Raw genomic sequence first — 57,671 nt, forward strand, 5'->3', positions numbered from 1 at the left:
GAGCAGCGTCACGTCGCCACGGCTCGTGCACAGCTCGAAGTTGCCGAAGCGCAGGAAGCTGGGCGCGACGCGGCAGACGATGGCGCCGGGCTCGTCCTGGGGGTGCCCGTCGTAGAACATGTCCCGGACGACCAAGTCCCCCGTGGCCACGAGCGACAGGGCGCGGGTCGTGGGCACGCCCAGGTGGTGCATGGCCTCGCTGCACAGGAACTCGCGGATGGAGGAGCGCAGCACGGCGCGCCCATCCGCCCGGCGCGAATAGGGCGTCCGGCCCGCGCCCTTGAGTTGCAATTCCAGGAGCCCACCGTCGGGGGTCCGCAGTTCCCCCAGCCCGATGGCCCGTCCGTCACCCAACTGTCCCGCCCAGTGGCCGAACTGATGGCCGCCGTAGTTGGCCGCGTACGGCACCATGCCCGGCTCCAGCGCATTGCCCGCCAGCACCCGCACCCACGCTTCGGACCGCAGAGCGTCCTCGTCCAGGCCCAGCAGGCGTGCCACCTCCGGGGAGAAGGCGACCAGACGGGGCGCGGAGACGGGCGTGGGTTGGACCCGGGACCAGAGCGCTCCCGGCACCTGGCGCGACCGGGGGTCCGTGAGCGGGTCTCCCGGGGTGGAGTCAACGAAGCGGGAGGTGAACTGGGGCATGGCGGAGATGGGTCCTCGGTCCGGCGGGGAGATGGCCGGAGTGGCTGACAATGGCTGCGGCGCTCCCTCACGCCGGGATCCTCCACGGTCGTGGGCTCGTGGAAGGCCTCTGGGTATTCAACCTTATCCCCGGAGTTGCCACGGGACCGGACGAACTGGTGGCCGCGGTCTCCCATGGACGCCGGGAGCTTTCCGCCGGGTGCCCGGGGGCTGCACGGGAATCCCCTCAAGCCCCTGCCGGGCGGCCAGGCACGACGGCCCGCTCTCTCCTCTTTCGTTTCGAGAAGGCCCGCGAAGGTCGCCTCCAATTCAGGAGTCTCAGGTTCGGGGACGGGAGGAATCGCGGCAAGAGCCTCGCGGACCTGCTCGTCCCACTCGGTCTTCGCGAGCAAATCTTCATTCGAAATCGACTTCATGTTCATCAAGGCCCGTAGCAGTGCCTTCAGATGACCGAGCCAGGAAATCGGGTCCAACGCGGCATGGCGCTGGCGACCATCGTCGGTGCGCATCACCTTGAGGGGGGGGGCTGGCACGACACCCAAGATTTCCAACTCAGCCAGCAACTGCATGTTTCGAAATGCACGACAATCTCCCCCCCAACCCAGCCCCCGAGCGAAGGCACCGTCCACGGCGAAGGCCGTGCTTTCGGGGTACGGGCTCGCGGAGAACACCCTCGAAGTCCTGGTAGGAGTTGCCTGCGAGGCAACATCACGTAGCCGGTGAAACAACACATATCGTGGTTGTCACGCATGGACAGGAGCGGCGATGGTTGGACAAGGCCCCCTCTCCTGGAGACGGAATTCCATGCGCGCTTCCTTCAGACGCTCTGCCCTGATGCTCTTGCTGACCACGTGCACCCTGCCGGGCTGCTCCTCGGAGTCGGATCCAACGCCAGGCGACCCGCCGGACTCGGGCGTGGTGGATACGGACTGCCCTGCTCCCACGGGCGCGACCGTCACGCACCAGGGCACGCTCTCCGCGGCGGAGACCTGGAGCGCGGCCAGCCCGCACGTCATCACCTCCGACCTCCAGGTGAACTCGGCGGTGACGGTGGAGCCCTGCACGGTGGTGGGCGTGGAAGCCAACCGCAGGATCGAGGTCAACCCCGGAGCCTCCTTCGTGACGCAGGGCACGCAGGCGAAGCCGGTGCGCATCCAGGCGCTCGACGCGAGCAAGCCCTGGGGAGAAATCCTGGTCAACGCGAACAGCTCCGTGCACCTGACGTGGACGACGTTGTCGGGCGGAGGCAGCCCGTCGCTGTCGGATGCGACGATCCGCGTGCGGGCAGGCGCGGCGCTTCCCGGCAACCGGCCGCTGTTCGTGGACCACGTCACCATCCAGGACTCCCGCAGCCCCGGCATCCTCATCAACGGGACCGCCGGCTTCGCGGACGGTTCCACCGCGCTGACCATCACCGGCTCCGGCAGCGAAGAGCAGCCCCAGCCACTGGTCGTCAATCCCAATGCCCTGGGCACGTTGCCCACGGGCAGCTACACAGGCAACCGCGAGGACAGCGTCTTCGTCAGCCCCGACATCGCGTCCGCCACCATCTCCTACCTGGGCGGCAACGCGACCCTGCGCGACCTGGGCGTGCCGTACCACGTGGACGGACTCACGGTGGGCAACCACGACACCGCCGCGACGCTCACCATCGAGGCCGGCGCCGAGCTGCGCTTCGAGCCCGCGCGGACGCTGCGCACCTATGACAGCAAGAGCGCGCTCATCGCCGCCGGCACGGCGCAGCGGCCCGTGGTCTTCACCTCCGCGAAGGCGACGCCGGTCGCGGGAGACTGGGCGGGCATCCGCTTCGACGGGCACAACCCCGCCAACCGCCTGGAGTCCATCCGCGTGCGGTACGCGGGCGGTCCCTGCCAGTGCTCGGGCTTCGGCTGCAACTACCTGCCGGACTCGTTCGACGTGAGCTCCGCCATCCTGCTCCTCGAGGAGCCCTCCTCGCCCTTCATCGCGAACTCCAGCATCGAGGACAGCGCGGGCCACGGCATCCTGCGCGGATGGCGTGGCACCTCCGCCGCGGACTTCACCGCGACCAACACCTTCGCCCGCATCGCGGCGTGCACCCAGACGACGCCCAAGAGCACGGAGGGAACCTGTCCCAGCGACCCACCCTGTCCGCGCGCGCTCTGAAACGGCTCAGGGGAAGAGGGTCTTGAAATAGACCACGGTGGAGCGGAGGACGCCGCCCGTGTCCTTCGCGTAGCCCGGAATCTCTCCCACCCGCTGCCACTGGTGGTGCTGGTACACGGACTCCGCCGTCGACCCCAACTCCGAGTCCAGCACCAGCAGGGTCCGGCCCACGCCGCGCGCGAACTGCTCCACCTCGCGCAGCAGTCGCGAGGAGACGCCCTGGCCCCGGGCAGTGGGATGCACCATCAGCTTCATGAGGTCCGCGCGGTGCAGGCCGTTCTGGCGCAGGCTGGGTGCGAGCTGCACGGATCCGACAATGCGCCCGTCCTGCTCCGCGACCCAGAGCACCAGGCCCGGCCCCAGCGACGCGAGCACCCCCTGCCAGTACCCCTCCGCGACCTCCGGCGCGAGCGGCGCCAGGAAGCCAATGGACGCGCCCCCATTCACCGTCGCGAGGATGAGCTCGGTGAGCGCCTGACGCTCCGCGGGGGTCGCCTGTTCCAGTCTCCGGATGGAAATCATGCCCCGCATCCTAGCGACCCCGGGAGAGCAAGGCGTCAGCTTCCGGGCCTCCCACCCCTTCGGACGGGAGGAACATCGTGGAGCACCGTCACGTCCAGGCGAGTCCGATCCACCCCTTCTGGCACAATCATTGTCACAACCTACCCGCACCCGGACACCGGGACAGAAGGCACCCATGGAATAGGGATTGGGCCTTCAGCTTTGACCCACTTGCAGTTTCTTACGGCAAATCTCTATACCCCGCCTCTCGGAGCGAAGGCTGTCATTTTTTTGACAAGGGACTGGGGATTCAAGACTTATGCATCATGTCAGTGTGAAGAAGCGTCGGGAACTGAAGTCCGGGCTCCGGCTGCCGGCGGTGGCGCTGTGGGTGGTATTGACGTCCTGTGGAAGGACCGACGCCCCTGAGGAACCCGTGCTGGCACAGGCGTCTTCGGCCGCGAACGGCGAGTGCATGGTCCATCCACCCTTCACCGGCAACTTCGAGCCGGAGCTGGAATGGGCCTGGAGTGGAAGCCTCGTCATGCCCGACCACAGACAGGTCATGATGACACCCATCGTAGTGGAGGTGAACGGCGATGGAATCCCGGATGTCGTCTTCAACTCCTTCGTGGGCAGCAACTACACCACCAACGGCGTATTGCGCGCCATCAGCGGTGCCGATGGCACCGAGTTGTGGACCGTGACGGATCCGGCCCTGCGCATCCGAGGCGCCGCGAGCGTTGCCGCCGCGGACATCGATGGTGACGGTCTGGTGGAGATCTGCACCGTCCCGGAAAGCGGAAGCGGCATCCTCTGCTTCGAAAACACGGGGGCCTTAAAGTTCCGGACCGCGGTGCCAGCCAACGACTGGGGGGGCGTCTCGTTCGCGGATCTGGACGGTGATGGCCTGGTGGAGATCCTCGACGGCAATCATGTCTTCAGCAACAGCGGAGTGTTGAAGTGGGTGGGCATCGATGGCATGGGCGGAATCGCCGGCACGGGCCCCATCTCCTTCGCCGCGGACATCGACGGCGACGGGCTCCAGGAAGTGATCAACGGTCGAGCCATCTATCGTCACGACGGAACGCTCAAGTGCCGCAACACGAGCATTGGCCATGGACTGGCCGGCGTGGCCAATTTCGACAATGACTCCCACGGGGAGATCGTGGTCGTGTCATCGGGACGCGTCGCACTGATGGATGACGACTGCGCGCTGCTCTGGAGTACGGCCATTCCGGGAGCAGGCGCTGGTGGCGCGCCCAACATCGCGGACTTCGACGCCGACGGGCGCCCGGAGATTGGCGTGGCGGGCGCATCGCGGTACGTCGTCCTCGAAACGGACGGCGCCATCAAGTGGAGCAGCCCCACCCAGGACGCCAGCTCGAGCCGGACAGGCTCCTCCACCTTTGATTTCGAGGGAGATGGACGCGCGGAGGTGGTCTACGCGGACGAACAACGTCTGCGCATCTACGATGGTGCTACCGGTGCGGTGCGTTTCGACGTGCAGAACACCTCCGGGACGACCTACGAGAATCCACTGATCGTCGACGTCGATGGTGACGACAACGCGGAGATCGTCGTCGCGTCCAACAACTACGCATTCTCTGGGCCCACGGGCATCCGTGTGTACCGCGACCGCAAGGACGGTTGGGTGAACACGCGCCGCATCTGGAATCAGCACGCGTACTCCGTCACCAACATCCATGACGATGGCTCCGTCCCCGCGCACCCCATCGACAACTGGCGCATTCCGGGCCTCAACACCTTCCGGGCCAACAGCCAGGGCAATGGTGCCACCAACCCCTTCGCGGCGTCGGACGTGACCGTGACGGAGGTCACCTCTTCGTGCGACCGGTCCACGGGAGCCTTGAGCCTCAACGCGCGCGTCCTCAACCAGGGAGACGCTGCCGCCTCCGCCGGATTGCGCGTGGCCTTCTACCAGGGCGACCCGACCGCGGGCGGCACCTTGCTGGGCGTGGCCACTCTCTCCTCCGTCCTCTCCGCGAGCGCCTCCGCAGTCGCGACGCTGGCGCTTGCCTCCGCCCCCGGGGGGACCTCCCGCATCTGGGCCATCGCGGATGAGGACGGCACGGGCACCGGCCGCGAAACGGAGTGCGTGGAGAGCAACAACGGAAACAGCGCGCCCGTGAACCTGGCCTGCTCCACCAACGAGCCGCCTGTCGCCCTCTGCCGGGATGTCATCGTGATCGCGAACGCTGAAACCTGTCGCGCCTCGGCCAGCGTGGACGACGGCAGCCATGACCCAGACCACCAGCCCGCGCCCTTCACCGTCACGCAGTCCCCTTCGGGACCGTTCGGCCAGGGGACGCACACCGTCACACTGACGGTTTCGGACGGCGCATCGAGCGACGTCTGCACGGCCACCGTGACCGTGATCGACACCACGGCGCCCGTCATCGTCTGTCCAGCCGAACGCATCGTGGACGCCACCGACCCGGAAGGCGCCTTCGTCACCCCCACGCAAGCCATTGCCACCGATGCCTGTGGCGCGACGGTGAGCGGTCCCTCCGCCGGAATCTATCCGCTGGGGAGCACGGTGCTGACGTACTCGGCCACCGACGCAGCGGGGCACAGTGCCTCCTGCACCACGGAGTTGCACGTCGTGAAGCGAAATGCGCCCCCCCCCGACTTCACCATGTGTCAGATGCCGCGCTACACGTCGGCCGCCATGATCAAGGCGTGCGGCTGGGCCACCGCCGGTGAAAGCGGTGAGTCCATCCACGCGGTGTTGCTCACGGTGGATGGCGGCCCGCCCTTGAGGCTCGAGCCTGAACCCAGCGGAGGCTTTGTCATCACCTGGATGGACCTGGCCGAGGGCCACCACGTCATCGCGCTCACCGCCATCGGTGCGCAGGGCAGCGTCGCGACCCGCGAAATGGAGGTGACGGTGGATCGCACTGCCCCCGTCTTCCGCGTCCTGTCCCCAGCGCTGGATGAAGCACAGCCCGCCCAGGTGGACATCGTCTCCGAAGTCACGGACCTGACGCCCGTGAAGTTCACGGCCAACTGGATCAACACCCTGGATCTGCCTGCGGGAACGAACATCGCGACCCACGCATTGAACTTCTCGACGGCGGGCTACAACCCCGTGCTCCTCCGGGCCACGGATGCCGCTGGCAACACTTCCGAGCAGTTCATCCAGGTGCTCGTCCAGTAGCCCTGGCCCGAGGGACGACGCTGCCTCCCAGTGGCGTCGTCCTTTGGGCAGCATGCCCTCTGGCACTTCGCGGCGTGCGCGGTGCAAAAAAGCCCGCTATCCTCGCGAAGCTTCAAAACCTCGAAACTCGGTCCAGGGAATCCATCATGCGCAAAGGCATCATTGGCGGATTGTTGGCGGCGGGGCTGTTGGCGGGCTGCGGCGGCATCGAAGAGGTCAGAGAGCAGCCCCAACTGGGCACGCGCGAGGACGAGCTGCCTTTCTGTGAGGGCTTCTCCTTCGTCACCTACTACAGCGACGCGACCTACAGCGTGGAGGTCGGACACGGCGACTGCAGTTGTGGGCATACGCTGCGCGTCGTCGGCAAGAAGACCGACTACGGCATCTACCAGCCCGACAACTGTGGATGAGTCTCAAGGCTGAGTGAGCAAGGCCCGACCCGCGAACCAAGGCGGGTCGGGAATCCCAGACACGCACCGCGCCGTCCCTACTTCTCGGGCGGCTTCGGCACCGGGCCCGTCCTGGCGCCGGTGAAGCGCATCACTTCCTCCATCAGCAGGCGGCGTCCACGCTCCGGGCGCTCCAGGTGGACGAAGTGCGTCGCGCCCGGAAGCACGACAGCCTTCACGAAGGCAGCGCGGTCCAGGTGCTCCTGAAGGCGGGCGACGTCCTCGGGCCGGCTCCAGAAATCGTTCTCCGAACGGAGGATGAGGACGCGGCCGGAGATGGAGCCCGCGTCCCAGAGCCGCCGACCGATGGCCAGCAGGAAGCTGTCCTCCAGCGCCCCGGACGGAGCCCGGAAGGCGAACGGCGTCCGGGAGGGCGCCAGCGGATCACTCGCGAGCGCCTCGCGCAGGAAGGACTCGGCCACCTGGGGGTCGCGCGCCTTGTCCTTGTCCTCCGGAAGGTCGCGGTCCCAGACGGCCAGCACCGACGCCCCCGTGTTCCAACGGTAGGCGCCCAGCCCCTCCACGTTGAAGCGCCCCGGCCGCTTCGGATCCTCGAAGTCCGTGCCCCGCCCGAGCATCTTGTGCTCGGCGCTCCCCGCGTACAGCGCGTTGAGCAGGATGAGGTGGCTGACGTCGTCCGGATGCAGGCTGGCGTACATCCCCGCCCAATGCCCACCGGTGGCCCAGCCCAGGAGCCCGACCCGGCGCTGCCCCGTGCGCGCCTGCACCCACGCCACCACCGCCTGCACATCCCGGACGGCCTCGTTCGAGCCCACCAGCGGACGGCCCACCGCGGGCAGTCCCATGGCCTGGGGCCGCGTCGAACCGCCATAGCCCCGCACGTCCATCACGAAGACGGTGTGTCCCACGCGCGCGAGGTCCCCCGCGAGCGAGCCCCCTTCCACGGGCAGGTCGAAGGACGCCCGCCCCGGAACGCGCGCGCCATGAAGGAGGATGAGCGGCGGAAGTCCCGCCACCTGCATGCCAGTGTCCTTCACCTCCCGCACGGACACCTCGATGCCCGGATCCGACGGGACGAGGAACTCCGCGCGCGTCACTTCCGCCCCCGCGCTGCTCGCGAGCAACAGGCCCAGCAGCCACAGGCTTCGGACAGCGGGCGCGGCACTCCGGTGGGTCGTCACATCGGCCTCCTGACGGGGAACGCGCGTCGAATCCTGCCAGAAGCCGGGCCGCCAGGGGCTGGCCGCACGCCCACCCTGCGTGCTTCAAGGCCACCTTGAGGTCGCTCCCACCAGCGGCCTCCATCCGTGGCGCGACAGGAACCCGTGGAGCGGGCGCATCACCCCACGCCGCGCCTCGTGCAAACGTTGCACGGGGATGCAGACCCTGCACCGTCCCGGCGCCCGGGGTCGTGCAAGGTTTGCACACCTTGAGAGCCTCCTCTGGAGCCGCCCCCCCGGCACCCTGGCTGGCACTCCCGTTGCTTTGTCGCCTCCCCGTTCCCCGACGCAAGGCCCGCCTGGAACGGCGTGCCGGATGCGAGCGGGAGCGCCATCTCCAACGCGGCAAAGACAAGGACGGAACTTGATCATGGGTCCCATCACGAAGCAGTCCGTGCAGAAGCTCTTCCTCGCGGTTCCCTTCGCCCTCATCGCGGCCGGTTGCGGCGGCGAAATGGACGGTCAGGGAATGACGGAGGATGCCCAGCCGGAGTCCGCCGCGGAGCCCAGCGCCGCCGAGTCCATTGCCAGCACGGAGCAGGCCGTCACGCTGGGCGGCACGTACTGGTGGGGCACCGCCAGCAACGGTGACACCACCACCACCATCGGGACCTCCACGAACCGCACCTGCTTCATGACGTCCCTGTTCGGCAACCTGAAGCCGGCCACCGCGGGAAACTGGAGCAGCGCGGGCGTGTATAACTATGCCGGCAACTGGGTGGCCTTCGTCAATCACAGCAACAGCAAGGCGCTGGCCACGGGCATCCAGTGCCTCAACACCGCCACCAACCGCACCTCGGAGGTCACCTGGCGTCAGGGGACCGCGGCGAAGCTGCTGGGCGCGGTCACCGCGGACCGGCGCTGCTTCCTGACGCGGGTGGAGGCGTCCACGAATGCCTTCATCAACGGCGACAGCGAGGTGAAGGTCTGGAATGACGGTCTCAACTGGTACCTGGGCGGCGACCTGACGGGACCGGGCGGTGGCCGGGCCCTGTGCGTGGACGTGCCGACGGGCATGGGCGGCTGGCTGTGGGGTTCGGGCGAGGGCGGAGGCTTCACGGAGAACCTGGCCTACAACGCCGGCGGCGTGGCCTGCCTCCTCTCCGGCGTGGGCGGCCGGTTCACGACCAACAGCTACACGGACGGCGTGTCCATCGACTACAACAGCGGGACCCGTTACTGGGAAATGACGGTCATGAACGGCAAGCGCGGCTACGCCAACTGCGTCAAGTAACACCGCCTTGAATCCCAGACACGGATGCCGGGCCCATGGAGGGGGTGGCCCGGCATCCGCGTCGTTCGGGACGACTACTCCGCGTAGTAGAAGCCGTTGCCCCACTTGAAGGCCGTGGTGCCGGCCGGCGCACTCATGATGTAGCAATTGGCGCCGTCAAAGCCTCCCTCGATACAGGAGTTGTTCCAGCCGGGCGACACGTAATAATTGTTCGCCCAGGTGAACGGCGTGCCGTACGGGGGCACGTTCTTGATGAAGCAGTTCGCCCCGTCGAACCACGGGGTGATGAGGCCGCCGCTCCAGTACGGCACCTTCTTGGTGCACGGGGCCGGACCGTTGGCCACCTTGGCGATCCGCATGTCCGTGTTCGCGCCGCCCCAGATCATCGCGTGGATGAGGATGCCGGGGTTGCCGTTGTTGTTGTAGCTGAACCAGTTGGCGTTGTTGCGGTCCTCGTCGTCGGTGTGGACGAAGCCCGCCGCCAGCCAGTACGCGGACGGGTAGTTGGACGCCGCGAAGACGCCGTACTCCATGCCCAGAGACGGGAAGCCCGGCATGAAATAGTTGGTCGACGGCATGAACATGCAGAAGCGCAGGGTCGTGTTGGAGTTGGACGCGTTGGGCCAGAGGTTGCCCGAGCGCCAGTTGGCGTTGTTGCGGTCCTCGTTGTCGAAGTAGCGGATGAACTCCATGCTGCCCAGCGGGCAGACGGAGCCCAGCTTGAGCACGGAGTAGGTCTCCTTGCGCAGGTCGGTGTTCCAGCCGTGGTGCAGGGGCCGGAACTTGGTGCCGTCCACGCGGCAGAAGCCAAACCGCGTCCCATTGCCGCTCTGCTGCGTCGCGCCGATCCAGCCCCAGTTGTAGTTGGCGTTGTTGTTGTCTTCGTCATCCATGTAGATCTGGATGAACTCGCTGCCCGCGGGGCAGCCGTTCTTCTTCGGAATCACGCCGACGTCGTAGGGGCCAAAGGACATCGCCGCCAGGCCGCGCGTCTTGTCCGACGTGTCCTGGGGAACGGAGGACACCGCGCAGTGCGTCTTGGACATGGCGGAATCCACCTCGTGGCACTGGCCGTCCACGCAGTAGCTGCCGTCCTTGCAGGTGCCGGGGTCGGAGGAAGGCGCCGGCGCCTTGCACGCCTTGAGCGTGGCACCGTTGCACATGGCCTGGGACACGTCCGCGTCCGCCGGATAGCAGTGCCCCTTGTCGCTGGTCAGGTCGTCGCAGTACGCCCCGTCGACGCACGTCCCCACGCCCGCCTTCGGATCCGCGAGCTTGCACTCGCACAGCGCCTGCGAGGGCGCGGAGTCCAGCGGCTGGCAACCACAGGCGTCGCAGTAGGCGCCGTCGGAGGAGCACGAACCCTGACCACAACCGGTCGGGGGCAGGTCGCAGGAGTCGCCCATCGACGCGCCGCCGCACATCACCTGCGAAACCGGGGAGCTTGCCGGATGGCAGAACGACGCGTCCCCACCACAGGCCGTGCCTTCACAGTAGGAGCCCTCGGAACAGCGGCCCACGCCACAGACGGGGTTGAGCAGGCCACAGGCACACGCCAGCTGGGATTTGGGATCCTCGGGCGCATAGCACTTCACGCCGTCACAGTAGCTCTTTTCGACGCAGCCTTCGGGGATGGGGGACTCGTCCGCGGCGCGGGCCGGGGTGGCCCCGAACAGCGCGATGACGAGGAGCGGCATGAACAACGACAATCGGACTTGCATGGGAATGGATGACTCCGTTGGGGGTTGCGGCGGCGCGAACAGCACGCGCCATGCCATTGCTGGCCTTCACTCGGGCGAACCCCACCGCGCGGCGCCTTTCTGTGACGTCTGACGTTACAAAGCGAGAGCAGGCCGTGGCGGAGAAAGCAACACGGACCTCAAACCGTTGCTTCTCCTTGCATCCCCTTAGGTGACACCATCAGGCGTCGGGCGGACCGCCCGCGCTGGAGGTCACCGAGGCCCATGCAAGACGTCGACGTCAAGACCGCGGATGGAGTGCTGGACGCGAAGCTGTTCCAACCCGAAGGCCCGGGTCCGTGGCCGGCGGTCATCCTGTGCATGGACGCGATGGGCGTGCGGCCGTCGCTGGAGAGCATGGCGCAACGCATCGCGGCGGCGGGTTATGTCGTCCTGCTGCCCAACGTCTTCTACCGGGACGGGCATGCCTCGAAGCTGGAGCTCAAGGGCTCGTTCGAGGACCCGGCGTTCCTCAAGCACATCTACGCACTCATCGGGAACCTGACGCCTGAACGACAGAAGACGGACGCCGGCGCGGAGCTCGACTTCCTGGCCCGGCACCCGTCGGTGCAGCCGGGGTCCAAGGTGGGGGTGACGGGCTACTGCTTCGGCGGGAACGTCGCCGTGCGCATGGCCGCGAACTTCCCGGACCGCATCGGCGCGGTGGCCTCGTCCCACGGAGGGAGGCTGGCGACGGACTCGCCCGACAGCCCCCACCGGCTGGTGGGCCAGGTGAAGGGTGAGCTGTACTTCGGCCACGCGGACAACGACAAGTCCATGACCGCGGAAGACATCCAGAAGTTGGAAGCGGCCCTGAAGGCAGCCGGCGTCAGGTACGTGTCGGAGCTGTACCCGGGCGCGCGTCACGGCTACGCGATTGACAACTCGCCCGTGTACCACGCGCAGGCCGCGGAGACGCACTGGCGCAGGATCCTCGAACTGTTCGGTCGCACGCTGCGCGCCTGAGCGCGGGCGCACTGCGTCACCGACTTCGGGGCGCGTCTGGGTCCAGTTCCCCACACGCCCCCGAAGCACCGGGGAGCGACGGCGGACGTCGCGGCCGGAAGCCGGGCATCGTGCCTTCGCGGATGGGCACGTTCGTGGCGGCGCGTCACCGCCAGGGGGCCATGGGCATGCAAGGACCGGAAGCGCGCAGGGAAGCCGCCCGAATCACCGGGCCATGGCGGTGGATCGACGCCCTGGCCTTCCAGGGCTACGCCTGGTTCCTCATCCTGGTGGGCGGCGTGCTGGGGCTGCTCGTGCCGCGCTGGGGACCGCTCGCCTTCGAGGTCTACGCGCGAGGCGTCTTCGACGCGGGCCTGCCGGACCAGACCCTGGGGAGCGCCCTCAACCAATACCGGTACATGAAGAGCATGGAGTTTGGTTTCGGGGTCTTCTGCGTGTGCTTCCGCGACTTCATCTACACCGACCGCCGGTTCAACCGCTTCTACCTGGGCATCATCTTCCTGGGGACAGCGGAGCGGGCGCTGTCGGTCCTGCTGGATGGGATGCCGCGCCCCTTCTATGTCGCGGCCATCTTCATCGAGCTTTCCGTGGGCCTCATCGTCTTCATCTCCACCCGGCGCACGCTGCGGGCGGGGCTGCCTCCGGTGGGTTGATGTCTGGATTTGGCCGGGAGTACGACCTGGAGATGACTCCTCCCTCCGTCCATCCGGCGCAGCTCATCGTCGACCTTGGTTTTGGTTTCATCCTGTCCGGCGCGCTGGCCACGGCGGCTTCCTCATCGAAGTGCTCCAGGCCTCGCCGTCGCTCCGGGGCGTGCTCTTCGACCACCGGCACGTCCTGGACGAGGCGCGCATCGCCTCGGCGGGGCTGTCCTCGCGCTGCGAGTCATCTCGCCCGGAGCGCGTCCCACGGTGCTCGACGTGATGATGCGGGCGTCGCTGCCCGGCCGTGAGCGCACCGAGGAGGACTTCCGCAAGCTCTTCGCCCAGGCGGGCTTGCGGCTTTCGCGCGTCATCCCCACGCCGGCCGCGCTCAGCATCACCGAGGCCGTAGCGGCGTAGGGGACAGGGGCCGCAGGGCGCTTTTCCCGAATGGGGGAAAAGCGCTCGCCCCCGCGGTGCCGAGGGGGCGACATCGCCGGTTTCACGGCACCGCCGCTGGACACGACCGACCGTGGCCGTTTCCGTCCCCCAGCAGGTAGTCAATCCGACCGCACGACAGGCCCTCCTCAAGGAAGGCTCGCACGATGCCCCCGCATCGCCTCCGGGGCGCGCGGTCCTTCGCGCATCCGCCAGGAGGGGCATCCCCTCCAGAGCGCGACAAGCGCCTCCTGGATTGGGCAGGACTCGGGAAAAAAACCAGACGGAAATCCAACCCGTTGCATGAGGCCTGGGAAGCCGTGAGCCGGCCCCTGAAGCACTTCACGCAAGGACCTGACTCCACCGGCCTCACGGTATTTCCTACAGTCTCTTCCTTGACAGTACCGTCCTGATTGAGTCGAATAAAACAATGACAGCCATCAACTCCACGATATCCTGGACGGCCTTGCCTGAAGTTCCGCAGCACGGAATCCAGGGTGGTGACGTCTTGATCAAGCATGTTTTTGATCGAACGGAGTTCGTGGAGACGGCCATCCGTGCCGGCAATCTCCTGCATGTGTTCGACCATCGAGGCTCGAAAACAGCGGAGCACGTTGCGATGGTCGGTACCAGTTCGACCCTCTTCAAGACGGGGGCTCTCAAGATACACGCAGGCCAGGTGCATCTGGTCGAAGCCGTCTCCGCGGGGATCCTGGCGCGCAACGAAGCCCAGAATGAGCTCCTCTGGCGGAGCAACTATTACACCTTGTTTCGAGCGCCCGACCCGAACTTCGCTTACATCAGCAACGGGCTGGCAACGCGGCTCTTCAAGAACGCGAATCACGATTGCGTTGTCGAGGAGGTGCATCAGGCTGGGGCTGGGATCAAGGCGTCCCTGGTGCCTTTCGTCAGCAAGGCGCACGAAACGCCGGCCGTCGCGCAGAAGAATCGCTATGGCTATGGAAACATGGCGACGTCAGCCCTCCCAAACCTGATTCCTGACTTCATTTCGCGCCACGACTTGAAGGTGCTCCAATACATCCAGGGAACGAACAGTTCGATTGCCTATGTCTGTTCCGCGTTGATCGCGAGCGCGCTTCAAGCCTGGAGAAGGCACACCACCGCGGACGAAAAGCGTCTCTTCGTCGACCCTGCGCAGGTGCACCCCTGCGCCGTGGAACACCAGCTGCTCGGCGAGGAACTCGGATGGAAGCGCGTCGGGCGCTGGGGCAAGCAGGCCAAGAGTGCCGCGGACAAGCACGCAGCACACGCTCTGTAGTCGCTCACGCCGCCACATCCAAGGAGCCCAGCGCGCAGGGTGGGACTCACGCCCCGTCGTTCAGCGTCGGGCCAGGAGACCGAAGGGCTTCCACTCCAGGATCTTCAGGTCGAACCCAGCCTTGCGCTTCGCGGCGATCCAGTCCTCCAAGGCACTCAATGCGGCGGCCTCGTCATCGAAGGGATGACGCTCGCCGTCGCGAGTCACCAGTGCCGTGCCATCCACGATGGCCGACGTGTACTCCGCCTTCGGGCCGCCGTAGTGCGCGAGCTCCCGTTCGAGCGGGCCGCGCCCCGGAACCACCGTCGTGACGCGCAGGAAGTCTCCGGTGTAGCGGGCCTCCAGCCGCCGCAGCTCCAGCACGGCGGCGTCGGAGGACTCGAAGGCGAAGCGGAACGTCTTCAGCGAGCCGTTGTTGATGCCCACGTGGAGCTGCACGACAGCGCCGAAGCGTTCGAGTTCCAGGAAGAGGTCGCCCCGCCTGCGCCAGAAGGTGACGCGCTCCGAGGCCCGCTGCTTCACGTCGAGGGCGGGCGGCGGCCCCTCCCCGAGGAACCGCTGTCCGTCGTAGATGTGCATCGGGTAGCTGCCCGGGCGCAGCAGCCACACCTCGCCCGTCTTTCGCTGCGCGTAGACGACGTCCTCCGCCCGCGCGCTCTTCGAGGCCCGGGATGCGATGCCTTCGATGTCGAGCCCCTCCAGTTCCTCGGCGGTGGGCTCGTCGGGCTCGCGGACCTGTCGTGGCTGGGGCGCGTCCAGGAAGACGGGCTCACCCTGCTGGATGCGCTCGAAGAGTGCGTCGTGGTGGAGCTCCCCGAGGTCGAGGTTCCAGAGTTCGGGCATGAGGAACGTGGTGGCGAGCGAGGCAGCCTCCTCGCCGGAGCGGCCGTTCTCAAGGTGATGCTCGGAGTGGACCTCCCCGTAGCAGGTGACGTCGTGATCATTCTCGTCGAGGAAGCGCGTGGTGAGGTCACCCGCCACGACGAGGCTGTCATCGTTGTAGATGCCCTGGATGACGTCCCGGACCACGAGATCGCCGAGCACCAGGAAGTTCCCCGAAGTCTTGAGGCCCCATGCCGTGCAGCGGCCCACGACCACGACGGTCGAATCCGGCCCGCAGTCCTCCAGCACGCCCTCCACCTCCAGGTCTCCCAGGACGATGAGGGGTGCGGTGACGCGCAATGCGCCTGAAGCCCGCGCGTTGCCCGTCACGACCGTGGGCTCGGCCACGGGTGCGTCGAGCACCACGTCCACGGGTGGCAGGACTTCGCGCATCACCACGGCCGCGAAGCCGATGGGTGACAGGGGTCCGGGGCACAGCGCCTGCGCGAGCTCGGAGGGCGACAGCGAGCGGCCCTTGGGGAACGCACCGGCCAGGGACGAGACCGAGGGCGCACCGTGGTGGGAGAGCGCGTCGAGGACGGCACCTTCAAGGCGGGCGAGCGTGGCTTCCGCGCGCGGGAGGAACTCATTGGGGGAGAGGAGCATTCGCGCGCATCCTAGCGACGCGAAACACATTGGGTGGGATACGTTCGCGCCATGGCGAACTGGAAGCGGCTGGAGAAGCTCAATGGGGGCGAGAAGATCTACTACGTGGATCCCGCGCTCGACACGAAGCGAGAGGTCTGGTTCTTCGCCGCGGACAACAGGTTCCGCGTGTGGAGCGACGGCCTCCTCCACAAGGGCGAGGCGAAGCGTCCCCAGCTCAAGGGACCGGTCACGGAGCGCTTCACGCTCTACAAGCTCCTGGAGCAGCTCTTCGTCGACGTGGAGATCCGCGAGGACGCGGCCGTGGTCCGCCGGGGCGTGTTGAACGGCTCCGACCTGTCGACGCGCATCGAACCCTCGGAGGTCGCGCCGTTGCTCGCGCACTACCGGGAGCTCGGCTTCCGGGATGGCTTCCCGTGGAACGCGACGAAGACCCGCGTGACGCGGCGGGAATACCGCAAGGGCGTGTCCACCCGATGGACGGTGGAGGTGGACGGGAGCACCGTCATCGAGGATGCGCGCAAGAAGTTCCCCACCGCGAGCCGCGAGGCAGCCATCGCGCACGCGGAGAAACGCATCCGCGCCAGGGAGAAGGCCGGATTCACGCTGCACCTCATCGAGCTCATGCCCGCTGAAAACCCCAACCCCGAGCCCCGCCCCGCGAAGAAAGCGCCCGCGGGCAAGCCCGTGCCGAAGCGGCCCGCGCTCGTGAAGCCGAAGAACGCCTGGGCGGCGGTGGACGCGGCCATCGACCTGCTCAAGGACCTGCACACGCGCCTGCCGAAGGCGCACTTCGTCACCGAGTGCCTGGAGCCGAAGGCGGACCGCGCGCGCGTCGCCTCCGTGGAGAACGCGGCGTCCTTCTTCCTGGGCATGCACAAGACCCGCGTCGGGCGCTGGGCGAAGACGAAGCCCCGCGCTCCGAAGAAGGGCGAGTCGAGCTGGGCCTACTTCACCCGGGTGTACGGCTCCATCACGTGGATCCTCGACGGACAGGCCGACCAGGGCCTGTCGATGTTCTACTGCGGCAACGTCACGGGTGGCGGCTGGAGCTGCCTGGAGATCGACGGCGACAGTGACTACCCGCTCGACGAGCTGGTGGAGCAGACGGGCAACGAGGACCTGGCCGACCTCGTGGTGTTCCACGGCGGCTGGCATCACGACCTGTCGTTCGCCTTCGATCCGCGCGAGGTCTCCCCCACCGGCGAGCAGGCCATCATCCCGTTCGGGGACACCCTCACCCGGTTGCCCAGGCGGGTGAAGCCCGAGCGCATCGTTCCGTTCGGAGACTGGCTCTACCGGCGCGTCGTGGCCCTGACGAAGGTCGCGGAGCGGAACCTGCGCGAGCTGAACTGAGCGGGCCCCACCATGCGCCAACGGTTGCTCTCCATCTTCGGCGGCTCGGTCGGCAACCTCATCGAGTGGTACGACTTCTACGTCTACTCGGCCTTCTCGCTGTACTTCGCGCCGGCGTTCTTCCCGGACGCCGACCCCGTCGTGCGGCAGCTCAACACGGCGGGCGTGTTCGCGCTCGGGTTCCTCATCCGTCCCGTCGGGGGTTGGCTGATGGGGCTCTACGCGGATCAGCGGGGGCGCAGGGCCGCACTGACGTTGTCCGTCACGCTGATGTGCCTGGGGTCCTTCGTCATCGCGGTGTGCCCGACCTACGCGCGCATCGGCGTGGCGGCGCCCATCGTGTTGATGCTGGCGCGCCTGCTCCAGGGCCTGTCGTTGGGAGGCGAGTACGGCACCAGCGCCACGTACCTGAGCGAGGTGGCGACGTCCCGTCACCGGGGCTTCTACAGCTCCTTCCAATACGTCACGCTCATCCTGGGCCAGTTGCTGGCGACGATGACGTTGCTGGTGTTGCAGCGGCTGGTGCTGACCGGGCCGCAGTTGGAGGCGTGGGGCTGGCGCATCCCGTTCCTGGTGGGCGCGGCGCTGGCCATCTTCGGCTTCTACATGCGGCGCAACATGGTGGAGACGGAGGCCTTCACCCGGGAGGCGGCGAAGGGGACGGAGCACCAGCCGATGCGGGAGCTGCTGCGGCACCCGAAGGAGCTGGGCATCGTGGTGGGGCTCACGATGGGCGGGACGCTGGCCTTCTACACATACACCGTCTACATGCAGAAGTTCCTGGTGAACTCGGTGGGCCTGACGCGGGACGAAGCGACGCTCATCTCCGCCGGTTCGCTGTTCCTCTACATGTTGTTGCAGCCGGTGTTCGGGTTCATCTCCGACAAGGTGGGGCGCAGGCCGGTGCTGCTGTGGTTCGGCGTGATGGGGACGCTGTGCACGGTGCCGCTGCTGACCGCGCTGACGCGGACCCGGGAGGCCTCCACCGCCTTCCTGCTGGTGTTCGCGGCGCTGGTCATCCTCTCCGGCTACACGTCCATCAACGCCGTGGTGAAGGCGGAGCTGTTCCCCGCGCGCATCCGGGCGCTGGGCGTGGGGCTGCCCTACGCGCTGACCGTGTCGCTCTTCGGCGGCACGGCGGAGTACGTGGGCACCCGGCTGAAGCTGGCCGGCCATGAGCCCTGGTTCTTCTGGTACGTGACCGGCTGCATCCTCTGCTCGCTGCTCGTCTACGCCTTCATGCCGGACACACAGCGGCACAGTCGCATCGAACCGGGCGTGGAGGGTTCGTGACTCCCCGCCATTCCTTGCGCCGGGCTTTCTTTCCCACGCTCATGCTGGCCCTGGCATGCACGAGTCACAGGCGGCTCTACTACCTGCGCTCCGAGCTGCCCCTCCTGGAGGGGAGGTTCGACCTCGCGGTGGTCCCGGGGCCCTGGCCGCATGACGCTATACCCAGCGTTGTCTCGGACACGGCGACGGTGCCAGACGACCTGGTGCTACCGACGCTCAGGACCCTGATGGCCTTGCCGGGAGCGACGGACGCGTGCGACCCGAATCCAGGGGGCCCCCGCCCGGATGCCTCCGAATACTGCGTCGCCATCTACAAGACTCCGCAGGACTGGCGCGTCTCGTGGCCCATCCGCAATCTGATCAATGAGCGCAACGCCTGTCAGCCTCCCTTCGGAGGGGTAGAGGACGAGTCCTTTGGCCGGGAGGTCCCCATCATCGGCTTCGCGCACAATCATCCCCGCGGCACCCTGATGAGCGGCCCGGACCTGACCCAATTTCCAGCCATGAAGATGGCGGACGGATTGTGGACGATGGTGTCCTATGCGGCGAGCCCGGGCGGTAAGCTGGCGCGCGACTCGCGCAACCAACTGATTCCCGCATGGGCCTGGCTCGCCACTGGCCACAAGGACGAGCCCCGCTTCTACAAATGGAATCCAGCGGGTGAGGTCTTCCGCTGGAAGGAGGACATGAAGCAGTGGGAATTCCAGGCGCTCTGTCATCCGCAGGAAGCGTCCGGCATGCGCAGTCCCAGAACGCTTCTGCCCCGCTGTTCCCCCACGCTGAAGTGGTAGAGGCTCCCAGGAGCGCCCTCCCATGACGAATCCCTCGTACTGCCTTCTCCTGCTGACGCTCCTGATGGATGGGGGGACTCCCCCGCCCCCGTCCGGAGGAGCCAGGGCGGATGCAGGCATCGTTTCGCCCTCCGCAAGCGCGACGAAGCCAGATGGGGGTGCTTCTTCTCGTGCGCCCATCATCGCGGAGGGAATCGAGTGGCCCGACGACTTGCGTCCGCTGGCCACGTTGGATGGCCCCGCGCTCATGGCCGCGCATGCCGCGCTGCAGAAGCTGCTGTCGAGCTTCCCGACGGAGTACGCGAGCGATTGCTCCTACTCCGCCAAAGCCATGGAAGTCGCCGTGGCCCAGCATGGCGGGCTCTACTTCGTCGAGATCACCCGACGCCTGGGAATCCCGCCATTCGCCGGAGGGCCATTCACGGTGGCCATCCTGGTTGACTAGGCTCGACGCCGTGACCTCCTACACGATGTTGCATCTGGCGCTCACGGGCGCGTTCGTGGTGCTCGCGCTCGTGCACTTCGCGACCTGGGCCGCGGTGCGCAGTCAACGCGTGCAGCTCTGGCTGGCAGCCAGCTTCCTGGGCTTCGCGGCCATCAGCTTCTCGGTGGGCGTCGCCAGCAGCGAGGCCAGCGCGATGGTCGACGACACGCGCCCCTGGTTGCTGCTGGGCGCCCTCACGTCCATTCCCCTGCCCTACACCCTGCTGCGCGTCCTGTGGTCGCTCTTGGACCTGCCGCTCACCCGCTGGCGGCGCGTGATGCTGGGGGTCACCGTCGCGCTCGGCGCGGTGCGGGTGGTCGACACCCTCCTCTCGCTCCGCCTGCCCGCGGCGACCGGCCTCACGTCGGAGCAGTTGTCGCGCGCGACCGCCGGCCTGGGCCTGCCGCTGTTCTGGCTGCTCGCCGTCGTCGTCGGTGGAACGTGGGCCGTGGAAGCCATCCGACTGTTGAAGCGCCGGGGCGCGATGGCGGTGGCCGTGCTCATCGCCGCGCTCTGTGCGTTGACGCTCCTGGGCCGCGAGCTCGCCATCGACCTGGGATGGACCGACGGCCTGCACGTGTTCGCGCTCGTCGGACTGCCCTTCCTCCTGCTGTCCTCCACCGCGCTCGCCATCCTCACCGCGCGCTCGCTGCGGGGCGCGGACCTGGGCACGGGCATCCACCGCTACCGCCGGCTCGTGCGGCTGGGACGCGGGGGCATGGGCGAGGTGTGGCTCGCGGTGCGCACCGGCCGCGCGGGCTTCCACCGGCTGGTCGTCCTCAAGCGGATGCTGGATGGCGGAGGCCCGGAGGAGGCCGGGGTCCGCGTCCACCGCTTCATCGGCGAGGCCCGCACCTCCGCGCGCCTGCACCACCCCAACATCGTCTCCGTGCATGACCTGGGGCAGCTCGACGGCGCGTGGTTCATCGTCATGGAGTACCTGAGCGGCGTGAACGGGTTCGAGATCATCCAGCGCGCCATCAAGCACGGCCCGCTGCCGCTGGAGGTGATTGTCGAAATCGGTCAGCAGGCGCTGCGCGGGCTGGCCTACGCCCACGAGCGGGGCGTCACGCACCGGGACATCAGCACGGACAACCTGGTCGTCTCCTTCGACGGCGTGGTGAAGGTCGTCGACTTCGGCATCGCCCAGGGCGCGGGCGCGCCCCCCGAGCCCGTCTCCGGCACGGCCGTCATTACCGTCGAGGGCCGGCTCACCCAGGAAGGTGGCATCATCGGGAAGCTGGCGTACATGCCTCCCGAGCGCGCCGAGGGCGCGGAGGCGACGCCCTCCGGCGACCTCTTCGCGCTCGGCTGCATCCTCTACGAACTGCTCTCGCGCAGGGTGCCCGCCATCGCCCCCACCGCCAGCCTGCTTCCAGGACTGGAGCGCCCCGAGTTCCCCACCGCGTCGGGCGTGCTCCAGAGCGTGCTCGAAACCGCGCTCCAGCCCCGGCCGGAGCTGAGATTCGCGGACGCGAAGGCCTTCCACCTCGCCCTCGAACCCGCGCGGCAGGTGCTGCCCGCGGTCGACCTCGCCGGGTGGCTGCGCGCCCATTTCCCGCAGCGCTGGGCGCGCGAGCAGGACCTGGTGGACCTGAGCGACCCCACCCCCAGCGAGGTCGAGGCGCTCCTCAAGGGCCCGCCGCGTCCCAGGGCCAAGGAGAAGACCACCACGCCCACGCCGTCAGCCGCGCCGACCGAGGTCCTCACGCCGCCCCAGGAGGCCCCGGAGACCGTGCCCATCAAGAAGCGGTCTTCCTGAGCCCGGAAGTCAGACATGGTAGATGCGCCAGCGCTCATGGCGCATCCCTTCCTGACACTCCCGTTGCTGCTCTGCCTGGGACAGGCCTCCGAACCCTCCCAGCTCGAAGCGCCCGTCCAGTCCCATCTGTCTTTTCTCGCGAGCGAGGAGGGCGTCGAGGACAGCGCGCTGCGCACCTTCTTCCACGCGGCGCTGGACGTCCGCACGCCCGAGCTGGCCTCGGGCCTGAGCGCGGAAGCAGCGCTGTCGATGTTCTTCTCCACGGGCGGCGGTGCCCAGGGCGTCGCCTTCAGCGACAACGGAAGCGCCCTCCGTCTGCGCTACCGACCGTCCACCTGGGAGTCGCGCGAAGGCCTGGCCCTCAGTGTCTTCCCGCTGACCGGCACCCGCGTCTACATGGGCTTTTCCTACCCCGTCACCTGGGAGCGGCAGTCGTTCCCCCGCCGCTCCGGGAATGAGCCCGCGCTGGAGCTGCGGCTGTCACGGCGACGGTGGAGCGTCTTCGCGGCCACCAAGACCGCTCCCGTCCTCAACGACCTGGAGCTGAAACTGCAGAGCCGCTATGCCCTGCTCGCGGGCGGCGCCGTGGAGCTCACCCCCGAGCTGGGTCTGGCGTTGAAGGCCACCCACCTGAACCGGGGCGTGGTGCCGACCCTCGCGGCCCTGGGCATCGAAGAGTCCATGCCGGTGTACGGGGTCTCCCTGGGCGCGTCGTGGCATCGGGGGGCACCCATCGGGAACAGCGTGGACCTGTCGCTCTACAGCGGCGACCCCACCTTCTTCGAGCGGTTCTTCCAGCCTGACACCTACCCGGGTGACTTCGCCGCGTCGGTGTCGCTGGAGGGCAGCCTCGTGTCCCAGCGCCTCGTCGACGCGGAGGATCTGCTGGAGATGCGCTCGGAGCTCGGGCAGGCGGCGGCCCTGGACGCCCGGTGGAGGCAGGGCTTCTTCCGACTCCACGCCCTGGCCTTCCTCCGGACGGCCTCCTTCCTTCAGATGGACGCCCCCGGGGTTCCGCCCTACCACGCCTTCCGGCAGGACTCGGACCCGCGCGCGGAGGTCTCCGGCACGCTGAGTGGCGACTACCACCTCCCGGACTGGGGACTCACGCCGGGGCTGCTCGTGCGCGTCGCCCTGCCGGCGACGTTCCAGGGCGCGCAAGTGCTCGGCCCCATCTCGGATGCAAGAACCCTGGTGATCCAGGGACCCAACCGGTTCTTCATCCTCCCGATCGGCGAGGACCGGCGCGCGGTGTTGACGCTGAAGGCCACGGCCCGCTGGGACCTGGGCTCCGTGGCCGGAGTGCTCGCGGAGGTCTCCTACGTGAGGGACCCCAACCGGACCACCTTCGAGGACGACAGCAACGGAGTGAGCCGCCCCGTGTTCGCGGATCCGGATGCGTTGGGCTTCAACCTGCTGCTCCAGGCCCGGTTCTGAGCCATCCCGCGCCCCGGAGCCCGAGCCTCCGGGGCGTGATTGGCGTTCCCGAGGAGCCGGGTGCGAGGATGGCGCCCTGCCCACCATGAGCCCTGCTTCCTCCCAAGCCGTCTCCCAGGATGTTCGTCCCGAGAACACCCCCGCCCCGCTTCCCGTCATCCGCCCCGCCGCGAGACGGATGGCCTATGCCGCCGCCTGGCTCATGCTGCTGGGCCTGCTCACCGGCGGCTACGTGTCCGCCGCGATGACGGGCAAGGTGCCCGCGGATCCGCAGATGGCGCTCGCCGCGCACCTGAACGCGCTGATGGGCACGTTCCTCCTGCTGGGCGTGGCCTGGACGCTCCCCATGCTGGGCTATGGCCCCGTCGGCCAGCAGCGGCTGGCCTGGGCGGTCATCGTCGCGAACTACGCCAACTGGTCCATCACCTGCGTGAAGGCGTGGCTGCGGGTGTCCGGCGTGGACCTCATCGGGCAGGCCGCCAACGACGCCGTGTTCGTCGCACTCACCCTGTCGGTGGTGATTCCGTCGCTCGTCGCCACGGGCGCGTGGATCCACGGCTTCCGCAGGAGCGCCGCGGCCCACGCAGCCAGCCCCGAAGCGACCACGCCGGGGTGAGCTCCGGGGGCCCGCCCCGATGGCAATGATTGCCATCCGACCCGCCCTCCACGGGCCTCCGCGACAGGGAAGTCAGCCGTGATAATCTCGATCTCCCGGAAACTCCCACACACTGCCGTGTGGCAGTCCCGGGAGCCGAGAGGAACACCGCCATGACGTCCCGTCGGAACCTGCCCTGGGGCCTCGCCCTCCTGCTCACCTTCGCGACGGCCAACGCGTTCGCGGAGCCGTCCGCCGTGACGTCCTCGGCGGTGTGCGCGAGCGTCGAGTCCTCCGAGGCCCAGGTCAGCGAGGCGACGCCCGACGAGGCGGAGCTCGCGAGCCTCGTGTGTGTGTCGGTCCGGTGTTCCACCGAACAGGAGTGCCGGAACGCGTGTCCCGGCGCGACCTCCGTCGCGTGCAACCGCAACGCGTGCAGCTACACGTACCCCGGCGGTGGGGGCGGCGGTGGACCGACCTGCCCGTCCACGCGCTGCATCGACGATTCGGACTGCTCCTGCAAGGGTTCACCGGGCTCCTGCGTGAACCGCGCCTGCGTCTTCTAGGGCGTCACAGCGCCGTGCGGCTGAGCCGGATGTCGGCGTGGGCCCACGCCTTCTCGAACCGCTGACGCGCGAGGGAGGCCTCGCGCTCACGGCCCTGTCCCTCCAGCGCCTGGGTGAGGCCATACAACGCCCACCCGTTGCCTGGATTGCGGCGCAGGTCCTCGCGGTAGACGGCCTCCGCCGCCTTCCACTGCTTCGCATCCAGGAGCGCCGCGCCCTGGAAGTGGCGCACGGGGTAGAACCAGTCCGCGGGCTCGGAGTACGCCAGCTGATCCGCGGCCCGGACCGCGTCCTCCCAGCGCGTCAGCGCGTCGGAGCGGCCCTGGCGTTCAGCGATGGAGGCATCCAGCACCCGGGCCGCCACATCCAGCACGTCCTTCGCGCTGTTGTTGCCCGCGGTCAGCGTGTCGGGAACCTCGGAGCCCAGCTTCACCAGCTCCGCGTGGTTCGCGCGGGCCTCCTCGAACCGGCCCCGGTTCGCGAGCGCCAGCCCGTGCGCGTGCAGCCACAGCCCCGTGAGCACCGGGTACTTCGCGGCCGGCCGGGGCTCCGCGAGCAGCTCGTCGTAGCGTCCGAAGCGCACCATCGCGAGCAGGGGTTCGGCGGCGAAGAAGTCCATGCCGGGCATCTGGGCCAACATCTCCGGATCCATCACCCGCGCCGAAGCGCGCGCCGCGCGCAGCGTCTCCTCGCTGCGCCCCTCCATGGAGGCGGCGAACGCGAGGAAGCCCCAGTTGTGGGCCAGATACATGGGGTAGTAGCCCAGGGGCTCCACCTGACGCAGGTAGGCTTCATCCGCCTGGATGGCGCGACGGTTGCTCTCCGCCGCCGCCGCGTACATCCCCACGCGCTGGTAGATGTGCGACGGCATGTGCACGATGTGTCCGGCCCCCGGCATCAACCCCGGCAGCCGGCGCGCCGAAGGCAACGCCCGCTCCGGGTGCTCCGACGCCTCCACCGCGTGGATGTAATAGTGATTGGCCCCGGGGTGCTCCGGCGCGCGCGCGAGCACGGACTCCAGCGTGGAGACGATCTCCCCGGTCCCCGGCTCGGGCTTGCCGTCGAGCGTCCACAGCTTCCAGGGGTTCAGGTTCATCAACGATTCAGCGAAGAGCACCTGGACGTCCAGGTCGTCCGGGAAGCGCTGGGCCACTTCGCGCATGGCATTGGCATAGGCCGTGTTGAAGGGCTGCATCGCGGCGGGGGAACGGGGCTCCGGTCCCCCGTAGCGCCGGGACAGCGCGTTGATGAGGGCCTGCTCCTCCGGGGTCGCGCTGGGAGCGAGCGCCTGGGCGCGCCGCACGCCCTCCCAGGCGACCGCGGCCCGATCCGGCAGCATGGGCACGTTGTAGTTGGGCCCGAGCACCAGGGCCACGCCCCAGAAACACATCGCGCACGAGGGGTCCAACTGGGTGGCCCGGGCGAACGAGCGTGCGGCCTCGTCGTGGTTGAAGGCATAGGCCAGCCGCAGCCCCTGGTTGAAGAAGGCCTGGGCTTCTGGAGAGTCCGTCGTCACCCGGTATTGATGGGACCCCAGGTTGTCGAAGAGGACCGCGCCCTTCGCGAGCGAGGTCAGACTCAAGGCCTGGGCCGACATCTCGTGGGAGTCCTGTGAGGGAGCGGCCAGGGCGCCGGCATGGGGACCGGGCGCGAGCAGCAACGGCAGGACGAGGGCGGGAATCCAGGGTGCGCGCATGGGGGCCTCCGGGCACCCCTTGAAGATGGGGACGAATCCATGTGCGACAATGCGCGTCTTCCTTTGCATACAAAGACTGGCGCGCGACCACACCCGTTCAACGGGGTTGGGTCCTTAATCAAAGGAATCACACCTGGGACGTATTCTTTCCAACCGAGGAGAGGCCCCATGGTGCAAGAAGCGTCTGAAGGTTCCGACCGGGAGTACGCCACCTTCGCCCTCCGGCATCAGCCCATCCTGTTGGCGGTCGCGCGAAACATCTGTGGTCGGGGCGCCAATGAATGCGACGACCTGGTCCAGGACGTGCTGCTCCGGGCGCTGCTGAAGTGGGACAAGCTCCAGGAATGGTCGGAGCCGGCGAAGCGCGCGTGGCTGGTGCGCGTGCTGCACAACCGCTTCCTGGACCGCTGTCGCCGCCGGGGAACGGAGACCGCGCAGGTCCTGGGCCTGAGCAACGTGCACAAGCTCTTCGAGGATCCGGAGGCGCCAGACCCTGAATTGTGGGAGTGCGTCACGGAGGCGGAGCTGCGGGAGGCCGTCTGCTCACTTCCTCCCAACCTGCGCCGGACCTTCGAACTCCATGCGCAGGGGCTGCGACACGCGGAGATTGGCCAGCAGTTGGGCGCTCCGGTGGGGACGGTGGGAACCTGGCTCTTCCACGCGCGCCACCGTCTGCGGGAGAAGCTGCGCGGCTCAGCCGAGGCCCGCCGTGAGCGGGGGCGCGGATGATCGCAGACTGCGCGAACCTCGCCGCCTTCGTGGATGGCCACCTGCCACCCGAAGCGCATGAAGGCTTCCTGGCGCACCTGGCCGGGTGCGAGGCATGCGGGGTCCGCTTCCATGACCTCCTCCAGCTCGACGTGTTGGGGCGCCTGGCGATGGAGGGCACGGGCAGTCCCCAGGCGGCCCTGGAGGCCGTGCCCCTCCCGGCCGCGGTGCCCGCGCCGCAGCCGCTGCCTCCTCCGGAGCCGGTCCGTCCCGGACGCCGGCCCTGGCGGGTCGCGGGGGGACTGGCGCTCGCGGTGGGCATGGCGGCGGTCACGGGGCTGCCAGGGCGGACGGCGCGCGAGGCCCCCCTCCCCTGGCGGACTTCGGCGGCGAACCGCCCCCTGGAAGCGCGGCTCACCTACGCGGCGGCGGGAGGCCATCGCCCCTATGTCCCCCAGCGGGGAGCGCTCCCGGAGGTGACGCCGCCACCGCTGCGCGAGCTGGTGGCCCTGGAGGACCGCGAGGACTGGCACGGGCTGTCCACCGCGTACCTGCTGTCGGGCGATCCCCGACAGGCGCTGACCTGGCTCCAACGCGCGCCGGCCACCCCGGACCTGGACTCGGACCGCGCGGTGGCGGTGGGACTGGGACCCGCGAAGGCAGGCGAGCAGGGGCCGCTGGATGAGGCACTCCGGCTGCTGGAGGGCACGCTCCGCGCACGGCCGGACCACCCCCAGGCGCTGTGGAACCGGGCGCTCGTCCTTCGGGACATGGACCTGCCCCTGCTGGCGGCGGACTCCTTCGAGGCCGTGGCGAAGCAGGGCGAGCCGGGCTGGAGCGCCGAGGCGGCGGCCCGGGCGCGCGCGCTCCGGGAGAGGACGCAGGCCCGGGGGCGTGCCTGGAAGCAGGCCCAGGCCGCGACGCAGGACCTGATGACGGACCCTGGCGCGCGGCTTCCCCTGGAGGAGGCCGGGAAGCTGCCGGGCATCGTACGGGTCGCCTTCTACGACGCGGTCCGGGCGGCGGCGTCGCGCGACGCCGCGCTGCGATTGCTCCCGCTGGCGGAAGCCCTGGACCGCGCGTACGGCGGCACGCGGCTGCGTGAATACGTGACACGCGTGGCGGAACACGACTTCCGGCTGCGGGGCCCCCTGGCGCGGGACTACGTGCGGTTCACCCAGGACAAGCACCCTTCACGGGAGGCCTTCCTGGAGGCCCTGCGGCGCTCGGGCGAGGATGACCTGTACGTGGGGGCACTCGGGTACGAGCTGAACCAGGGCCGGCCGGTGGACGTGGAGGCCTTCGTCCGCGCCGCCGACGGCCTGGGCGATCCGTGGTTCCACCTGATCGCCGAACAGACGCGGGCGAACCGGGAGGTCCGCGACGGCCAGTGGTGGAAGGCGGAGGCGCGGGTGCTGGAAGCGCTGCGCACGTGCGAGGCGCAGGGGCTGGCCTACCGCTGCGCCAGGCTCCAGTTGTGGCTGTCGGACATGTACCTGCAGGAGCTGCACCGCCCGGCGGATGCCTGGGTGCACGCGGTGCGGGGCTGGCAACTCGCGAAGCAGACCGAGGAGTGGGAGCTGGAGCGGCAGTTCCTCCAGGCGCTGGGACAGGTGGCGCGCCTGGGCCACGCGCTGCCGACCGCGAGCGCGTACCTGCGCGAATCGCTCTCGCGCACGCCGGACGCCCCGGCTCAGCGCAGCTACGTGCACCGGAACCTGGCGAACGTGGCGTGGCTGGGCTTTCGCATCGACGAGGCCCGCGAGGAGATGGAGCAGACGCTGGAGTCCGGCGGCCCGCTGGAGATGGCCGGGGCGCTGGTGCTGTCGGACCTGGCGCGCTTCGGGCCCCTGGATGGGGCGGCGGACGCGATGCGCCGGACCCTCACCGAGCTGCGGCACACCGCCACGCGGCCCGGGGAGCGCGCGCTGACGGACTTCATCGAGGGCCAGTTCGAGCTGGAGCGCGACCGCACGGCGGGACGCGGCCTGCTCTGGAGCGCCATCACGCAGGCGGAGCAGTGGCCCGCGGACGCGAACGCCCGCCGCGCCCGGGGGTATGCCCATGCGGCGCTCATCTCCGAGGCGGGACGCACGGGCGCCTTCGCCGAGGCCCTGGCGCTGGTGGAACGGCAACTGCGCGTGAGCAGCGTGCCGGACACCTGCGTGCTCGCGGTGTCGGTGCAGCACGAGCGCACGGTCGCGGTGGTGCGCGGGGCCACGGGCGAGGTGTTGGGGTCGCTGGATTCGGGACGGACGACGCCGCTCGGGAAGGAGACCTCCGGGCTGGTGCCCGCCCCGCTCCAGCAGGCGCTGCGCGACTGCGCCCACGTGGAGGTGCTGGCCCCGCCGCCGGTGAATGGACTGCCGGGGCTGCTGCCGCCGGACATGGCCTGGAGCTACCGGGTGGGCCGGGGAGCGACCGCGGGCCTGGGCCCGAAGGAGGGCGCGCACCTGGTCGTCGCCGGGGTGGACGCGCCGGCCGCGCTGGGGCTGCCCCGGCTGGCGCCCATGGAGGCGCCGTCGCGCATCGATCCCCGGCGCGTGACGCTGGAAGGAGCGCGCGCCACGCCGTCGCGCGTGCTGGAGGCGCTCAGCACCGCCACCGAGGTGGAGATCCACACGCATGGGGTATTCAGCCCGGAGCTGTCGGACGCCTCGCTCCTGGTGCTGTCACCGGAGGCGGATGGCCGGTACGCGCTCACCGCCGACCAGGTGCGCTCGCGAAAGCTCTCCGGCGCGCCCCTGGTGCTGCTCGCGGCCTGTGGCGCCGCGCACACGGCGCCCTTCCCGCACGAATCCTTCAGCCTGCCGGTGGCCTTCGTGGAGGCCGGCGCGCGCGCGGTGCTGGCCGCCACGGTCGCCATCCCGGACACGGCGGGCCGCTTCTTCGACGCGGTCCGCGAACGCATCCGCGCCGGAGTGCTGCCCAGCATCGCCCTGCGCGACGAGCGACGTCAGTGGCTGAGCACCTCTCCCGACGCCGGGTGGGTGCGCGACGTGCTCCTGTTCGAATGAGCAGACCCCACCTGGGGGCTCTCCAAAAAAGAACACGACCTCCGACGTTGTATGGATGAGGTCACGCGCGAGGCCGGGGTGGAGCGCGCGGGAGCCTCCCAGCAGGGGGACGCACATGACGGTCTGCAAGAGCCAGCCGGAGCACACGGGGTACAGGGGAAACGGCGCGAAGGACCTTCCGGACAAGCCGCCACCGGGAAACGCGGGCGTGCAGGCGACGCCCGAGTCGAGCTGGGTGGGCGATGAGCGCAAGCCGGAGAACGACATCCCCGACAAGCCGCCACCGGGGACCGCGGGCTTCGATCCGACCTAGCGCGCCTGAGCGTGGCGGGCCCGCCTCAGGCCGCGGAGTCCGCCGCTGTCTCCGGTCGTCCCCCCGCTCCGATTTCCGGGGCGCCGTGGGACGCCGTCTCCGGCGGTGGGAAGCCCTTCCAGCGCGTCAGGATTACAATCGCCAATCCCAGCACGGCGACCGCGCCGATGGAGCCCTCCAGGCCATAGCGGCCGCCCGTGAACCATTCCGGGCGGTCATGGAAGACAGGCGTCCAGAAGCCCCGGGAGTCATTGCCACTCACGCCGAAACCCAGACACCCCAGCATCCAGTTCCACCCCAGGTGCACACCCACGGGCAGCGCGAGCTGGCCGGTGCGCAGGTAGCACAGGCCCAGCATCCACCCCGCGAGGAAGGTGGAGAGCATCGCGACGGCCTTCGTGCCTCCCGCCATCTCGGAGCTGAAGGGGTGGGCGAGGCAGAAGATGACGGAGAGCAGGACCTGCGCCCAACGCACGCCCAGGCCCCGGATGGCCCGCTGGAAGGCATAGCCGTGGAACAGCGTCTCCTCGAAGAGCGCCACGCCCAGCATCATCCAGCCCGCCTTCACGAGCACGGACACGGAAGCGGCCTCCGCCCACTCCAGGTGGAAGCCGCCGGCGCCTCCGACGAGGACGGCCACGGTGCACACCAGGACGATGCCGCCCAGCACGCCCAGGCCAAGGTCGCGCCCCCAACGCCGGCCCGGCGACAAGCCGATGGACGCGAGCGACCGCCGTTCAAGGCGCAGACAGACGAAGCTGGCGAGGAGCGTGGCCAGGAAGAGGACGAAGGGCGGAGGGACGGCCTTGCGAAGCGCCGTTGGCAGCAGGCCGTGGAGCAGGAGGCCACCGCCGCCCAGCACGACCGTCAGCAGGACGGAGCCGAGCGCCTTCCAGCCATTTCGCCACTGCCCTTCGCCGTCACGGAACACGAACCGCATGGTGGATCCCTTCAAGGCCCGAATCGCGCCTGCCCCCGCGCACCCGGGAGGCCCGGTGCGCGAGGTGGGGATTCAAGCACTCCTTCCTCACGGATGGCGCGGGGAAGGATTGCGCGAAGGCGGGGACGTGAGCCCCCGGCGTGTCACTTCTCCAGGTCGCCGACGATCTTCTGGAAGGGGGACGGCTGGCCCGCGAGCTTCTGGAAGAAGTTCCGGCTGTCCGTGCCTTCGTCGTAGTCCTTGAAGGCTTCGTCGCCGCCGTGCTTCACGTCGGGCTTCAGGCCCGAGTAGTCCTGGCGGGACGGCAGGCCGTGCTCGGCGCGGATGGCGTTCTCGGACGGGGCCCAGTTGTTCTTGGTGTGCGGCGTGGGGCGCAGACCGACGGTCTCGAACTCCTCCGTGAGCATCAGGCGGTTGTCGACGGTGCTCTTCATGTCGGACGAGAACGCCGGGTTCTGCTTGAAGACGTCGGCGTTGCTGTGCTTGCTGGCCTCCAGGGGGCTCACCTGGACACCATTGGCCGCGCGCCAGGCGTGGACCGACTCGTGGCCCAGGCTGTTGAAGCGCGGGCCGGAGTCCTTCTCGTTGTACTTGATGTTGCTGGCGGTGCCGGTGCCGGGCTGACCGTCGAAGCGGTACGCCGGGCGGATCGACGACATGGTGCCGTTGTCGCGGGGCGCATGCGCCATGGGTAGCTTCGCGTTGCGGCCGGAGGAGATGTCCACCGCCGTCAGCGGCTTGCCCAGCGTGCCCGTGGCGCCGGGGTTCACGGCCTGGGTGCGGCCGTTGAGCTCCGTCAGCATCTGGTTGCCCACCGGCTTGCTGGTCAGCTTGTTCGTGGAGTTGCGCACGTCCTGCGTGAAGTCCGCGAAGTCCGCGCCGGACTGACCGCTGTCACGGCGGGTCCGGATGCCCTGGAGCTTCGGATCCACCACGCCGTAGTCCGTCGGCTTGAGCTTGTCCTTGCCCGTCTTCAGCTCCGCGGGCGACACCGGGGCCTTCGGCTTCGCGTTCTCGGGCCGGGCAGGAACGCTGTTGCTGCGCGAGCGGGAGCTGGACGACGACGAAGAAGAAGGCTTGGAGAACGAAGAGGAGCGCAGCTTCATGGGAAGGCCTCGGGAGTGGAGTGCGGCGACGCATCACCCCTACTGCACCCCGCGTGCCCACCGCTTCACGCCCCCTGGCCTCGTGCGGCCTGCCTGATTCCAGGGGGTTGCGTCGGCGTGGGAGCCCTCCCGGGAGCAGCCCCTGATGTCTGGAGTCAGGGGCCTGATGTCTGGAGTCATCAGGGGCCGAGCGCGGCCAGGGGGCTGCTGGCGGGGATGCGCCCGTCGGCGGCGCGGAGCAGCCTGGGTGAGAAGCGGAGTGAGAGCGTGGCGCCTGTCCTCGGAAAATGGCAGCCGACCCAAGGTTGCATGTCCCCCGGCCCCGCTTGCGCCCCTCGACGCGCGACGGATAGGAAGGTCCCGCCCGGGTGGGTGACGTAGCGCAGAGGAGTCGCGCCGCCTTGCCAAGGCGGAAGACGCCGGTTCGAATCCGGTCGGTGTCCACCCGGGCATCGCGCGATGAAGCCCCTGCCCACTCCCACCGCCATCCCTTCCGCCGAGGAGCTTGAGCGCTGTGTGGCGCTGCTGCGCTCCGTGGAACAGTGGCCCGAGGACCACCCGGCCCGCCACGCCATTGAACAGGCCGCCATCCAGGTCCAGCGCGGCCAGAAGAAGCGCCTTCGCCGGCAGCGTGAACAGCAGCGCAAACAGGAGGACCGGGGCCTCGTCGAGGGCGTCCTCCGCGCGCAGACAGAGACGCTCGGCGTGCGCAGCCTCTGCGACCCGGAGCCCCGCACCGACGCCGGATTGCGCCACCCGAAGCACTGCTACGTCTGCAAGCAGCCCTTCACGCGCCTCCACGCGCGCTATCCACTGCTCTGCCCTCCGTGCGCGAACCTCAACGAGGAGAAGCGCGAGCAGCGGGCCGACCTGTCAGGGCGCTCGGCGCTCATCACCGGCGGACGGACCAAGGTGGGCTTTCAGCTCGTGCTGAAGCTGCTGCGCGACAACGCACGGGTGCTCATCACCACCCGCTTCCCCCGCGATGCCGCGCGGCGCTTCGCCGCCGAACCGGACTTCGCGGCCTGGGCGGACCGGCTCGCGGTGTTCGGCCTGGACCTGCGCTATCTGCCCGGCGTGAAGGCCTTCACGGAGCACCTGCTCGCCACCGAGCCGTCCCTGGACATCCTCGTCAACAACGCGGCCCAGACGCTCCGGCCGACGCCAGAGCAGCTCGGCTCCCTCCAGGCACGGGAACAGGCGGCCCTGCTGCCTCCACCCGCCAGCGCCCTGCTGAGAGACAGCACCGCGTTCCAGGCGCCTCCCACCCGCGCCGGACTGCTGCCCTCGGGAGCCTCCGAACTGCTCCCGTTGACGCAGGCCCTCGCGGAGCGCCCGGACGGCAACCTGGAGGACCGGGGCTCCGAGAACAGTTGGGTGTTGCGCCTGCATGAGGTGCCGTTCGTGGAGCTGCTCGAGGTGCAGCTCATCAACGCCGTCGCGCCCTTCCTCCTCAACGCGCACCTCAAGCCGCTGCTGCTCCGTTCGCCGCACGCGGACCGGCACATCGTGAACGTCTCCGCGGTGGAGGGGCAGTTCTCCCGGAAGAACAAGACGGTCTTCCATCCGCACACCAACATGGCGAAGGCGGCGCTCAACATGATGACGCGCACGTCCGCGGAAGACTACGCGCGGGACGGCATCTTCATGAACAGCGTGGACACCGGCTGGCTCACCAACGAGAACCCCCGGGAGAAGCGACTCCGCATGTCCGAGCAGGGTTTCATCACCCCGCTGGACGTGGTGGATGGCGCCGCCCGCGTCTACGACCCCATCGTGCAGGGCGTGCAGGGCCAGCCCCTGCACGGCCTCTTCCTCAAGGACTACCGGAGCGCGCCATGGTGACGGACCTCCCGGAAGCAGAGCCCGCGCAGCCGGATTGCCCCCTGGTGAAACACCCCGTCCTCCCGCGCTGCGACCCACGCGAGCTGCAACCCCTGCTCGACCACCTGGGCGGCGGCACCCTGGCGAGCGCGCCGACCCGCTTCCCCATTGGCACGCTGTTGCCCGACGGGAGGCAGGACCTCTGCAAGCAGGGCCTGGGCGTGGAAGGCACCCAGGCGGTGCTGGGCGCGCTCCGAGACCACCCGCATGTGTCGAGCCTGCTGCTGGGCACCAACGGCATGGGCGACGTGGGCGCGGCGGCGGTCGCGGAGCTGGTGCGACACAACCCGCGCATCCGGACCGTGTACCTGGGCTGCAACCTCATCGGTCCCGAGGGGACGCGCCAGCTCGCGGACGCGGTGCGGATCCGTCCGTCGGTGGAAGGGCTCTGGCTCAAGCGCAACCCGCTGGGCGCCCAGGGCACCACCCTGCTCGCGGACGCGGTGGCCACCTCCGCGCTGCGCACCCTCGACCTGGTGGACACGGGCCTGGGGGAGGCGGGACTGGCCGCCCTCGTCGAGCAACTGCTGGCGCGCGATGCGCCGCTGGAATGGCTGTATTTGAGCGGCAACCGGCTCACGGCCCGGGCCGCGCGTCCGCTGGCGGAGCTGCTCCGGAAGTCCCCACGGCTCCTCGGCCTCTACCTGGCCGCGAATCCGGGTGCTCCAGGCTCCGCCCAACAGGTTCGGGCCGGAGGGCGCGGAGGCCCTGGCGGGCCTGCTCATGGCCAACACGCACCTGCGCTACGTCGACCTGCGCAACAGCGGCCTGTCTTCCGAAGGCACCGAACGGGTCATCGCCGCGCTGGGGGACAGGCCGGTGCGTCTGGCATTGGAAGGCGTCGGCGCGCTGCCCAAGCCGGTCATCGCCGTGTATCGACAGCACCAGGAGCAGGCCCGGAGCGTGCCGAGCCCGGAGTGGCCCGGGGCACGGCGCATCCGCAGCGTGTATCGTTGAAGGGAACCGCTCCGGGCGGCGAAACCCTCTCGGCCTCGCGACTCAGAGTTCCGTCACCGTGAACTCGACCTCATCCCAGTCACCGTTGGACGACACGGCCGCGTTGGCCTCCCAGGTGAGCTTGATGATGCCGTTGGAGGGAGGCCCCTGCCGTTCGAACTCGACCCGGTAGGTGACGTCGAACTGCTCGGCAGTGTCCTCCCGTCCCGGCGAATTCGCCAGGCCCGCCTCGCGGACCCGCCCCTCCTCACCGAAGGCCACCACGTCCTCACCCAGGAGGTCCCCATCGCTTTCATCCACGAGCCTGATGCGCAACCACGGATAGATGTCCTCCGCGACGCTCGCCTCGGAGCTCTCCCACAACCGCGACACCTTCACGGAGAGATAGGGCCAGGTCACCTTCGTCTGGGTCCCTGGCTTGCCCGCGGCCACCACGCGGAGGCGTCGCGTGACCACGGGTTCGCTCGCGTTCAACTCAATGATTTCGGTGGGCGGGCTCCGCCGATCCAGGTACGTGTCGAAGTCCCCACCACACGCCGGGGTCATCAACACCAGCCCCGTCAGCAGCAGGAAGCGCCGGAGCAGCGGGTGGAGATCGATTCGCGGGGTCGGGTTCATGGCGCGGAAATGTCCACGGTGAAGCCATCGGGCACGCTGCTGGTGTCCACCACGCGGACATGGGCCTGGGCCGTCCACTCCAGTTCGACCGTGCCGGCGGCGGCGTTGGCCTGGAACTCGAAGTTCACGTGCCTGCTCCACTCACAGGAGTCCTTCAGCTCGCAGTCCGGCGAAAGGTAGCCGCTCCCCTCCAGGGTCAAGGGCGTCCCCGCCGTCAGGATGCCGGACGACACCGCGCCGGAGCTGTCCGCATCTTCGGAAAGCATCACCTTCAGCCAGGGGCTCACCGTCTGGCTGGGGTCGGCGGGGATCCACCTCGCCGTGACGCGGACCGACACCTCCCCTTCCGCCCGCTTGGAGGGCGGCTTGGGGGCCGAGGCACGGATGAGGAGGCGGCGCGACGCCTTGGGCGCTTCGGTCGTGAGGCTCAGGGGCGCACCCACGAGTTCCTTGGAGTCGACGTCCGGAGAGGTGGCCTGCGACGTGGCCACCACGCTGGCGCAGGCCACGAACAACACGAGCCGGGCCGCCCAGAAACGGCCACGGGAGCCCGAGGTCGCGGGCGGAGGAGGGACTTCCAGGACGGGGGACGGGCTCGCTCGATTCATGGGTTCGAAGCTCCGGGGTGACGACTCCCGGCGTCCAGGTTCACGCCGGGGAGCGGTTGGGTCCTGCCGCACTGCCCGCGCAGGTCAGGGAAACTGCGACGGCGAAGTCATACCCGACTTGCGCGGGAAGCATGCATAGCAAGGCGGATGCCATGTGAATGCAGAGGGCGAAGGTGTCCACTGGCACGACTGGCGGCGCCGCTGCGCGACACGCGCGTCATACGCGTGGAGTTATGACGTTCACCGGCCGTATCCACGCGGCACCGGTCCCTGGAGCACCTCAATCCCTCTCCCCGCGCGACGCGGATCCCGCTGGCTGGATTCCGCCGCCCCGTCATGTGTCACGAGAGGGACACACCCTGAAACATCGACGGGATGCGGGCCGCGTCGGCGAGTCACGGCGGACACGTGGGCCTATTTCAATTTCATTGAGAAAGTGGTGTACGTTTCTCGTGAAGCAGTTTCCCCCAAGCTGCGGAGTATCATTCCATGAGTGTGTCGCCGGTCACCCCCCAGCCGCATCGGAAGAGCTCTTCGAACAAGGTCCACCTCCACGAGACGAAGGCCCCGGGAGACCTGGGACCCATCCAGTTGGATGACGTGCTCTGGAATCCGGTGGACGCGGAGCAGGCGCTGGAGGGGCTGGAGAAGATCCTCGGCCGGTTGAATGAGCGCAATGACTCACGCGCCATCTTCCTGGACATCTATGCCATCGTCACGCGGCGGGTCGTCCACCTGCTGAGCGCACCGGGCGCGGGCGGGTTCCTGGAGCCGCAGTGGCTGTCGCACCTCACTGGCCGCTTCGCCGAGGAGGCGCTGATCGCGGTGCGCGACTCGCTCCGCCAGCTGCCCCTACCCACCGCCGCCTGGCGCTTCGCGACGCACTACCCGGCCGCGGGCCTCACGCGTCCCTTCCAGGACGCGCTGCTGGGCGTCAGCGCCCACATCAACCACGACCTCGGCATGGTGGTGTACGACAACATTGCCCACCAGACGCCCCCGGTCGACACTCGCAAGATGGCGCGCTACCGGCACGACTACTTCCACGTGAACGAGATCCTCCGCCAGTGCATCCCCGAGTGCCTGGATCTGCTCGCGGAGCGCTACAACTGCACCTCCACCCGGCTGGCGCTGCGCGTGCCCTTCAGCCGCCCGGTGATGGAGAAGGCCGTGATGCAGATGCTCATCGTCTGGCGTCAGCGGGTCTGGGACAACGTGGTCGGGATGCTGGAGGCGCAGTCGCCCGAGGAGCTCCAGGCCATCGTGGAGCGCGTGCGCACGACGTCGGGCCGCATCGCCCAGGCGCTGACCGCGGACAAGGCCTTCTGGCTCACGCTGCGTGGCTCGGCGCCCCCCTTCAGCCTGACGCTGGCGCCCGAAGCCTGGCCCGACGTGAAGCTCCCGGCCCCGGAGCCGGTCGCGAAGGTCACGCCGCTCGCGAGCTGAGCCGCGTCTCCCGTGAGGGGCTGAGCGAGGTCCCCGGGGCGACACCCGCCCCGGACGCACCCGCCCTGCCCCTCCACGTCCCGGCTCAGTAGTTGAACTGGAGCTGGACGCGCGTCACGTGCCCCTGCTGCTGGGTGTAGGGGTAGCGCGACGAGTTGCGGTCCGCGATGAGGTACGCGCCCGTCAGCTCCAGCGCCTTGAAGATCTGCCACTCCACGCCCAGCTCCAGCTCGCGCACGTCGTAGCGGGGGGCGTTGGTCTCGAACTTCTTGCCGCCCTTGTAGAGCGTGCCCCGCAGGTAGGGGATGAGCGTCATGCCGGCCACGTCGTCCAGCTTGTACATGAGCTGCGCGTAGCCGCCGTGCAGGTTGCGGCTGTCGATGAGCAGCTCCTCGTCCGGGCCCGTTCCGAGCGACGGCCCACGGCCCAGGTTGTACTCGGCCATGAACCCCAGGGGCTGCGGGTACACCATCAGGCTGACGATGGCGCGGGCATCCACCATGTCGGGACCGCGTGCGACCGCGTAGGCCGCGTCGTCGCGCGGGGCGGCGGCGAGGTTGAAGCGGCCGTAGTAGCCACCCACGCCCATCTCCACGAACTGCTGGCCGAACTGGAACGGATAGGTGACGCGCGCGACGGCGTGCGGGGTGTTGTTGCGCTCCGGCCGGTTGGCCGTCTGGCCGTTGTAGACGCCCAGGCCCACCACGCCGTAGTCGCCCGAGCCCTTCAACCCGCTGTCGACCAGGTACTTGAAGCGCGCGCGGATCTCCGCGGGCGCCCAGTAGAAGAACACGCCAATGTCACGCTCGTCCTTCAGCGCGCTGTTGATGGCGTCGTTGCGATCCAACGCGAGCCGGTTCTGGCTGGACTGGAGGTTCTCGAAGCCGAAGGGCACCTTCGACTGGCCCACGCGGAAGCGGAACTCCTTCTTCGAATCCACGGAGATGTCCGCGTACCAGTCCCGGATGATGGCGACGTGGTACTGGTCGCCGATGACGGAGGCGAAGTCCGGCTGCAGGTAGATGGCCACGTGCTCGTGGACGTCGCCGTAGAAGACGAGCCGCGCGCGGCGCAGACCGAAGCCGTTGTCCTTGCCCAGGAAGCGGTCACCCTGGTCGTTGATGAGCGCGTCGTTCACCCGGAAGCTGGGCAGGCGGTTGTAGCGGACCTGCGTGTAGCCCCGCAGGTGGATGCGCTCGTACCAGGGCTTGTCCTTCTTCACCTCCGGGGGCGGCGCCGCCGGGGCCGCGGCGGGAGGCACGGAGGGCGCGGCGGGTTCGACGGAGACAGGGGGGGCCGGGGCCGGCTCGGACGCGGGCGCCGGCTCGGCCACGGGCGCCGGAGGCGGCGGCGCCTCCGACTGCGCGAGGACGGCGGGGGCCAGCAGGAGCGACGTGCCGGACAGCAGGGCCTGGAGGACGGTGCGGGAGCGAGAGGTGACGGTCATGAAGGCGTCGGGCCAGTCGGGGGGAGCGGAGGCGCTCTTTGTCCCGAAGTTGCGCTTCCGTTACCGGACGGGTTCAAGCCCGACAACACACCCACCCGGGTTGTTGCCACACCGTTACAGGCGGCCCCTGCGTGTCACACGACAGCCCGACTCGTGTCACTCAACCGTGACAATCGGGCGGGGGGACGCAACCGGGGGCGACCCTCCGCGACAATCCCCGAGTCGGCGTTCGTCCGACGCCCGGCGGCCGTCCGCCGGATCCACTCCAGGTGTGTCCGTCACCTGGGAGAAGCCCATGACTTCGATTGGCAAGCCCGGTTCGCGTCCCACGTCCCCCGTGAAGTCGGAGCCGGTGAAGACGCCCGCCGCCGCGCCGCGTCCCAACGCGGTGAAGGCCGCCGTCTCCCAGCGGATGGCGGACGGCTTCGACGCCGGGCCCCGCACGCCGGCGGTCCGGCCCCAGGCGGCGAAGGAAAAGGAAGTCGGCGCGGGGCGCGCCGCGGGCGAGGCGGCTGGCGCGAAGAAGGATGGCGGCATCTTCAGCGACCTGGGGTCGGCCATCAGCAAGGCCGCGAAGAACGTGGCCAAGGCGGTCGTGGCCGCCACGACGCCGCAGGTGAGCACCAACGCCGCCGGCAACACGGTGGTGGACCTGGGCGTGGGCAACAACACCGCCACGGTGTCGCAGAACAAGGACGGCGGGCTGACCATCAAGTCCGGCGCGGACACGGTGACGCTCACGGCCGAACAGGCGAAGGGCGCCATCATCAACGGCGGCGCCGGCAACGACTCCATCACGGTGGACGCGAGCGTCACGCAGGCGCTCACGCTGGACGGCGGCGCGGGCGACGACAAGCTGGTGGGCGGCAAGGGCGACGACACGCTCACGGGCGGCGTGGGCAATGACACCGTCATCGGTGGCGAGGGCAACGACACGCTGAGCGGCCTGGACGGCGACGACTACCTGGAGGGCGGCGCGGGCGATGACCGCATCGAGGGCGGCGCGGGCCGGGACGTGCTCTACGGCCTGGATGGCAACGACGACCTGTCCGGCGGCGGGGAGCGCGACTACATCGACGCGGGCGCGGGCGACGACAAGGCCGACGGCGGCGAGGGCGACGACCAGGTCATCGGCGGGCGCGGCAACGACACGCTGAGCGGCGGCGCGGGCAACGACGCGGTGGCGGGCGGCGCGGGCGCGGACACCGTCGAGGGCGGCGAGGGCACCGACAAGCTGTACGTGGAGGCGAACGAGACGACCGCCGCTGACGCCGCGGGTGAGCGCGAAATCGTCGACATGACGGACGCGGATCAGCGCGGTCGGTCCGTGACGGTGACGGGCAGCGCGGAGTTCCAGGCGCGCACCCAGTCGGACCTGGACGCGATGCGTTCGCTGCCGTCGGGCCAGGAGCTGCTGCGCACGCTGGACGACAGCGGCCACACCACCACCATCCAGGAGACGTCCGGGGGCAACTCCGCGGCCGCGCAGAACAAGGCCGACGCCTGGTTCAACGCGGACGGCACGGCGGGCAAGGGCACCAACGGCACGGTGAACTACAACACCACGCGCATCTCGCTGGGCAACGAGGACTGGATGAACCGTCCTCCCGTGGTGGCCCTGTTCCACGAGCTGGTGCACGCGTCCGACTACGCCAATGGCACGCTGGCCAACGGCGAGAAGAACGGCACCAACAACCGCGAGACGTCCGCGGTGGGTCTGCCCATCGACCTGGATCAGGACCCGTCCACGCCGGACGTGGTGCAGGGTGGCCGCCCGGGCGAGAACGTCCTGCGCGACGACCTGAACCTGCCCACCCGGCCGCGCTACTAACCGGCCCTCCGCGAGGGCCCGCCCCCTGCCCCGAGGCCGCGGGGCAGGAGGCCGGCCCGCGGGACCTCAGGCGGCGACGCCCGTCGTCGGCTGGAGCAGCACCACGGGGAACAGGCCCACCTGCTGCCAGGCCGTGCATTCGTCGAGCAGGAATTGCCACCCCGCCTTGTTCTCCTCCAGGACGGGCGCGAGCGGCGGCAGGGAGGTGCCCTGCTGGAGCGCCTGGGAGAGGGACGCGTAGCCCTGGATCAACGCCGCCCAGGAGAGCCCCATGTCATTCGCCGCCTGCTGCATGCGGGTGGTGCTCTGGGCCATCAGCGCCGCTTCCTGCGACGCCGTCTGCGCCACCGCGGCCTCCGCGAGCAGCGGATTCAGCTCCGAGTAGAGCGTGGTCAGCGTCTGGAGTTGCCGCTCCACGTCGTGCTGCGCCGCGAGGATGTCACTGCTGGTGTTCGCCGTGTTGACGATGAGGCCCACGAAGGCCTTCGCCGCCGCCACGGGTGAGTCCTCGCAGTTGTACATCTTGATGGCCAGTTGGACCAACGCCTTGTCCGTGCCGGACAGCCCCTTCGCGATGGTCTGACAATCCTGGTCGATGGCCGCCAGCGTGTCGTTGATCTGCGCCTCCAGGCTCGTGATCTCCGCATCCCCCGCCGCCGCGACGGCATCCGCCGCCAGCGCATCCGACACCTCGGTCGTCACGGTGGAGAGCCGGTGCGCCTCCGCCACGAACACGGCGACGGTGTCCGTCTGCCGCGCGAGGAACTGCGCGAGCAGGTCCAACCCCTGGGAGAGCTCGAGGGCCGCCTGGCTTCCAGCGGAGCCCCCCTGGTCCACGAGCTGGGCCAGATGCTGCAGCCGGGGATACATGGCCATGAGCTGGTTGATGAACCCGAGGCTCGCCGCGTCGAGCTTCAGCGCCTGGGGCATCACCGTCCCCAGGCAGGCCCGGGCCACGTCATGCGCACGGCCCAGGTCCGTGGCGAGGCTCGGCACCGACGCCATGCTCACCACCGGCTGCTGCGCCAGGGCCTGCGCGTACATCTGGAGCGTCGTTCCCGCCGCGCCCAGTCCAGCGAGCGCGGTGGTCAGGCGCACGGGGGAGAACACCTCCGGGGACGGCTCACGCATCGTAGTTCTCCTGCTGCACGGGCAGCGTGCCGTTCTGCTGGATGGAGATCGCCAGGGCGAGCGTGGTTTCCCAGTCCGCGTTGGCGGCCACCAACTGCGAGGCGATCCACGAGGAGGCGTCCTCGGCGACTTCAAGCTGGTCGATGGTCGCCTGGAGATCCGCCGCCAGCGAGGTCCACTGGTTCGCCAGGCCCTGCACCGCGGTCGCGGCCTGGTTACACGCGGAGCTCAGGCTCTGGATGTTGAGCATGGCCGTGTTCATGGTCGACAGGAGCGTCTGGTCCTTGGACAGCTCGGTGGTCGCCTTGACCATGTCGTCCTTGGCGTTGTTCCAGTCCACCAGGGCCAGGGAGCCCACGACGGCGCCACCCGCGGCCAGCGCGAAGCCGCCCACCACGATGGCGGTGGACGTTCCCCCGGAGGGAATCTCCGCGAAGATGCCCACGAGGACCGCGATGCTGCCCACGCCCAGGGCAACGGCCGAGCCCGCGATCACCCAGCACGCCGTGTCCATGGCCTTCTGGTCGGCGGCGATGCGCTGATTGAGCTCCGTGATCTCCGTGCTGTCCGCACCGTACGCGAGGTTCACGTTGGTGTAGTCCTGGTTGAAGGCCGCCACGTCCGCGTCCAGGGAATCGGTGGCGAAGGCCAACAGCGCGGAGGACGTGGCGGTGGCCTGGTCCTTGCCCACGCCGCACTGCTTGATGAGCAGGTTGATGCCGTCGATGAACTGCTGCTGGTTGTCACCCGTGTCGAGGTGATTGGCGAGGTAGAGCAGCTGGTGGTACATCGCGGTCCACTGGTTGCCGTACCCGATGATGGTGCCCAGGAGCGACACCATCTGCGGGTTGAGCGTCTGCAGGTAGTAGCGCGCGTGGGCCTGCGCGTTGGCCTGGTCCACCGGAAGCTGCTCCACGACGGTGGAGCCCGACAGGCTGTCCACCTCCGACGGCAGGTTCATGATGGGCGTCTGGAGCACGACGTTCGTATACATCTGCATGACGGACGCGGCGGTCTGCGTGTCCGTCACGCTGGTGGACAGCCCGCTGCCGCCAATGTCCGGCGGGTCCGTGTTCGTGTCGCTGTCCTGCGCTGCGTTCGTGGCGGTCGCTGTGGTGGTCATGGTGTCCCTTTCATCAAATACCCAGCAGGAGGGAAGCCTGAAGGGCGAGGTTGTCCCAATCCGCCTTCACGGCCGCGAGCAACGAGGGCGTGAAGAAGCCATACGTGGTGATGTCTTCGCTCTGCAGCAGCACGGTGAAGTTCGAATCCAGGACGTTCCAGCCGTTGTCGAGTGTGCCGATGCTGCCCGCCAGCGCCGTGAGGAACGTCTGGTATTGGGAGACCTGGGCGCTGGTGCCGCCCGCCTCGCGCGCGTCCTCGGAGGCGGCGTTGGCTTCGGCATTGAGCTGGGATTCCTGGTCGCGCAGCTCGCGGTCCTTGCCCGTGAGCATGTCGATGGTCTGCTCCAGCGCCGCGACGTAGTAGTGGCCCTGGAGGTATGCGAGCGCGATCTGCTCCTCGTCCTGCTGGATCTGCTGCTCCACCTGATCCGCGGCCTGGCTCGCGGCCTGGGCGGCCTGCGTGTCCTGGGCCTGGAGTTGAATCAGGACGCTCTGGTCCGCGTTGAGCAGGGCGATGTCCCCGTCGATCAACGTCTCATACGTCACCAACTGAGTGTGGACACTGGCGGTCGCCGTCGCGGTGGCCTGGGTGTCCGCCTGGAGCTGGGTGAGGACCTGCTGGAAGGGCGCGATGGCGGTGGAGTCACCGGTGGCCAGCCGCACGGAGAGGGGCTGAAGCTGCGCATAGGCCGTGTCGAACGTCTGTCCGAACCGGGCCACGCCCGCGAGCGTCGACAACACCTGGGGGCGGTAGGTGGTGGTCCACAGCGTCGCGTCCGCGCGCGCCTTCTCCACGTCGGCGGAGAGGCTGGGGACCTGCGTGCTGGAGGGCACGCTCAGCGCGAGCAGCGCGGCCACCGCCGCGTCGACCTGCGGCACGGCGGCGTTGGTGTCGAGCACCCCCTGCGTGAGGGCGTCCGGCGGAGCGATGGAGGGCGCGCTGGAGGTGGACGGAGCGGAGGTGGCGGCGGCCTGGGTGGACATGGCCAGGCTTCATTGCAACCCCGGGACCAGCCCTCCGTGGAGGACCGCCCCCGGAGGAACCGGCTTCACGACGAGGCCGGACGGGGCGGCTGCGTTCGCGGGGAACGCAGCCGCGTCATCACGGAACTCCGGCGGACTACGGCATCACGGTGGGCGTGGGCAGCATGAAGCTGTTGTTGTCCTCACGCAGCTCCCACCGCGAGCCCGGCGCGTCGACGATGGCCCCCAGATAGAAGGCGGATCCGGGGCTGGACGGACGGGACGCGTAGGCCGGGATGGACAGCGTCGTGCACTGGTTCACCCCGAGTGAGGACACGGGCTGGTTGCCCACGGGAAGCTGGAGCTGCGTGTACGGCGCGCTTCCCTGGCCGGGCACGTAGGCCACCGGCTCGCTGGAGATGATCAGGTCCACCGGCACGGTGCTGTTCAGGGCCGCCGTCCCCTCGTTGCAGACCTTCACCTGCGCGGTGAAGGAGGAGCCCGCGGGGATGCTCGCGGGAGCGGTCAGCGCGCGCACCACGAGGTCGGGCCCGGAGCCCACGCCCACGCGGGGGCCCACCAGGGTGTTGTTGTCCTCGCGCAGCTCCGTGAGCTGCTGGGGGAAGTCCACGCGCGCGCCCAGGAACCGGGGCGCCTCCGGATCCGCGCCAGGGCCCGGGTTCGCGTACCCAGCCACGTTCACGGCGGAGCACTGGCCCGAGCCGAGCGACGGCGTGTTCGCCGTCCCCACCAGGGAGTCCGTGGACGTGCCGGGGACAGGTGCGCTCACGGACAACGTGGCATCCGACGTCAGCACCGCCATCACCGGCGTGGGGGGCGCCAGGTCCATGCCCATGTTGCAGACCGTCACGACCAGCGTGAGCGGGGCGCCGGGCATGACGCTCCGGGGGCCCGTCACCTCCCGCACCGCGAGGTCCGGGCCGTTGCCCACGCTCATCGGGGCGGAGCGCACGTTATTGTCCTCACGCAGTTCGGTGAGCTGGAGGGCTACGTCCGCGACGGCGCCCAGGTACAGCGGACGTCCCGGCACGGCTTCGGGCGGAAGCTGGGCCTGCGCCAGCGACGGCGCCGTCGAGCACTGGCCCTGGGCCAGCGGGATCACGTTCACGGAGCCCACCCGGACGAGCGTGGGCGGCGGCACGCCCTGGGGCAAGGTGAAGTCCGGTTCGGTGGAGAGGAAGAGGCCCAGCGTCGAAGAGGTCGCGGACGCGGTGCCTTCATTGCAGACCTGCACCGACGTCTGGAACGAGGTGCCGGGCCGCGCGCTGGGCGTCATCAGCACGCTTCGGACGACCAGGTCCGGGCCCATGCCCACGCCGATGCGCGAGACGGGCGAGGCGTTGTTGTCCTCCCGCAGCTCCAGAAGGCCGGCCTGCGGATCCACGAGGGCGCCCACGTACAGGGTGGGGTTCGGCATGGGGGCCTGGGGCGGCACCACCGCCCAGGCACTCACGGAGCGCTGGGCGCACTCACCCGGCGCCAGGCCCGGCGCCTGGAACATGCCCACGGGCGCGCGGCCCGGAGAGGGCGCTCCCGGCACCACCGCCAGCGTCGGCTCGGTGGACAGGTACAGCTCCACGGGGACGTTCGGGGAATGCTCCGTGCCCACGTTGCACACCCGCGCGGTGGCGGTGAAGGACTGTCCGGGGGTGACGTGGGCGGGGGCCGTCAGAGCGCTGATGATCAGGTCCGGCTTCTGGCCCACGCCCATGAGGAAGTCCGCGCGGACGTTGTTGTCCTCGCGCAGCTCCACCTGCCCGCGGGACAGGTCCACGATGGCGCCCAGGTACAGCGGCTGCTCGGAGGGAACGGGAACGGGCGGGGGATACGCGGAGCCGGACACGGCGCGGGTGACGCACTGGCCCGCCGCCAGGGGCGGGGCGCTCACGTTGCCCACCGGCACCTCGGTGGCGGGACGGGGCATCGTCCCCGGGGCCCCCAGCGACGGCACCGACGACAGGAACACGGCCACGTCGGACGACATCGACGGCGCCGTGCCGTCATTGCACACCGTCACGGACGCGGTGAAGGCGGCGCCCATGCGCACGCTCGCGGGGCCCGTCACGGAGCGGACCACGAGGTCCGGACCCAGGCCGAAGCCGACGAGCCCCCGGACGAAGGTGTTGTTGTCCTCGCGCAGCTCCAGGACGCTGTTCGACGCGTCCGCGAGGGCGCCCAGGTACAGCGGCACGTTCCCCGTGGAAGCCGGCGGCGGATGGGCGATGCCTGTCAGCGACACCATGCGACACGCGCCCGCGAGCAGGCCGCTGATGCCCTGCCCCGCGACCATGAACTGCGTGGCGGGCGGAACGGGGCCGGTGGGCAGGGACAGGCTGTTCACCGTGGACAGGTGCAGCTCCACCGACCCGTTGCTCGCGACCTCCGTGCCCACGTTGCACACGGTCGCGGTGGCGGTGAAGGACTGGCCCGGGCTCAGCGACGGCGGCCCGTCCAACCGGGTGACGACGAGGTCGGGCCGGATGCCCACGCCCATCAGGCCCCGGACGAAGCCGTTGTTGGACTCGTCCGTCTCCATCACCCGCTGTCCGGTGTCGATGATGGCGCCCAGGTAATAGACGCCGTTGCCCATGAAGCCGGTGGGCGGACTGGCCGGAACGGTCAGCGAGCGGCTGACGCACTGGCCCGCGCCCAGCGGCCCCACGTCCACCTCGCCCAGCGTCATCTGGGCCGTCGAGGGGGGCGAGCCGGGCAGGGGCACCTGCTGGGTCGGCGTGGTGGACAGGTACACCTGGAGCAGGTTGCTCCCTGACGGGTTCGCGGGGTCCGTGCCCGTGTTGCAGACCTTCGCGGTGACGAGGATGGGGTCACCGGGCCGCGCGTTCTCCGGAGCCTGAAGCTCCGTGATGCGCAGGTCCGGGCCATACGCGAGCGCGTGCGAGCGCGTCTGGAGCGACGGGGACTCCGGAGGGACCGGGCCCTCTCCACAGCCGGTGAGGCCCAGTGCTCCAGCAAGGACCCAATACGAAGACATCCATGACGACCTGCGCCGTGACATGCGTGCTCCTGAGGAATGAAGGGGGGGGATGGCTGCGTCCACCATGGGTGCCATGGCTCTGCCGGTCCGACAGACATCTTCCGGAGCCCCCGCGTTCCGTCAAGACACGAAAATCACAATATTTCACCTGTCTCATTTCTTGAGACGCCCTGTGTCTGACTTCACTCCACCCGGCACGTTGGCGCCGCGCCAATCCCTCACACCCATGGCGGGGATGGGTGGGGCCGCGCGTCAATCCAACGGGCCACGGCCGGGAGCCGTGGCCCTGAAAACCTCCACCGTCAGTCGTTGTTCGCGCCGGGCTTCACGCCTCCGTTGAAGGCGCCATACGGCTGGAACGACCAGAGCGCCGCGCCCCACCGCTCGTAGAGCTTGAGGGTGCCGGGCGCGAACATCGTGCTGTGGTAGCAACCCGCGATGCCATTGCCAAACTTGAGCGGAGGGCTGCCCGCGAGCAGACGCGGCGCGGCGCCCGGCTGCTGGAGCGTGGCCACCTGGGCGGAGTAGTCCGGATCGACGCCGTCGTACGAGTACGGGTACTGGAAGATGTTGCAGGAGACGCCGCCATTGGGCTCGCAGAGGTTCTTGTAGTCCGCGTAGGAGACCTCCTGCCCCAGGAAGCCCGCGTTGAGGGCCTCCGTGCCGAAGTGCGCCAGCGTCGCACCATCCGGGATGCGCATGACGTGCGCGTAGGGCGTGAGCACCCAATACGCCTTCCTCAAGAAGTTGGGCGTCACGAAGATGGGCGGAATGGAGCAGTCATCGCTGCGCTGGAAGTGCGTGAAGAAGCGCCACTCGCTGCCGGAGACGTAGAGCTCCGGCGTCCCCCACGGGTCGCTGCCCACCGCCACCCGGTAGCCGTTCGTATAGAACTGGTTGTCCCAGGGCTTGCGCGGCACCGGCGCCATATACCCATACACCTCGCCGCCCCAGCGGTTGAACACCCGCACGTGGGGTCCCCCACCGGGGCCGGGGATGGTGACGATCTCCGACACGTTGTCGCGCGTGACGTCGCCCGCGCCCAGCCGCACGCCGCCCGTGAAGCCGGGGTCATACGCCCAGAACTCATGCATGAGCGTGGGCGCCCCCACCGCCTTCCACACGCGGACGAGCGGGCCCATGCCCCGGCCGGGCGCGGTGATGATCTCGTCGTAGCCATCCCCGTCCACGTCGCCGGTGGCAACGAAGACGCCCCCGCGGAAGTTCGAGTCGTAGGCGAAGAACTCGCGGAGCACGGCCCCGGTGTTCACGTCGAACACCCGCACCAGCGGACCGCCGCCCTCGCCGGTGCCCGTGACGGCGTCCGGGCGCCAGTTCGTCGTGACGCGGCCCGTCGCCATCTCCACGCCCACGCCCATCGTGGACTCGTAGGCGTAGAAGGAAACCCAGTTCGTATTGCTGTTCGGATCGAAGGTCTTCACCGCCGGTCCGCCCCCAGGCCCGGCGCCCGTCGCGTACAGCGGAGTGTTGGGTTTGGCGAGCGCCGCCGTGGTGAGGACGAGCGCCGCGAACAGTATCAAGCGATGCATGGAACCTCCTGTTGACAAAACGGGTAAAAATGGATTTCCATTTTTAACATGAACATGAGAAACCCAGTACTCGGTGTGTTGGCCCTGGTCTCCGTGGCATGTGGCGGTGAGACGTCCGGGGGCAGCGAAACGGTCCCGGACGCGGTGGGCTCCACCGGGCAGGCGGCCTTCTCCGGGGTGAACGGGACGGTGTGCGAGGAGAGTGCGTACAACTGCAAGCTGCGCCCCTCCGGCGGCAACCGCGTCCTCACCAACGACCCGGACGACGACGACTCCTGGGAGCTCTACACGGGCGGGCCCATCCGCGACGGCAACGGCACGGTGGTGGGCATCTCCAACCGGACGCGCTCCACGTTCAACCACGGCCAGACGCGCACCTTCGCGGGGGAGCTGCATGCCTTCGCGGTGTCGACGTCGAATTCCAGCGCGGGCTGGATGCCCATGTCGGCCATCAAGGGCCGCACGTCCTTTGAAGCCAAGGTCGGGCACGTCTCCGCGCTGGGCTCGGGCCTGGCGAAGATGGCGTGCTACGCCGTGCGCAACTCGCACGACACGACGCTGGAGCTCAAGAAGGTGGTCTACGACTCCGACGCGGTCCACGAGCGCGCGGGGGACTATCTGCCGCTCGTGCGGGCCAATGGCCTGCGTTCGGCGAACCTCACCTTCAACGTGCCGGGCTTCGGTCTGGGCGGCGTGGCGGTGGACCACTTCCCCGCGGGCACGAAGTTCCAGCGCCTGGATGTGCCCACCAACTCTGGCGCCCCGTCCATCGACATCCCGCTCTGGGTCCAGGACAGCGCGGGCCGCTACCGCCAGCAGTCGGGCACGATGAAGTTCATCTACGGCTACGTCATCGCCGCGACCGGAACCCCGCGCAACGGCTGGATGGCGTACGACGCGCTCCAGGTCAGCTCCGGCTGCCCCTGAGCCGGGTTCAGGGTTCCGGATTCACGACCAGCCGTGCCAGCGCGTCTCGCAGTCGCGCTGGCATGGCCACGGCCTTGCGCGTCGCGCGGTCCACGAAGACATGCACGAAGTACCCGTGGGCCGCGGCCTGCGTGGCGTCTTCCTTGAAGAGGGCGATGCCGTAGGTGACGGAGCGGTTGCCCAGTTTCTCCACGCGCAGCCCCGCGCGCAGCCGGTCGGGGTACGCGAGCGGGGCGCGGTAGGTGCACTTCGATTCCACCACCAGCCCGATGATTGCGCCCGCGTGGATGTCCAGGCCGCCTTCGTGGATGAGGTAGTGGTTCGCGACGGTGTCGAAGTAGCTGTAGTACGTGACGTTGTTGATGTGGCCGTACAGGTCGTTGTCCATCCACCGGGTGGTGATGGGCAGGAAGTAGCGGTAGCGGTCGGCGGTCTCGGAGTCGGACACGGGGTGGCCTCGGGCGTCGGTTACCAGTAGCGCAGCGCCTGGTGGAAGAGTTCGGAGAGGACGGGCCGGGTCATCTCCCGGGGCGCGTTCTGGAGCAGTCGCTGCTGCGGGAAGGCGCCCTCCGTGAGCGCTTCCACGTCCGCGCCGGTGTAGCCCACCCCGGTCAGTCCATTGGGCATACCCACCGCGCGCATGACGTGGACCAGCCGGCCCGCGAGCACCTCGCCCGCGTCCGCCGTCGTGGCGTCGCGCACGTCCGCGCCCAGGTGGCCCGCGGCCTCCAGGTGGCGCTCGGGGCTCGCGGAGGCCGTGTAGCGGAACACCGCCGGGGCGTTGACGATGACGGCCATGCCGTGGGGCACCAGGGGCTCGTCGTCCGGATAGCCCGACGGACGGAAGTCGCGCACCCGCCCCGCCACCGCGTAGGCCATGCCGTGCGGCGCATGCACGCCCGCGTTGCCGAACGCGATGCCCGCGAGCGTGGCGGCCCACATCAACTGCTCACGCGCCTCATCGTCGTTCGCGTCCTTCACGCCGCGCTCCAGGTACAGGCCCATCAGGCGCAAGGCTTCGCGGCAGCCCAGGTCGCTCCAGGGGTTGGCGCCCTGGCTCATGGGCCGCAGGCTCGGACGCGCGGGAGCGGGACGGCGCACGTAGGGACGCGCCGTATAGGACTCCAGCGCATGCGACAGCACGTCCAGGCCGCTGGCCGCGACCACCTCGCCGGGCAGGGTCGCGGTGCAGTCCGGATCGATGAGGGCTTCGGTGGGGCGCAGCGCCGGTGAGGCAATGCCTGTCTTCGCCTCCATGGACAGCAGGTCGAAGATGGTGATGCCCGTCACCTCGCTGCCCGTTCCCGACGTGGTGGGACACGCGATGTGCGGTTTGAGTGGACCGGGCACCGGCCTGCCCTCCCCCACCGGCGCGTTGACGTAGGCGAGCAGGTCCGCCGGATGCGTGGCGTAGAGGTTCGCGGCCTTGCACGTGTCGATGACCGAGCCGCCGCCCAGGGAGACATAGCCATCCGGCTTTACCTCCGAGGCGAACCGCGCCGCGTCCAGGAAGGACTGGTCGGTGGGCTCAATGTGGACGTCCGTGTACACGGCCACGTCCAGCCCGGCGGCGCGCAGGGACCGGAGCACCTTGTCGAAGTGCGCGAGCCGCGCCACGCGCGCATCGGAGAACAACACCACGCGCTTCATCCCGAGCGCCCGCGCCCGGTCCCCCACTTCGGACAGACAGCCCCGCCCGAAGGTGATGCGGGACGTGTCCACGGTGAAGGCGCTGTCGCAGCCTTCGATGACAGGGGGGTAGTGACAGCAGCCCATGCGCGTTCCTCCGGACCGGTACCTCCCCAATCTACAGGGAGGGACCGGCGCCGGAGGAGCACGCATGCGCCAGGTGTCAGGGTCTGTGCAGGACCGCCGAGTCCCCCGCGAGCCACAGCTCCGAGGCGGAAGGGGCCCACACGCTTTGGAAGTCACGGCGGACGCCGGTGCTTTCGGAGGTCCAGCGCGTGCCGTCGAAGCGCAGCAGCGTGCCATTGTCCCCGGTCGCCCAGACCGTATTGGCGGCAAGCCCCCACATCCCATTCAGGGTGGCCGTGGTGCCGCTGGACACGGCATTCCAGCCCGTGCCGTTGAAGCGCAGCAGCTTGCCCGCCGCCCCCGCCGCCCAGATGTCCGTCGGTCCACTGCCCCACACCGCCTTCAGGGCTTCCGTGGTGCCGGAGTCCATGACGCTCCAGGCGCTGCCATTCCACTGCACGAGGGTGCCGGACTCGCCCACGGCCACGGCCAGCGAGGGGCCCTGAACCCAGACGGCATTGAGCCGCACCGTGGCGCCGGTGGGATGCCGCGTCCAGCCCGTCCCATCGCGGTGCATCGCTTCGCCGCCCTCCCCCACCGCCCAGATGTCCGTCGCCGACGAGCCATGGACTGCCATCAGTCCCCGGTCCTCCGTCTTCGCCTCCTCGACGAACTGAGCCCCATCCCAGCGGAGGATGCGGTCGAAGAACGAGGTCACCACCCAGACCTCCGACGGCGAGGCTGCGTACACGCCCGAGATGTTGTCACTGGTGAAGGTGGCCAGACGGGGCTCAAGCCAGCCGCCGCCATTCCAGTGCAACACCCGGCCCGAATCCGCCACCATCCACACATCCGACGGGCCCGTGCCATGAATGGCCCGGATCGTCGTCAGCGAGCCGAGGGGCGCCGTCCGGCTCCAGGCCGTCCCGCTCCACCGCTCCGTGACGCCATCCGCCCCGAAGAGCCACGCCTGGTCGGGAGCGCTGCCGGCGAGGACGCCGTTGGGCCCGGAGCCCACCTTCGACCAGACCGTGCCATCCCAGCGGTGACGGTCGCTCTCCCCCACCGTCAGCAACAGCGAGGGGCTGGCGGCGAACACATGAAACAATTGATCCGACGTGCGCACGTGCTGCGTCGCCGCCGTGGGCGTGACGCGGTAGATGGCGCCATAGTCATCACAAATCACACAGGGGTCGTCGGAGGTGACGGTCCAGACATCGTCGGGGCCGGTGCCCGTCACGTCGTAGAACGGGAGCGACGTGCCCGCATCGATGCTGGAGACGTTGCTACCATCGTAGCGGCGCACCGTGCCACCCGCCCCCACCATCCAGACATCCGCGGGCCCGCTGCCCCAGATGTCATTGAGGGACTGGGTCGTGCCCACGCTCACACCCTGGAAGCCACTGCCCTGGTCGCGCCGCACGGTGCCGTTGTCGCCCACCACCCAGACATCGCTCGGACCGGAGGCCCACACGGACGCCAGGTCCCGCGTCGTTCCGGCCCCCACCGTGGAGAAGGCGCCCCCCGTGGAGCGCAGGACCGTGCCTCCCGCGCCCACCGCCCACACGTCCGTCGCGGAGACCGCGTGCACGCCGCGCAGCTGCGTCCTCGTCCCGCTGGCCACGGGCGTCCACCGCGTCCCATCCCAGTGCTGGATGTACCCCTCTTCGCCCACGACCCAGCCGTCATCGGCCGCCCGGAAGTGCGCGCCCGCCATGTTGAAGCCATGCGGCAGGGGGTATTCCCAGCAGAAGCCATCCAGGCACTGGCGGTTGGCGGCGGGAATGCCACAGGTGTGCTCCACCCCGCGCCCACCGCAGACCTCCGGCGCCGCGCAGGTTCCGCAGTCCAGCGGCTGATCACAGGCGTCCGTCGCGGCACCACATTCGAACCCCTGGGATTCGCACGTCCGGAGGTGGCAACCGGCATCCGCCGAGGTGCCCGCATCCGAGGCTCCGGCGTCCGGAGGGTCGTCGGGTTCGTCGTCCCCACATGCGGTGGCGCCCAGCGAGCCCACGACGAGGAGCATCACGGGGAGCATCCGCCGCCCCCATCCCCGAAGGGTGGAAGGCACCGCACCCGCGACGCTGGCTTTGTCACGCAACATGCATCCCCCTGGCCGAAGCCGAGGCCCCCCGTGGACCGGGTTGCCTATCGGACAGAAGTGGCACCAGCCCGTCCCGGTGGATCGCGGGATCGACGCCCGGGCGGCCCGGGACGCTCGTTGCAGCGCGTCAACACACGGCGGCACGAAGATCGCGTCCGGCCCGCGTACATGAGGATGAACGAAGCTTCCGCCCGGATTTCCAGGAGCGGCGCTCCTCTGCGCCCAGGTCCTACACCATGGCACGTCCCAAGAGTCCCCTCGTCTGGATCCTCATCGTGGTCGGAGGCGCCAGCGCGCTGTGTTGTTCCGGCACGCTGGGGCTCATGGTCCTGGGCCTCATCTCCGCCGGCTCCGACAGCGACGGCCCGGGGGCCCTCTCCGGATTCGCCAGCCCGGCGGACCGGGCGCGGGCGGGCAAGCCGGGTGAGCCCGGCGGCTTCGCGTTCGACGCGCCCCAGGGCTGGAAGTCCCTGGAGGACGGCCGGTTCATCCTCGAATGGGTCGACCGTGGCGACACGCTCAGCGCGGAGGCCCTCCGGCTGCCGAGCGTGCCCGGCCTTGATGACGGCGAGGGCAAGCTGCTGCGGCTGTGGCGGGAGCGCGTGGGCGCGGACTGGGCCAACGTCAACAACAACCCTCCGGCCATGCGGCGCTTCATGACCAACGGCGCGCGCGCCTTCTTCACCGCGGCGGAGGTGCGCCACAAGACCCACGGCCGGTCCTTCCGCGTGACGCTGATGCTGGTCGAAGCGGACAACCGCTTCGAGCCGCTGGTGTTCATCCAGGGCTTCAGCACCCCTGGAGGAATTGGCGAGGCCATGTCCGCCTCGTTCTCCTGGAACACCTCCCACCAGAAGGTGGAGGACGCCCTGAAGGGCGTGCGCGGAAGTCCCGTCGGACTGCCGCTGGCGGATGACGGCGAGTTGGTGGGGGACTTCACCTACAGCTCCAGCAGCGCGGCCCAGTGGGTCAATGCGTATGGCGGAACCACGATGACGGCGGTCTCCTACGCCAGCCAATACATCCTCGGAGCGGACCACACCTTCCAATACAAGTACTCCGGGGCCTCGGGTCAGGTGGGCGCGATGAAGTTCGGCTCGGACAACGACCGGGGGACCTGGAGCGTGAAACATGACGTCCTCACGCTCACTGGCGAGCAACGGACGCGCCGCTTCCTCATCGTCGGGGCCGGGCGCACGCCCGAAGGAAAGCGAGCCATCATCCTCATGCCCGAACACCCCACCTGGTCTCTCTACCCGGGGGCCCTCTCCCAGCACGCCGAGCTGTACGTCGCGACGCAATAGGGGCACGTCCCTCGGCTCAAGGTCCTCCGCTGTCTCCGGCCTTCTTGGGACTTTGCGCCGCCCCGGCGTGAGCAGGCGGCCCCCTGGCACCGCTCGTATCCGCGACCGGTGCCGACGGTCTTCCCCCACGCCGACGCCGGCGCCGCTTCGCCGGAGTGCCTGTGGCGGGTCCTCCCAGCTCGCGCAGGACCCGCCGGTGGACCCCACCCTCCAGCCGCAGCTCCTGCATGAGCGGTTGCACCTGCCGGGCCGACTGCGGCTGGCGCAGCGCTTCGCTCAGCCGCTCGACGATGTCGATCCGCAGCGCCACGCCTCCGAGCACCTCATAGCCAAAGGCTCGCGCCGACAGGCCCCCCAGCGCCGCGACCTCCAGCACCGGCTCTCGCGGAACGCCCGGGGGCGCTGTCCGCTGGTGGAGCAGCGCCGTCAGCATGCAGCGCCGCTCCAGCGCATGCGGGGTGAGGGCATTGGCGACGAAGAAGAAGCGCTGTCCCTCGCGGACGCCCAGCGTCCGGAAGCGCTCCCGGGTCTCTTCGTCCAACAGCCGCCACTGCTCGTGTGCCTCTGTCTGGGAAATCACCCCCAGCCCTTCAGCCAGACGGTAGGCGAGTCCCCGCGCCGCCCCGGAGCGCCCCTCACTGGAGAAGGACTCGGAGGGAAAGCCTCCCATGGCCTCGGTGACCAGGTCCCTGGCCAGCGCCACCAGCCGACGCTCCAACTGCCGCCGAGCCCCGCCCGTCCACACCTCCGACTCCGCGAGCGCGACCTGCGGTGAGCGCCGGTCCTTCCCGCGCACCAGTCGGGCCAGCGGCTCCCCTTCGAAGGAGATGGTCCCCGACGCGTCCACCTGGAAGGAGTCATGGGTCGCGTCCACCACACGCTGGACGAACTGTTCCTCCGTCATCGCGGTACCGTCCGTGCCCGTCACCTCTCCCAGCAGGAGCCCCAGCTTGGCGAAGGGGCTGTCCGAACCGGCCGCGGGCTGCGCCGTGTTCCGCACGAAGCGGCGGGGGCTCCGGCGCGCGGCGCGTTGCACGAAGCGCTCCACCAGCCGCTCATGCAGGGCATCCCCCAGCGCGTCCTCGATGCGACGGGTGCGCTCCTGCCAGGCTTCCGCGTCATCCAGCCAGCCCGGACGGTGGCTGATGTACGTCCAGATGCGGATGGCCGCCAGCCGGTCCATCAACGTGTGGATGTCTCCGGAGACATCATCAAGCGGTGACACCTGTCGCGAAAGCCAGCCCGGCTCCAGCTTCCCATCCCCCGCGGAGAGCTGGAGGAAGGTGTCGCGCAAAAGCGAGACATGCAGCCCGAAGAGGCCCTTGCGGAAGTCCGGCACCTGGCAGACCTGCCACAGCAGCTCCACCATGGAGCGGTGGGTGGCGACCTCCCGGATGGCGGGGACGCTGGAGAGGTGCCGGAGCGCATCGAAGTCGTCCGCGCGCTCCACCCGGACAAAGGCATTGTGTCGCGGAGCCTGTGACAGCGACTCCAGCAGCGACTCCGGGCTGGAGAAGTCCAGGGAGGCATTGCGCCAGATGAGACTGCGCACCGCCGGGAAGCGGTGGGTTTCAATGGCGGAGACCACGCGCGGCGACAGCTCCGGCAACGTGTTGAGGGTCGCGAAGCTGCCGTCGTTCAGGTGGCGGCCGGCGCGGCCGGCGATCTGCGCCAGCTCATCCGGGAAGAGCTCGCGAGGTTCGGAGCCGTCGAACTTGGAGAGCGCGGCGAAGGCCACGTGGTTCAGGTCCAGGTTCAATCCCATCCCAATGGCATCCGTGGCCACCAGGTACTGCACCTCCCCGGCCTGATACATCGCCACCTGGGCGTTGCGCGTCCTGGGGGAGAGCGCGCCCAGCACCACCGCAACCCCGCCCCGCAGGCGGCGCAGCGCTTCCGCGAGCTCGTACACGCGGTCCGCGGAGAACGCGACCACCGCCGAGCGCGGCGGCAGGCTCTTCAGGGAGCGATGCCCGGAGTAGCGGAGCTGGGACAGGCGCGTGGCGCGCTTGAGCGAGGCGTGCGGGATGAGCGACTGGACCATCGGGCGCATCGTCTCCGCGCCCAGGAACCAGGTCTCTTTCAGCCCCCGCGCATGGAGCAGGCGGTCCGTGAAGACGTGCCCGCGCTCGCGGTGGGCGGCGAGCTGGATTTCATCCACGGCGACGAAGTCGACCTGCCGGTCGGTCGGCATCGCTTCGACGGTGCAGATCCAATAGTCGGGGCGCGGAGGGATGCGCTTCTCCTCGCCCGTCATCAAGGCGACCCGCCCTTCGCCCACCCGAGCGGTCACCCGGTCGTAGACCTCCCGGGCAAGCAGGCGCAGCGGCAACCCCATGATGCCCGTGTCGTGTTCGAGCATGCGCTCGATGGCGCGGTGGGTCTTCCCGGTGTTGGTGGGCCCCAGCTCCGCCACGACGACGGACGAGCGGTGGGATGGGCTGGAGGTCATGGGCGAAGACTAACCCCGACCCTGCCCCTCCGCCCTGCGACCACCGCGTCCCCCGGCGGGCCGTGCTCAGGCCGCGACGCTGCCGCGGGCCCCGTCCCAGTCCTCCACCTCGTAGAGGAACTTCGTCCCACCCCGGAGCTTCCGGTTGGCGGACGTGCTCTGGACGAAGACGACGTACTTCTCCAGGCTCGCGGGGCGGATGCGGACCGTCTCGCCCGGCGGCAGGCCGAGCATCTCCCGGGCGCGCTCACCGCTGTAGAGGTCGCCCGTCTTGCGGTCCATCAGCACCACTTCCTTGCGGCCCTGGATGGTCTCCGTCTTGGTGAACTCGTAGAAGCCGCGCCCCGTCTTGAAGCCCAGGCCGTTCTCCGTCACGAACTCCTTGATGGCGCTGTCCCCGTCCACTTCGAGCACCTGGAAGCGCCCCGGCGGCACCGCGCGCAGGTCCGTCTCACCGAAGAGCGTGGACGTGGCGCGCTTGAGCATCGTGTTGAACATGGTGTTCAGGCCACGGCTCATGCGGCCTTCGCGAGACACCTCCGCTTCGTACGCCTGGAGCTGCGCGTCCGACGACTGCTTGTAGCAGACGGCCAGCACCAT

46 protein-coding genes and 1 tRNA gene (2 of these 47 running past the window's edge) are annotated in these 57,671 nt (G+C 69.2%); 26 read left to right on the plus strand and 21 right to left on the minus strand.

All coding sequences use genetic code 11. The features are described from left to right. Positions 1-645: the start of a protein adenylyltransferase SelO gene (locus OV208_RS18160; RefSeq protein WP_267575096.1), read on the minus strand. The gene continues 924 nt to the left of window position 1, outside the view; 645 of the gene's 1,569 nt are visible here — the first part of the coding sequence; the start codon lies at positions 643-645; the stop codon falls past the left edge of the window. A gap of 804 nt (positions 646-1,449) precedes the next feature. Here OV208_RS18160 and OV208_RS18165 point away from each other — a divergent pair. Continuing rightward, positions 1,450-2,790: a hypothetical protein gene (locus OV208_RS18165; RefSeq protein WP_267575097.1), complete on the plus strand. Its 1,341-nt coding sequence runs from the start codon at positions 1,450-1,452 to the stop codon at positions 2,788-2,790. 6 nt (positions 2,791-2,796) lie between these two features. Here the strand turns inward: OV208_RS18165 and OV208_RS18170 are convergent, their stop codons facing one another. Further along, positions 2,797-3,312, minus strand: coding sequence for a GNAT family N-acetyltransferase (locus OV208_RS18170; RefSeq protein WP_267575098.1), 516 nt, complete (start codon positions 3,310-3,312; stop codon positions 2,797-2,799). A gap of 523 nt (positions 3,313-3,835) precedes the next feature. Between OV208_RS18170 and OV208_RS18175 the strand changes: the two genes are divergently transcribed. Next, positions 3,836-6,472, plus strand: coding sequence for an FG-GAP-like repeat-containing protein (locus OV208_RS18175; RefSeq protein WP_267575099.1), 2,637 nt, complete (start codon positions 3,836-3,838; stop codon positions 6,470-6,472). Between the two features lie 146 nt (positions 6,473-6,618). Beyond that, on the plus strand, positions 6,619-6,882 hold the full coding sequence (locus tag OV208_RS18180; protein ID WP_267575100.1) for a hypothetical protein: 264 nt from the start codon (positions 6,619-6,621) through the stop codon (positions 6,880-6,882). Between the two features lie 77 nt (positions 6,883-6,959). Here the strand turns inward: OV208_RS18180 and OV208_RS18185 are convergent, their stop codons facing one another. Further along, the gene (locus OV208_RS18185; protein ID WP_267575101.1) at positions 6,960-8,063 is read right to left on the minus strand and encodes an alpha/beta fold hydrolase; all 1,104 of its coding nucleotides are present in this window, start codon (positions 8,061-8,063) and stop codon (positions 6,960-6,962) included. A 409-nt stretch (positions 8,064-8,472) separates the two neighbouring features. Here OV208_RS18185 and OV208_RS18190 point away from each other — a divergent pair, with 409 nt between their 5' ends. Then, positions 8,473-9,336, plus strand: a complete 864-nt coding sequence (locus OV208_RS18190; protein WP_267575102.1) for a hypothetical protein — start codon at positions 8,473-8,475, stop codon at positions 9,334-9,336. A gap of 74 nt (positions 9,337-9,410) precedes the next feature. Here OV208_RS18190 and OV208_RS18195 read toward each other — a convergent pair whose 3' ends face one another. Further along, a complete protein-coding gene (locus tag OV208_RS18195) occupies positions 9,411-11,057 on the minus strand; it encodes a hypothetical protein (RefSeq protein WP_267575103.1) in 1,647 nt (548 codons plus the stop codon). 243 nt (positions 11,058-11,300) lie between these two features. Here OV208_RS18195 and OV208_RS18200 point away from each other — a divergent pair, with 243 nt between their 5' ends. The 4 genes from OV208_RS18200 to OV208_RS18215 all read left to right on the plus strand — a co-directional run bounded on the left by OV208_RS18200 (position 11,301) and on the right by OV208_RS18215 (position 14,399). After that, positions 11,301-12,041, plus strand: coding sequence for a dienelactone hydrolase family protein (locus OV208_RS18200; RefSeq protein ID WP_267575104.1), 741 nt, complete (start codon positions 11,301-11,303; stop codon positions 12,039-12,041). 110 nt (positions 12,042-12,151) lie between these two features. Then, a complete protein-coding gene (locus OV208_RS18205) occupies positions 12,152-12,694 on the plus strand; it encodes a DUF4345 family protein (RefSeq protein WP_267575105.1) in 543 nt (180 codons plus the stop codon). Positions 12,695-12,952: 258 nt separating this feature from the next. Further along, the gene (locus OV208_RS18210; protein WP_267575106.1) at positions 12,953-13,102 is read left to right on the plus strand and encodes a hypothetical protein; all 150 of its coding nucleotides are present in this window, start codon (positions 12,953-12,955) and stop codon (positions 13,100-13,102) included. A gap of 448 nt (positions 13,103-13,550) precedes the next feature. Further along, positions 13,551-14,399, plus strand: coding sequence for a hypothetical protein (locus OV208_RS18215; protein WP_267575107.1), 849 nt, complete (start codon positions 13,551-13,553; stop codon positions 14,397-14,399). A 60-nt stretch (positions 14,400-14,459) separates the two neighbouring features. On the opposite strand, the gene OV208_RS18220 is transcribed toward OV208_RS18215, so the two are convergent. Next, positions 14,460-15,887, minus strand: coding sequence for a hypothetical protein (locus OV208_RS18220; RefSeq protein ID WP_267575108.1), 1,428 nt, complete (start codon positions 15,885-15,887; stop codon positions 14,460-14,462). A gap of 51 nt (positions 15,888-15,938) precedes the next feature. On the opposite strand from OV208_RS18220, the gene OV208_RS18225 reads away from it, so the two are divergent. The 8 genes from OV208_RS18225 (at position 15,939) to OV208_RS18260 (ending at position 24,171) form a co-directional block, all read left to right on the plus strand. Next, positions 15,939-17,243 carry a hypothetical protein gene (locus OV208_RS18225; protein ID WP_267575109.1) on the plus strand — a complete coding sequence of 435 codons (1,305 nt, stop codon included), beginning with the start codon at positions 15,939-15,941 and terminating at the stop codon, positions 17,241-17,243. 12 nt (positions 17,244-17,255) lie between these two features. Beyond that, complete coding sequence (locus OV208_RS18230) at positions 17,256-18,536, plus strand: MFS transporter (RefSeq protein WP_267575110.1); 1,281 nt, start codon at positions 17,256-17,258, stop codon at positions 18,534-18,536. Further along, entirely contained in the window at positions 18,533-19,327 is a 795-nt protein-coding gene (locus tag OV208_RS18235) for a hypothetical protein (RefSeq protein ID WP_267575111.1), read from the plus strand. The genes OV208_RS18230 and OV208_RS18235 overlap by 4 nt, the downstream gene beginning before the upstream one ends. A gap of 22 nt (positions 19,328-19,349) precedes the next feature. Beyond that, complete coding sequence (locus OV208_RS18240; protein ID WP_267575112.1) at positions 19,350-19,772, plus strand: hypothetical protein; 423 nt, start codon at positions 19,350-19,352, stop codon at positions 19,770-19,772. Positions 19,773-19,782: 10 nt separating this feature from the next. Next, on the plus strand, positions 19,783-21,573 hold the full coding sequence (locus OV208_RS18245) for a serine/threonine-protein kinase (RefSeq protein WP_267575113.1): 1,791 nt from the start codon (positions 19,783-19,785) through the stop codon (positions 21,571-21,573). Between the two features lie 36 nt (positions 21,574-21,609). After that, positions 21,610-23,010 (plus strand): hypothetical protein, encoded by a 1,401-nt coding sequence (locus OV208_RS18250; RefSeq protein WP_267575114.1) that lies wholly within the window; start codon positions 21,610-21,612, stop codon positions 23,008-23,010. Between the two features lie 85 nt (positions 23,011-23,095). Next, positions 23,096-23,626, plus strand: a complete 531-nt coding sequence (locus OV208_RS18255; RefSeq protein WP_267575115.1) for a hypothetical protein — start codon at positions 23,096-23,098, stop codon at positions 23,624-23,626. A gap of 152 nt (positions 23,627-23,778) precedes the next feature. Then, on the plus strand, positions 23,779-24,171 hold the full coding sequence (locus OV208_RS18260) for a hypothetical protein (RefSeq protein WP_267575116.1): 393 nt from the start codon (positions 23,779-23,781) through the stop codon (positions 24,169-24,171). Positions 24,172-24,175: 4 nt separating this feature from the next. Here OV208_RS18260 and OV208_RS18265 read toward each other — a convergent pair whose 3' ends face one another. Beyond that, the gene (locus OV208_RS18265) at positions 24,176-25,867 is read right to left on the minus strand and encodes a hypothetical protein (RefSeq protein ID WP_267575117.1); all 1,692 of its coding nucleotides are present in this window, start codon (positions 25,865-25,867) and stop codon (positions 24,176-24,178) included. A gap of 168 nt (positions 25,868-26,035) precedes the next feature. Here OV208_RS18265 and OV208_RS18270 point away from each other — a divergent pair, with 168 nt between their 5' ends. The 3 genes from OV208_RS18270 (at position 26,036) to OV208_RS18280 (ending at position 29,905) form a co-directional block, all read left to right on the plus strand. Then, on the plus strand, positions 26,036-26,596 hold the full coding sequence (locus tag OV208_RS18270) for an RNA polymerase sigma factor (protein ID WP_267575118.1): 561 nt from the start codon (positions 26,036-26,038) through the stop codon (positions 26,594-26,596). Beyond that, positions 26,593-29,592 carry a CHAT domain-containing protein gene (locus tag OV208_RS18275; RefSeq protein WP_267575119.1) on the plus strand — a complete coding sequence of 1,000 codons (3,000 nt, stop codon included), beginning with the start codon at positions 26,593-26,595 and terminating at the stop codon, positions 29,590-29,592. The genes OV208_RS18270 and OV208_RS18275 overlap by 4 nt, the downstream gene beginning before the upstream one ends. Positions 29,593-29,707: 115 nt before the next feature. Then, a complete protein-coding gene (locus OV208_RS18280) occupies positions 29,708-29,905 on the plus strand; it encodes a hypothetical protein (protein ID WP_267575120.1) in 198 nt (65 codons plus the stop codon). Positions 29,906-29,930: 25 nt separating this feature from the next. Here the strand turns inward: OV208_RS18280 and OV208_RS18285 are convergent, their stop codons facing one another. Together OV208_RS18285 and OV208_RS18290 are read right to left on the minus strand one after the other, a co-directional pair. After that, positions 29,931-30,845, minus strand: a complete 915-nt coding sequence (locus tag OV208_RS18285) for a CPBP family intramembrane glutamic endopeptidase (protein WP_267575121.1) — start codon at positions 30,843-30,845, stop codon at positions 29,931-29,933. Positions 30,846-30,988: 143 nt separating this feature from the next. Then, a complete protein-coding gene (locus OV208_RS18290) occupies positions 30,989-31,951 on the minus strand; it encodes a M91 family zinc metallopeptidase (RefSeq protein WP_267575122.1) in 963 nt (320 codons plus the stop codon). Between the two features lie 376 nt (positions 31,952-32,327). On the opposite strand from OV208_RS18290, the gene OV208_RS18295 reads away from it, so the two are divergent. The 3 genes from OV208_RS18295 (at position 32,328) to OV208_RS18305 (ending at position 34,854) form a co-directional block, all read left to right on the plus strand. Next, positions 32,328-32,395, plus strand: a tRNA-Gly gene (locus OV208_RS18295). A 15-nt stretch (positions 32,396-32,410) separates the two neighbouring features. Further along, positions 32,411-33,796 carry an SDR family NAD(P)-dependent oxidoreductase gene (locus tag OV208_RS18300; protein ID WP_267575123.1) on the plus strand — a complete coding sequence of 462 codons (1,386 nt, stop codon included), beginning with the start codon at positions 32,411-32,413 and terminating at the stop codon, positions 33,794-33,796. Then, positions 33,790-34,854 (plus strand): hypothetical protein, encoded by a 1,065-nt coding sequence (locus OV208_RS18305; protein ID WP_267575124.1) that lies wholly within the window; start codon positions 33,790-33,792, stop codon positions 34,852-34,854. The genes OV208_RS18300 and OV208_RS18305 overlap by 7 nt, the downstream gene beginning before the upstream one ends. On the opposite strand, the gene OV208_RS18310 is transcribed toward OV208_RS18305, so the two are convergent. Continuing rightward, the gene (locus OV208_RS18310) at positions 34,835-35,410 is read right to left on the minus strand and encodes a hypothetical protein (RefSeq protein ID WP_267575125.1); all 576 of its coding nucleotides are present in this window, start codon (positions 35,408-35,410) and stop codon (positions 34,835-34,837) included. The genes OV208_RS18305 and OV208_RS18310 overlap by 20 nt on opposite strands. Beyond that, on the minus strand, positions 35,407-36,018 hold the full coding sequence (locus tag OV208_RS18315) for a hypothetical protein (RefSeq protein ID WP_267575126.1): 612 nt from the start codon (positions 36,016-36,018) through the stop codon (positions 35,407-35,409). Before OV208_RS18315 ends, OV208_RS18310 begins: the two co-directional genes overlap by 4 nt. Before the next feature lie 489 nt (positions 36,019-36,507). Between OV208_RS18315 and OV208_RS18320 the strand changes: the two genes are divergently transcribed. Further along, positions 36,508-37,464 carry a DUF5995 family protein gene (locus OV208_RS18320; protein WP_267575127.1) on the plus strand — a complete coding sequence of 319 codons (957 nt, stop codon included), beginning with the start codon at positions 36,508-36,510 and terminating at the stop codon, positions 37,462-37,464. A gap of 85 nt (positions 37,465-37,549) precedes the next feature. Here the strand turns inward: OV208_RS18320 and OV208_RS18325 are convergent, their stop codons facing one another. Beyond that, the gene (locus tag OV208_RS18325; protein ID WP_267575128.1) at positions 37,550-38,911 is read right to left on the minus strand and encodes a porin; all 1,362 of its coding nucleotides are present in this window, start codon (positions 38,909-38,911) and stop codon (positions 37,550-37,552) included. A 295-nt stretch (positions 38,912-39,206) separates the two neighbouring features. Here OV208_RS18325 and OV208_RS18330 point away from each other — a divergent pair, with 295 nt between their 5' ends. Then, complete coding sequence (locus tag OV208_RS18330; protein WP_267575129.1) at positions 39,207-40,742, plus strand: M91 family zinc metallopeptidase; 1,536 nt, start codon at positions 39,207-39,209, stop codon at positions 40,740-40,742. 66 nt (positions 40,743-40,808) lie between these two features. Here the strand turns inward: OV208_RS18330 and OV208_RS18335 are convergent, their stop codons facing one another. The 5 genes from OV208_RS18335 to OV208_RS18355 form a co-directional block, all read right to left on the minus strand. After that, complete coding sequence (locus OV208_RS18335) at positions 40,809-41,873, minus strand: HBL/NHE enterotoxin family protein (RefSeq protein WP_267575130.1); 1,065 nt, start codon at positions 41,871-41,873, stop codon at positions 40,809-40,811. Then, positions 41,866-42,996 (minus strand): HBL/NHE enterotoxin family protein, encoded by a 1,131-nt coding sequence (locus OV208_RS18340; RefSeq protein ID WP_267575131.1) that lies wholly within the window; start codon positions 42,994-42,996, stop codon positions 41,866-41,868. Before OV208_RS18340 ends, OV208_RS18335 begins: the two co-directional genes overlap by 8 nt. A 13-nt stretch (positions 42,997-43,009) precedes the next feature. Further along, entirely contained in the window at positions 43,010-43,981 is a 972-nt protein-coding gene (locus tag OV208_RS18345) for an HBL/NHE enterotoxin family protein (RefSeq protein WP_267575132.1), read from the minus strand. A 136-nt stretch (positions 43,982-44,117) separates the two neighbouring features. After that, complete coding sequence (locus OV208_RS18350) at positions 44,118-46,973, minus strand: CARDB domain-containing protein (protein ID WP_267575133.1); 2,856 nt, start codon at positions 46,971-46,973, stop codon at positions 44,118-44,120. Positions 46,974-47,278: 305 nt separating this feature from the next. Next, positions 47,279-48,526 (minus strand): FG-GAP repeat protein, encoded by a 1,248-nt coding sequence (locus tag OV208_RS18355; RefSeq protein WP_267575134.1) that lies wholly within the window; start codon positions 48,524-48,526, stop codon positions 47,279-47,281. 48 nt (positions 48,527-48,574) lie between these two features. Here OV208_RS18355 and OV208_RS18360 point away from each other — a divergent pair, with 48 nt between their 5' ends. Next, a complete protein-coding gene (locus OV208_RS18360; RefSeq protein WP_420715028.1) occupies positions 48,575-49,453 on the plus strand; it encodes a hypothetical protein in 879 nt (292 codons plus the stop codon). A 7-nt stretch (positions 49,454-49,460) separates the two neighbouring features. Here OV208_RS18360 and OV208_RS18365 read toward each other — a convergent pair whose 3' ends face one another. The 3 genes from OV208_RS18365 to OV208_RS18375 form a co-directional block, all read right to left on the minus strand. Continuing rightward, positions 49,461-49,901 (minus strand): acyl-CoA thioesterase, encoded by a 441-nt coding sequence (locus tag OV208_RS18365; RefSeq protein WP_267575135.1) that lies wholly within the window; start codon positions 49,899-49,901, stop codon positions 49,461-49,463. 20 nt (positions 49,902-49,921) lie between these two features. Then, entirely contained in the window at positions 49,922-51,229 is a 1,308-nt protein-coding gene (locus OV208_RS18370) for a hydroxyacid-oxoacid transhydrogenase (protein ID WP_267575136.1), read from the minus strand. A gap of 76 nt (positions 51,230-51,305) precedes the next feature. After that, positions 51,306-53,240: a hypothetical protein gene (locus OV208_RS18375; protein WP_267575137.1), complete on the minus strand. Its 1,935-nt coding sequence runs from the start codon at positions 53,238-53,240 to the stop codon at positions 51,306-51,308. Between the two features lie 311 nt (positions 53,241-53,551). Here OV208_RS18375 and OV208_RS18380 point away from each other — a divergent pair, with 311 nt between their 5' ends. After that, positions 53,552-54,619, plus strand: a complete 1,068-nt coding sequence (locus OV208_RS18380; protein WP_267575138.1) for a hypothetical protein — start codon at positions 53,552-53,554, stop codon at positions 54,617-54,619. 16 nt (positions 54,620-54,635) lie between these two features. Here the strand turns inward: OV208_RS18380 and OV208_RS18385 are convergent, their stop codons facing one another. Both OV208_RS18385 and OV208_RS18390 read right to left on the minus strand, forming a co-directional pair. Then, positions 54,636-57,071 carry a helicase-related protein gene (locus tag OV208_RS18385; RefSeq protein WP_267575139.1) on the minus strand — a complete coding sequence of 812 codons (2,436 nt, stop codon included), beginning with the start codon at positions 57,069-57,071 and terminating at the stop codon, positions 54,636-54,638. Positions 57,072-57,137: 66 nt separating this feature from the next. Then, positions 57,138-57,671, minus strand: partial view of a vWA domain-containing protein gene (locus OV208_RS18390; protein WP_267575140.1) — the end only. The gene runs 564 nt beyond the window's last position; the window shows 534 of its 1,098 coding nt (coding positions 565-1,098); its start codon lies beyond the right edge, outside the window; the stop codon is at positions 57,138-57,140.

The organism is Corallococcus sp. bb12-1, assembly GCF_026626765.1.
GTDB classification, from domain to species: Bacteria; Myxococcota; Myxococcia; order Myxococcales; family Myxococcaceae; genus Corallococcus; species Corallococcus terminator.

Excerpts from the sequence above, each read along its gene's own strand:
- OV208_RS18385 (WP_267575139.1), bottom strand. The coding sequence starts at position 57,071 with ATGACCTCCAGCCCATCCCACCGCTCGTCCGTCGTCGTGGCGGAGCTG.
- OV208_RS18240 (WP_267575112.1), top strand. The coding sequence starts at position 19,350 with ATGACGAATCCCTCGTACTGCCTTCTCCTGCTGACGCTCCTGATGGAT.
- OV208_RS18340 (WP_267575131.1), bottom strand. The coding sequence starts at position 42,996 with ATGACCACCACAGCGACCGCCACGAACGCAGCGCAGGACAGCGACACG.
- OV208_RS18250 (WP_267575114.1), top strand. The coding sequence starts at position 21,610 with ATGGCGCATCCCTTCCTGACACTCCCGTTGCTGCTCTGCCTGGGACAG.
- OV208_RS18260 (WP_267575116.1), top strand. The coding sequence starts at position 23,779 with ATGACGTCCCGTCGGAACCTGCCCTGGGGCCTCGCCCTCCTGCTCACC.
- OV208_RS18350 (WP_267575133.1), bottom strand. The coding sequence starts at position 46,973 with ATGTCTTCGTATTGGGTCCTTGCTGGAGCACTGGGCCTCACCGGCTGT.
- OV208_RS18230 (WP_267575110.1), top strand. The coding sequence starts at position 17,256 with ATGCGCCAACGGTTGCTCTCCATCTTCGGCGGCTCGGTCGGCAACCTC.
- OV208_RS18360 (WP_420715028.1), top strand. The coding sequence starts at position 48,575 with ATGAACATGAGAAACCCAGTACTCGGTGTGTTGGCCCTGGTCTCCGTG.
- OV208_RS18320 (WP_267575127.1), top strand. The coding sequence starts at position 36,508 with ATGAGTGTGTCGCCGGTCACCCCCCAGCCGCATCGGAAGAGCTCTTCG.
- OV208_RS18300 (WP_267575123.1), top strand. The coding sequence starts at position 32,411 with ATGAAGCCCCTGCCCACTCCCACCGCCATCCCTTCCGCCGAGGAGCTT.
- OV208_RS18265 (WP_267575117.1), bottom strand. The coding sequence starts at position 25,867 with ATGCGCGCACCCTGGATTCCCGCCCTCGTCCTGCCGTTGCTGCTCGCG.
- OV208_RS18180 (WP_267575100.1), top strand. The coding sequence starts at position 6,619 with ATGCGCAAAGGCATCATTGGCGGATTGTTGGCGGCGGGGCTGTTGGCG.
- OV208_RS18285 (WP_267575121.1), bottom strand. The coding sequence starts at position 30,845 with ATGCGGTTCGTGTTCCGTGACGGCGAAGGGCAGTGGCGAAATGGCTGG.
- OV208_RS18225 (WP_267575109.1), top strand. The coding sequence starts at position 15,939 with ATGGCGAACTGGAAGCGGCTGGAGAAGCTCAATGGGGGCGAGAAGATC.
- OV208_RS18345 (WP_267575132.1), bottom strand. The coding sequence starts at position 43,981 with ATGTCCACCCAGGCCGCCGCCACCTCCGCTCCGTCCACCTCCAGCGCG.
- OV208_RS18190 (WP_267575102.1), top strand. The coding sequence starts at position 8,473 with ATGGGTCCCATCACGAAGCAGTCCGTGCAGAAGCTCTTCCTCGCGGTT.
- OV208_RS18335 (WP_267575130.1), bottom strand. The coding sequence starts at position 41,873 with ATGCGTGAGCCGTCCCCGGAGGTGTTCTCCCCCGTGCGCCTGACCACC.
- OV208_RS18315 (WP_267575126.1), bottom strand. The coding sequence starts at position 36,018 with ATGAATCGAGCGAGCCCGTCCCCCGTCCTGGAAGTCCCTCCTCCGCCC.
- OV208_RS18270 (WP_267575118.1), top strand. The coding sequence starts at position 26,036 with ATGGTGCAAGAAGCGTCTGAAGGTTCCGACCGGGAGTACGCCACCTTC.
- OV208_RS18370 (WP_267575136.1), bottom strand. The coding sequence starts at position 51,229 with ATGGGCTGCTGTCACTACCCCCCTGTCATCGAAGGCTGCGACAGCGCC.
- OV208_RS18305 (WP_267575124.1), top strand. The coding sequence starts at position 33,790 with ATGGTGACGGACCTCCCGGAAGCAGAGCCCGCGCAGCCGGATTGCCCC.
- OV208_RS18280 (WP_267575120.1), top strand. The coding sequence starts at position 29,708 with ATGACGGTCTGCAAGAGCCAGCCGGAGCACACGGGGTACAGGGGAAAC.
- OV208_RS18195 (WP_267575103.1), bottom strand. The coding sequence starts at position 11,057 with ATGCAAGTCCGATTGTCGTTGTTCATGCCGCTCCTCGTCATCGCGCTG.
- OV208_RS18165 (WP_267575097.1), top strand. The coding sequence starts at position 1,450 with ATGCGCGCTTCCTTCAGACGCTCTGCCCTGATGCTCTTGCTGACCACG.
- OV208_RS18170 (WP_267575098.1), bottom strand. The coding sequence starts at position 3,312 with ATGATTTCCATCCGGAGACTGGAACAGGCGACCCCCGCGGAGCGTCAG.
- OV208_RS18325 (WP_267575128.1), bottom strand. The coding sequence starts at position 38,911 with ATGACCGTCACCTCTCGCTCCCGCACCGTCCTCCAGGCCCTGCTGTCC.
- OV208_RS18355 (WP_267575134.1), bottom strand. The coding sequence starts at position 48,526 with ATGCATCGCTTGATACTGTTCGCGGCGCTCGTCCTCACCACGGCGGCG.
- OV208_RS18200 (WP_267575104.1), top strand. The coding sequence starts at position 11,301 with ATGCAAGACGTCGACGTCAAGACCGCGGATGGAGTGCTGGACGCGAAG.
- OV208_RS18220 (WP_267575108.1), bottom strand. The coding sequence starts at position 15,887 with ATGCTCCTCTCCCCCAATGAGTTCCTCCCGCGCGCGGAAGCCACGCTC.
- OV208_RS18275 (WP_267575119.1), top strand. The coding sequence starts at position 26,593 with ATGATCGCAGACTGCGCGAACCTCGCCGCCTTCGTGGATGGCCACCTG.
- OV208_RS18290 (WP_267575122.1), bottom strand. The coding sequence starts at position 31,951 with ATGAAGCTGCGCTCCTCTTCGTTCTCCAAGCCTTCTTCTTCGTCGTCG.
- OV208_RS18175 (WP_267575099.1), top strand. The coding sequence starts at position 3,836 with ATGCCCGACCACAGACAGGTCATGATGACACCCATCGTAGTGGAGGTG.
- OV208_RS18215 (WP_267575107.1), top strand. The coding sequence starts at position 13,551 with ATGACAGCCATCAACTCCACGATATCCTGGACGGCCTTGCCTGAAGTT.
- OV208_RS18330 (WP_267575129.1), top strand. The coding sequence starts at position 39,207 with ATGACTTCGATTGGCAAGCCCGGTTCGCGTCCCACGTCCCCCGTGAAG.
- OV208_RS18310 (WP_267575125.1), bottom strand. The coding sequence starts at position 35,410 with ATGAACCCGACCCCGCGAATCGATCTCCACCCGCTGCTCCGGCGCTTC.
- OV208_RS18380 (WP_267575138.1), top strand. The coding sequence starts at position 53,552 with ATGGCACGTCCCAAGAGTCCCCTCGTCTGGATCCTCATCGTGGTCGGA.
- OV208_RS18255 (WP_267575115.1), top strand. The coding sequence starts at position 23,096 with ATGAGCCCTGCTTCCTCCCAAGCCGTCTCCCAGGATGTTCGTCCCGAG.